51 protein-coding genes and 2 pseudogenes (1 of these 53 running past the window's edge) are annotated in these 55,782 nt (G+C 73.1%); 22 read left to right on the forward strand and 31 right to left on the reverse strand.

What is annotated here, in order from left to right; translation table 11 throughout:
• Positions 1-137: 137 nt before the first annotated feature.
• A complete protein-coding gene (locus ACZ49B_RS10115) occupies positions 138-1,121 on the reverse strand; it encodes an aldo/keto reductase (RefSeq protein WP_468302822.1) in 984 nt (327 codons plus the stop codon).
• A 101-nt stretch (positions 1,122-1,222) separates the two neighbouring features.
• On the opposite strand from ACZ49B_RS10115, the gene ACZ49B_RS10120 reads away from it, so the two are divergent.
• Positions 1,223-1,819 (forward strand): TetR/AcrR family transcriptional regulator, encoded by a 597-nt coding sequence (locus ACZ49B_RS10120; RefSeq protein ID WP_468302824.1) that lies wholly within the window; start codon positions 1,223-1,225, stop codon positions 1,817-1,819.
• Between the two features lie 22 nt (positions 1,820-1,841).
• Here ACZ49B_RS10120 and ACZ49B_RS10125 read toward each other — a convergent pair.
• Both ACZ49B_RS10125 and ACZ49B_RS10130 read right to left on the reverse strand, forming a co-directional pair.
• Positions 1,842-2,828, reverse strand: a pseudogene (locus ACZ49B_RS10125) (IS701 family transposase).
• A gap of 154 nt (positions 2,829-2,982) precedes the next feature.
• Complete coding sequence (locus ACZ49B_RS10130; protein WP_468302827.1) at positions 2,983-3,930, reverse strand: AraC family transcriptional regulator; 948 nt, start codon at positions 3,928-3,930, stop codon at positions 2,983-2,985.
• Between the two features lie 142 nt (positions 3,931-4,072).
• On the opposite strand from ACZ49B_RS10130, the gene ACZ49B_RS10135 reads away from it, so the two are divergent.
• Positions 4,073-4,789 (forward strand): SDR family oxidoreductase, encoded by a 717-nt coding sequence (locus tag ACZ49B_RS10135; protein WP_468302829.1) that lies wholly within the window; start codon positions 4,073-4,075, stop codon positions 4,787-4,789.
• Positions 4,790-4,921: 132 nt separating this feature from the next.
• On the opposite strand, the gene ACZ49B_RS10140 is transcribed toward ACZ49B_RS10135, so the two are convergent.
• Entirely contained in the window at positions 4,922-5,509 is a 588-nt protein-coding gene (locus tag ACZ49B_RS10140; RefSeq protein WP_468302832.1) for a TetR/AcrR family transcriptional regulator, read from the reverse strand.
• A 66-nt stretch (positions 5,510-5,575) separates the two neighbouring features.
• Between ACZ49B_RS10140 and ACZ49B_RS10145 the strand changes: the two genes are divergently transcribed.
• Positions 5,576-6,097, forward strand: coding sequence for a DUF3995 domain-containing protein (locus tag ACZ49B_RS10145; RefSeq protein WP_468302834.1), 522 nt, complete (start codon positions 5,576-5,578; stop codon positions 6,095-6,097).
• A gap of 139 nt (positions 6,098-6,236) precedes the next feature.
• Here ACZ49B_RS10145 and ACZ49B_RS10150 read toward each other — a convergent pair whose 3' ends face one another.
• From ACZ49B_RS10150 to ACZ49B_RS10160, 3 genes are all read right to left on the reverse strand, one after another.
• Positions 6,237-7,874 carry an isovaleryl-CoA dehydrogenase gene (locus tag ACZ49B_RS10150; RefSeq protein ID WP_468302837.1) on the reverse strand — a complete coding sequence of 546 codons (1,638 nt, stop codon included), beginning with the start codon at positions 7,872-7,874 and terminating at the stop codon, positions 6,237-6,239.
• Complete coding sequence (locus ACZ49B_RS10155) at positions 7,858-8,472, reverse strand: TetR/AcrR family transcriptional regulator (protein WP_468302840.1); 615 nt, start codon at positions 8,470-8,472, stop codon at positions 7,858-7,860. The genes ACZ49B_RS10150 and ACZ49B_RS10155 overlap by 17 nt, the downstream gene beginning before the upstream one ends.
• Before the next feature lie 75 nt (positions 8,473-8,547).
• Positions 8,548-9,885, reverse strand: coding sequence for a cytochrome P450 (locus ACZ49B_RS10160; RefSeq protein WP_468302842.1), 1,338 nt, complete (start codon positions 9,883-9,885; stop codon positions 8,548-8,550).
• Between the two features lie 114 nt (positions 9,886-9,999).
• On the opposite strand from ACZ49B_RS10160, the gene ACZ49B_RS10165 reads away from it, so the two are divergent.
• Positions 10,000-10,668: a formylglycine-generating enzyme family protein gene (locus ACZ49B_RS10165; RefSeq protein ID WP_468302845.1), complete on the forward strand. Its 669-nt coding sequence runs from the start codon at positions 10,000-10,002 to the stop codon at positions 10,666-10,668.
• 33 nt (positions 10,669-10,701) lie between these two features.
• Here the strand turns inward: ACZ49B_RS10165 and ACZ49B_RS10170 are convergent, their stop codons facing one another.
• Positions 10,702-12,171, reverse strand: coding sequence for an MFS transporter (locus ACZ49B_RS10170; RefSeq protein WP_468302848.1), 1,470 nt, complete (start codon positions 12,169-12,171; stop codon positions 10,702-10,704).
• A 101-nt stretch (positions 12,172-12,272) separates the two neighbouring features.
• On the opposite strand from ACZ49B_RS10170, the gene ACZ49B_RS10175 reads away from it, so the two are divergent.
• Entirely contained in the window at positions 12,273-13,154 is an 882-nt protein-coding gene (locus ACZ49B_RS10175) for an MmyB family transcriptional regulator (protein WP_468302851.1), read from the forward strand.
• Between the two features lie 36 nt (positions 13,155-13,190).
• Here the strand turns inward: ACZ49B_RS10175 and ACZ49B_RS10180 are convergent, their stop codons facing one another.
• The gene (locus tag ACZ49B_RS10180; protein WP_468303380.1) at positions 13,191-15,536 is read right to left on the reverse strand and encodes a HelD family protein; all 2,346 of its coding nucleotides are present in this window, start codon (positions 15,534-15,536) and stop codon (positions 13,191-13,193) included.
• Positions 15,537-16,068: 532 nt separating this feature from the next.
• Here ACZ49B_RS10180 and ACZ49B_RS10185 point away from each other — a divergent pair.
• On the forward strand, positions 16,069-16,788 hold the full coding sequence (locus ACZ49B_RS10185; RefSeq protein ID WP_468302854.1) for an aspartate/glutamate racemase family protein: 720 nt from the start codon (positions 16,069-16,071) through the stop codon (positions 16,786-16,788).
• Positions 16,789-16,795: 7 nt separating this feature from the next.
• Positions 16,796-18,037 carry a low temperature requirement protein A gene (locus tag ACZ49B_RS10190; RefSeq protein ID WP_468302857.1) on the forward strand — a complete coding sequence of 414 codons (1,242 nt, stop codon included), beginning with the start codon at positions 16,796-16,798 and terminating at the stop codon, positions 18,035-18,037.
• Positions 18,038-18,041: 4 nt separating this feature from the next.
• On the opposite strand, the gene ACZ49B_RS10195 is transcribed toward ACZ49B_RS10190, so the two are convergent.
• Positions 18,042-18,818 carry an SGNH/GDSL hydrolase family protein gene (locus ACZ49B_RS10195; protein WP_468302860.1) on the reverse strand — a complete coding sequence of 259 codons (777 nt, stop codon included), beginning with the start codon at positions 18,816-18,818 and terminating at the stop codon, positions 18,042-18,044.
• Positions 18,805-19,374 carry a PadR family transcriptional regulator gene (locus tag ACZ49B_RS10200; RefSeq protein ID WP_468302863.1) on the reverse strand — a complete coding sequence of 190 codons (570 nt, stop codon included), beginning with the start codon at positions 19,372-19,374 and terminating at the stop codon, positions 18,805-18,807. The genes ACZ49B_RS10195 and ACZ49B_RS10200 overlap by 14 nt, the downstream gene beginning before the upstream one ends.
• Before the next feature lie 129 nt (positions 19,375-19,503).
• Between ACZ49B_RS10200 and ACZ49B_RS10205 the strand changes: the two genes are divergently transcribed.
• From ACZ49B_RS10205 to ACZ49B_RS10215, 3 genes are all read left to right on the forward strand, one after another.
• Positions 19,504-19,929: a nuclear transport factor 2 family protein gene (locus tag ACZ49B_RS10205; protein ID WP_468302866.1), complete on the forward strand. Its 426-nt coding sequence runs from the start codon at positions 19,504-19,506 to the stop codon at positions 19,927-19,929.
• Between the two features lie 61 nt (positions 19,930-19,990).
• Positions 19,991-20,329: a MazG-like family protein gene (locus ACZ49B_RS10210; protein WP_468302869.1), complete on the forward strand. Its 339-nt coding sequence runs from the start codon at positions 19,991-19,993 to the stop codon at positions 20,327-20,329.
• Positions 20,326-21,204: an ATP-grasp domain-containing protein gene (locus ACZ49B_RS10215; protein WP_468302872.1), complete on the forward strand. Its 879-nt coding sequence runs from the start codon at positions 20,326-20,328 to the stop codon at positions 21,202-21,204. The genes ACZ49B_RS10210 and ACZ49B_RS10215 overlap by 4 nt, the downstream gene beginning before the upstream one ends.
• Here the strand turns inward: ACZ49B_RS10215 and ACZ49B_RS10220 are convergent.
• Both ACZ49B_RS10220 and ACZ49B_RS10225 read right to left on the reverse strand, forming a co-directional pair.
• Positions 21,198-22,199: an endonuclease/exonuclease/phosphatase family protein gene (locus ACZ49B_RS10220; RefSeq protein WP_468303382.1), complete on the reverse strand. Its 1,002-nt coding sequence runs from the start codon at positions 22,197-22,199 to the stop codon at positions 21,198-21,200. The two genes, ACZ49B_RS10215 and ACZ49B_RS10220, sit on opposite strands and share 7 nt — an antisense overlap.
• Before the next feature lie 147 nt (positions 22,200-22,346).
• Positions 22,347-24,431, reverse strand: a complete 2,085-nt coding sequence (locus tag ACZ49B_RS10225; protein WP_468302875.1) for a SpoIIE family protein phosphatase — start codon at positions 24,429-24,431, stop codon at positions 22,347-22,349.
• Between the two features lie 231 nt (positions 24,432-24,662).
• Between ACZ49B_RS10225 and ACZ49B_RS10230 the strand changes: the two genes are divergently transcribed.
• The 5 genes from ACZ49B_RS10230 to ACZ49B_RS10250 all read left to right on the forward strand — a co-directional run bounded on the left by ACZ49B_RS10230 (position 24,663) and on the right by ACZ49B_RS10250 (position 32,173).
• Positions 24,663-25,193, forward strand: a complete 531-nt coding sequence (locus ACZ49B_RS10230; protein WP_468302877.1) for a pyridoxamine 5'-phosphate oxidase family protein — start codon at positions 24,663-24,665, stop codon at positions 25,191-25,193.
• Between the two features lie 147 nt (positions 25,194-25,340).
• Positions 25,341-25,706, forward strand: a complete 366-nt coding sequence (locus ACZ49B_RS10235; RefSeq protein ID WP_468302880.1) for a hypothetical protein — start codon at positions 25,341-25,343, stop codon at positions 25,704-25,706.
• A 176-nt stretch (positions 25,707-25,882) separates the two neighbouring features.
• A complete protein-coding gene (locus ACZ49B_RS10240) occupies positions 25,883-29,779 on the forward strand; it encodes an nSTAND1 domain-containing NTPase (protein WP_468302883.1) in 3,897 nt (1,298 codons plus the stop codon).
• 218 nt (positions 29,780-29,997) lie between these two features.
• Positions 29,998-30,840: a C40 family peptidase gene (locus ACZ49B_RS10245; protein ID WP_468302886.1), complete on the forward strand. Its 843-nt coding sequence runs from the start codon at positions 29,998-30,000 to the stop codon at positions 30,838-30,840.
• Between the two features lie 46 nt (positions 30,841-30,886).
• Entirely contained in the window at positions 30,887-32,173 is a 1,287-nt protein-coding gene (locus ACZ49B_RS10250) for a serine hydrolase domain-containing protein (protein ID WP_468302888.1), read from the forward strand.
• A gap of 65 nt (positions 32,174-32,238) precedes the next feature.
• Here the strand turns inward: ACZ49B_RS10250 and ACZ49B_RS10255 are convergent, their stop codons facing one another.
• The 5 genes from ACZ49B_RS10255 to ACZ49B_RS10275 form a co-directional block, all read right to left on the reverse strand.
• On the reverse strand, positions 32,239-33,087 hold the full coding sequence (locus ACZ49B_RS10255) for a hypothetical protein (protein ID WP_468302892.1): 849 nt from the start codon (positions 33,085-33,087) through the stop codon (positions 32,239-32,241).
• Positions 33,071-33,997 carry a sigma-70 family RNA polymerase sigma factor gene (locus ACZ49B_RS10260; RefSeq protein WP_468302895.1) on the reverse strand — a complete coding sequence of 309 codons (927 nt, stop codon included), beginning with the start codon at positions 33,995-33,997 and terminating at the stop codon, positions 33,071-33,073. Before ACZ49B_RS10260 ends, ACZ49B_RS10255 begins: the two co-directional genes overlap by 17 nt.
• Positions 33,994-34,221 (reverse strand): hypothetical protein, encoded by a 228-nt coding sequence (locus ACZ49B_RS10265; protein ID WP_468302897.1) that lies wholly within the window; start codon positions 34,219-34,221, stop codon positions 33,994-33,996. The genes ACZ49B_RS10260 and ACZ49B_RS10265 overlap by 4 nt, the downstream gene beginning before the upstream one ends.
• A 167-nt stretch (positions 34,222-34,388) precedes the next feature.
• Positions 34,389-35,741 (reverse strand): sensor histidine kinase, encoded by a 1,353-nt coding sequence (locus ACZ49B_RS10270; RefSeq protein ID WP_468303384.1) that lies wholly within the window; start codon positions 35,739-35,741, stop codon positions 34,389-34,391.
• Between the two features lie 88 nt (positions 35,742-35,829).
• Complete coding sequence (locus ACZ49B_RS10275; protein WP_468302900.1) at positions 35,830-36,507, reverse strand: response regulator transcription factor; 678 nt, start codon at positions 36,505-36,507, stop codon at positions 35,830-35,832.
• Between the two features lie 133 nt (positions 36,508-36,640).
• On the opposite strand from ACZ49B_RS10275, the gene ACZ49B_RS10280 reads away from it, so the two are divergent.
• A complete protein-coding gene (locus ACZ49B_RS10280) occupies positions 36,641-37,288 on the forward strand; it encodes a hypothetical protein (protein ID WP_468302903.1) in 648 nt (215 codons plus the stop codon).
• An 87-nt stretch (positions 37,289-37,375) separates the two neighbouring features.
• Here ACZ49B_RS10280 and ACZ49B_RS10285 read toward each other — a convergent pair whose 3' ends face one another.
• Positions 37,376-38,281 carry an aldo/keto reductase gene (locus ACZ49B_RS10285; protein ID WP_468302906.1) on the reverse strand — a complete coding sequence of 302 codons (906 nt, stop codon included), beginning with the start codon at positions 38,279-38,281 and terminating at the stop codon, positions 37,376-37,378.
• A gap of 111 nt (positions 38,282-38,392) precedes the next feature.
• Between ACZ49B_RS10285 and ACZ49B_RS10290 the strand changes: the two genes are divergently transcribed.
• The gene (locus ACZ49B_RS10290) at positions 38,393-39,340 is read left to right on the forward strand and encodes an ArsR/SmtB family transcription factor (protein ID WP_468303387.1); all 948 of its coding nucleotides are present in this window, start codon (positions 38,393-38,395) and stop codon (positions 39,338-39,340) included.
• On the opposite strand, the gene cynS is transcribed toward ACZ49B_RS10290, so the two are convergent.
• Positions 39,337-39,807, reverse strand: coding sequence for a cyanase (gene cynS, locus ACZ49B_RS10295; RefSeq protein ID WP_468302908.1), 471 nt, complete (start codon positions 39,805-39,807; stop codon positions 39,337-39,339). The genes ACZ49B_RS10290 and cynS overlap by 4 nt on opposite strands.
• A gap of 42 nt (positions 39,808-39,849) precedes the next feature.
• Positions 39,850-40,452, reverse strand: a complete 603-nt coding sequence (locus ACZ49B_RS10300; RefSeq protein WP_468302911.1) for a carbonic anhydrase — start codon at positions 40,450-40,452, stop codon at positions 39,850-39,852.
• Positions 40,453-40,580: 128 nt separating this feature from the next.
• Here ACZ49B_RS10300 and cynR point away from each other — a divergent pair, with 128 nt between their 5' ends.
• Positions 40,581-41,468, forward strand: a complete 888-nt coding sequence (gene cynR / locus ACZ49B_RS10305) for a transcriptional regulator CynR (RefSeq protein WP_468302914.1) — start codon at positions 40,581-40,583, stop codon at positions 41,466-41,468.
• Positions 41,469-41,477: 9 nt separating this feature from the next.
• On the opposite strand, the gene ACZ49B_RS10310 is transcribed toward cynR, so the two are convergent.
• Positions 41,478-42,173, reverse strand: a complete 696-nt coding sequence (locus tag ACZ49B_RS10310; protein ID WP_468302917.1) for a hemerythrin domain-containing protein — start codon at positions 42,171-42,173, stop codon at positions 41,478-41,480.
• Positions 42,174-42,289: 116 nt separating this feature from the next.
• On the opposite strand from ACZ49B_RS10310, the gene ACZ49B_RS10315 reads away from it, so the two are divergent.
• Positions 42,290-43,033, forward strand: a complete 744-nt coding sequence (locus tag ACZ49B_RS10315; RefSeq protein WP_468302919.1) for an IclR family transcriptional regulator — start codon at positions 42,290-42,292, stop codon at positions 43,031-43,033.
• Positions 43,034-43,121: 88 nt separating this feature from the next.
• Positions 43,122-43,448, forward strand: a complete 327-nt coding sequence (locus tag ACZ49B_RS10320) for a putative quinol monooxygenase (protein ID WP_053787641.1) — start codon at positions 43,122-43,124, stop codon at positions 43,446-43,448.
• A 252-nt stretch (positions 43,449-43,700) separates the two neighbouring features.
• Here the strand turns inward: ACZ49B_RS10320 and ACZ49B_RS10325 are convergent, their stop codons facing one another.
• From ACZ49B_RS10325 to ACZ49B_RS10335, 3 genes and pseudogenes are all read right to left on the reverse strand, one after another.
• Complete coding sequence (locus ACZ49B_RS10325) at positions 43,701-45,395, reverse strand: AMP-binding protein (protein WP_468302922.1); 1,695 nt, start codon at positions 45,393-45,395, stop codon at positions 43,701-43,703.
• A gap of 71 nt (positions 45,396-45,466) precedes the next feature.
• Entirely contained in the window at positions 45,467-47,302 is a 1,836-nt protein-coding gene (locus tag ACZ49B_RS10330; protein ID WP_468302925.1) for a hypothetical protein, read from the reverse strand.
• 170 nt (positions 47,303-47,472) lie between these two features.
• Positions 47,473-47,655 (reverse strand): annotated as a pseudogene (locus ACZ49B_RS10335) (hypothetical protein); the annotation flags it as partial.
• 231 nt (positions 47,656-47,886) lie between these two features.
• Here ACZ49B_RS10335 and ACZ49B_RS10340 point away from each other — a divergent pair.
• The gene (locus ACZ49B_RS10340; RefSeq protein ID WP_468302928.1) at positions 47,887-49,440 is read left to right on the forward strand and encodes an alpha/beta hydrolase; all 1,554 of its coding nucleotides are present in this window, start codon (positions 47,887-47,889) and stop codon (positions 49,438-49,440) included.
• 28 nt (positions 49,441-49,468) lie between these two features.
• On the opposite strand, the gene ACZ49B_RS10345 is transcribed toward ACZ49B_RS10340, so the two are convergent.
• The 4 genes from ACZ49B_RS10345 to ACZ49B_RS10360 form a co-directional block, all read right to left on the reverse strand.
• Entirely contained in the window at positions 49,469-50,161 is a 693-nt protein-coding gene (locus ACZ49B_RS10345) for an RraA family protein (RefSeq protein ID WP_468302932.1), read from the reverse strand.
• 188 nt (positions 50,162-50,349) lie between these two features.
• Complete coding sequence (locus tag ACZ49B_RS10350) at positions 50,350-50,598, reverse strand: hypothetical protein (protein WP_468302935.1); 249 nt, start codon at positions 50,596-50,598, stop codon at positions 50,350-50,352.
• A 229-nt stretch (positions 50,599-50,827) separates the two neighbouring features.
• Positions 50,828-52,051 (reverse strand): cytochrome P450 family protein, encoded by a 1,224-nt coding sequence (locus tag ACZ49B_RS10355; RefSeq protein WP_468302938.1) that lies wholly within the window; start codon positions 52,049-52,051, stop codon positions 50,828-50,830.
• Positions 52,052-52,148: 97 nt separating this feature from the next.
• Positions 52,149-53,258, reverse strand: coding sequence for an alpha/beta hydrolase (locus ACZ49B_RS10360; RefSeq protein ID WP_468302941.1), 1,110 nt, complete (start codon positions 53,256-53,258; stop codon positions 52,149-52,151).
• A gap of 313 nt (positions 53,259-53,571) precedes the next feature.
• Between ACZ49B_RS10360 and ACZ49B_RS10365 the strand changes: the two genes are divergently transcribed.
• Complete coding sequence (locus ACZ49B_RS10365; protein ID WP_468302944.1) at positions 53,572-54,072, forward strand: hypothetical protein; 501 nt, start codon at positions 53,572-53,574, stop codon at positions 54,070-54,072.
• A 54-nt stretch (positions 54,073-54,126) separates the two neighbouring features.
• On the opposite strand, the gene ddaH is transcribed toward ACZ49B_RS10365, so the two are convergent.
• The gene (gene ddaH, locus ACZ49B_RS10370; RefSeq protein WP_468302947.1) at positions 54,127-54,963 is read right to left on the reverse strand and encodes a dimethylargininase; all 837 of its coding nucleotides are present in this window, start codon (positions 54,961-54,963) and stop codon (positions 54,127-54,129) included.
• Positions 54,964-55,170: 207 nt separating this feature from the next.
• Positions 55,171-55,782, reverse strand: the final stretch of a protein-coding gene (locus ACZ49B_RS10375; RefSeq protein WP_468302949.1) for a phospholipase D-like domain-containing protein. It continues 1,071 nt past the right edge of the window; 612 of the gene's 1,683 nt are visible here — the last part of the coding sequence; the start codon falls outside the window, past its right edge; the stop codon is at positions 55,171-55,173.

Consider the following 55,782-nt stretch of genomic DNA (forward strand, 5'->3'; position numbering starts at 1 on the left):
CCCCGACCGCCGCCGCTCTGCGCAGCTTCCCTCCCACCCCCCCCCCCCCCCCCCCCCCCCCCCCCCCCAGGCCGTGGTCACCGCGTCACCGCGCCGTTCCCGGCCCGGCACGTTCAGCCGTTCAGCCGTTCAGCCGTTCAGCCGTTCAGGGACTTCATCAGCTCCGGGGCGTAGCGGTCGCCCGAGACGATCCCGTGCGGGGCAACCTCGTCGATGGCGGCCAGGTCCGCGTCCGTGATCGTCACCGCGGTGGCGGCGATGTTCTCCTCCAGGTAGCGGCGGCGCTTCGTGCCCGGGATCGGCACTGCGCCCTGGCGCAGGGTCCAGGCCAGGGCCAGCTGCGAGGGGGTGACTCCCTTTTCCGCGGCGAGGCGGCGGACCCGGTCGACGACGGCCAGGTTGCGGTCGAAGTTCTCGCCCAGGAAGCGGGGGTCCGTACGGCGGAAGTCGTCCGCCGCGAAATCGTCCGGGGTGGTGATCGCGCCCGACAGGAAGCCCCGGCCGAGCGGGGAGTACGCGACGAGCCCGATGCCGAGATCGCGCAGGGTGTCGAGGACGCCGTCGGACTCGATGCCGCGTTCGAAGAGGCTGTACTCGGTCTGTACGGCGGCCAGCGGGTGCACGGCGTGGGCGCGGGCGATGGTGGCGGGCGCGGCCTCGCACAGGCCGATGTGGCGGACCTTGCCGGCGGCGACCAGTTCGGCCATGGCGCCGACGCTCTCCTCGATCGGGACGTTCGGGTCGACGCGGTGCAGGTAGTACAGGTCGATGTGGTCCGTACCGAGGTGGCGCAGGGAGCGGTCGGCCGAGCTGCGGATGTACTCGGGGGTCCCGTTGTGGCCGCGCAGCGCACCGTCGTCGGTGAACTCGACCCCCGTCTTCGTGGCGATCACGGCGGCGTCGCGGCGGCCCGCCAGCGCCTTGCCGAGGAGCTGTTCGTTCAGGAAGGGGCCGTAGCCCTCGGCGGTGTCGAGCAGCGTGACGCCCAGCTCCAGCGCGCGATCGATGGTGGCCAGGGACTCGGTCTCGTCGGTGGCTCCGTAGTGGGCGCTCATGCCCATCAGGCCGAGGCCTTCGGCGCCGACCTCGAGGCCCTGACCGCCCAGTGCGCGAATCTCCATGGTGGGTACTCCTCCATAAGTAACTAACTGGATAGTTCGACTATGCACCCGGCTCGCGCTGCATGTCAATAACCAGATAGTTACTTGCTAGGCTTCACCCCATGGCACGGGATTCCAGCGCGACCAAGGCACGCCTCCTCGATGCGGCCTTCTCCGAATTCGCCGCGTACGGCATCGCCGGCGCGCGGGTCGACCGCATCGCCGAGGCCGCGCAGGCGAACAAGCGGCTCATCTACGTCTACTACGGCAACAAGGAGCAGCTCTTCGACGCCGTGCTCCGACGCGCACTGGAGACGGGTTCGGAGTCCGTCCCGTTCAACGCCGCCGACCTGCCGGGGTACGCGGGCGCCGTCTTCGACCACCTCGTCGCGCAGCCGTCCCTGATGCGGCTCGTGGTGTGGAAGCAGCTGGAGCGGCCCGGCGTCACGGACACGGAGGCGGAGTCCTACCGCGGCAAGATCGCGGTGGTGGAGGAGGCGCAACAGGCGGGGCGCGTCGACGCCGCGCTGGACCCCGCCGATGTCCTCACGCTCGTGATGGGCCTGTCCCAGGCCTGGTTCGGCGCGGTGGGCGGCCCGGCCGCGGGCGGCTCGGGCACCGGCTGGGCGCCCGAGCGGCTGGCCCGGCACCGCGCGGCGGTGGTCGAGGCCGTGCGCCGCATCACGGCACCGCCGCAGGACCCGGAAGAGACGGCTTAGTACTCCGGTGTGACTTCGCGATCTACGCGCTGGAGGGGGCGGAGAGCCGCTGCCGGCAGTGGCTGCGACGTGCCGAAGCTTGGCGGCTTCTGCGCCGGTTCGACCAGTGCAGGAGTGGTGGGTTCAGGGCCGTGATCGGCGGCCTGAACGGTGCGCCGATCAGGCGGCGGCTCTCCGGGGCGGTCAGGGCGACCGGGTCTCCGCTTCGGGCCGGGCGGCGCGGATCCGCACGTCGGGTCCGCCTCGCGCCGTCGACTGCCGCGGCAAGGAACGCGGGTGCGAGCATGACCAGGGTGACGTGCCGGTGCCAGGCTGTCCGGTTACGGACCTGTTAGTGGTCGAGGCCGACCTGACCCTTGGCGGCCTGGAAGCACGCTTCGATGCACCAGCGAGTACCGGCGACGCGCACGAGCTCTCCGACAGCGGCACGGTCCGGGGCGACCGGCACAGGGGGAAGGCGCGCTCGCCGATGGGGGGATTGCGCCGCATCAGCAGGTGGCGGCGCTCGTCCGTGCCGATGGGGACCCAGGCCCAGTCGTAGTGGCGGGGCCCCATCGCCCCGGAGCCGGCGCTCTGCCCGTGCCAGGCCGAGGCGCGCAGGCGAAAGGCGGCCTCGTCCGTGCAGATCGCCGTGCGGCCCTGGTTGATCCGCACTCTGGTCGCGCAGGAGACCGCCCGGCACGTGGCCGACCCCGCGGGCCTCCGGCCCGGCCCGCAGGCCGGGTCCTGACCGTACGCCTCGTCGCCGGTCACCCACGACGTGCTCACTCAGGCGTCCAACGCCTGCTCGATCATCTGCAGGGCGAGACGGGGTCGGAGTCCTGGCTCCATGTGTGTGCGGGCAGGTACGTAGCGGCGGACCTCGTCGCGCGCCGCAGCCACGTTCCCACAGGCGGACCGCGGCAGCCGCTGCATCGGGCCGGGACGGCTATGGCCGGCACCCGAGCAGATAGGCGCGGGCCGCGGCCCGAGGTTCCGCTCGACCGAACGGGCCCGCAATCCGAGCCATGGCCTGGTCGAACAACGCCTTCCATCGAGCAGGGCCTACGCTACGGCCCGCGGCCACCGCACGATCTTCAAAAGTCCACACCATCACCGCGAGGCCGGGATCGGCAGCGACCACCGCTCCCCCATCCGCTGCGGTGATGTCCTGGCCCTCACCGTCAGTTGTGTCCGACTGGTTCGTCGCCTGCCGTCTTGACCTGCTTGCGGTAGGCCCCCGGCGGCGACCCGAAGTGTCGTTTGAAGGCTTTGGCGAAGGCGAACTCCGACGTGTACCCCGTGCGCTGCGCGATGGTGCTCAGCGGGGTCGGCGATTGGTGCAGCAGCCGCGCCGCGGTGGCCATCCGCCAGTTGGTCAGGTAGGTCAACGGCGGCTCGCCGACCACCGAGGCGAAGCGGCGGGCGAACGCCGCGCGGGACAGCCCGGCGCGGGTGCCCAGAGACTCCACGGTCCAGGGATGGCCGGGATCGTCGTGAATCGCCTTCAGGGCCGGGGCGACTGCCGGGTCGGTCAGCGCGGCCGCCCAACCCCGGGTCCGCTCCTTCGGCAGTTCGGCGTACCACGACCGGAGGATGTACAGCAGCAACAGATCGACGAGCGCCGTGACGACCGCGTCCGAGCCCGGCTGCGGCGCGTGGAACTCGGCGCACAGCTGGTCGACCGCCGAGCGCAGGACCGGGTGGCGGCCGGGAACCGCGGGGAGGTGGATGACCTCCGGTAGATCGCCGAACAGCGGATGCGGGCGATCGACGTCGATCGCGTACGCGCCGCACACCAGCACCGTGTGCGGCCCTGGTCCGTCCACGGTGACCTGGCCGATCGGCGAGGAACGGTCCACGCGGTCCGGTACGAAGTCCACCGGATCGCGGTCCGGCACGTCGCACAGGGTGTGTCCGCTGCCGCGCTGCAGGAACACGATGTCGCCGGGTCCGAGCGCGAGCGGTTGGCCGCGCGGTGGCAGCAGGTGGCAGTGCCCTTCCACGACCACGTGGAATCCGGCTCCTGAGATGGGTTGGAACTTCAGGGCCCACGGGGCGTGCGCGTCGGTGCGAGTCACCATCGGGCGTCCCGTGCGCAGGACTTCGAGGGTGTCGCTCAGGATGTCCACAGCGCCACTCTAGTGCCTGTATGGCGAGACGATATGACAGGGAATCGAGACCTTGAATCATTCATCGTCTCAATGTGGAGGCGTACGTTCTTGCCATGGCGGTTGCCGAAGACCGCACAGCATCGACGAAGGAATGGATCCCATGTCTCTGGCCGGCAAGAAGATCGTGATCATCGGTGGTACCTCCGGCATCGGCTTCGCGGTAGCCCAACAGGCCGCGGCGGCCGGCGCGGACGTCGTGGTCGCCTCCAGCAATCAGGACCGCGTGGACGCCGCGACGAAGCGGTTGGGCGAGCCGGCCGAAGGCCGCCGCCTGGACGTCGCCGACGGCAACGCCATCGCCGCGTTCTTCGAGCAGGTCGGGGAGTTCGACCACCTCGTCTACACCGCGGGCGAATCTCTGCTGATCAAGCCGTTGGCCGACACCACCCCGCAGGAGGCCAGGGCCGTCTTCGAGCGCCGGTTCTGGGGCGCGTTCCTCTCCGCCAAGTACGCTGCACCGCGCCTGCGCGACGGCGGCTCGATCACTTTCAGCTCCGGCGTCCTCGCGATCCGCCCCCTGTCCGGAACCGCGCTCACGGCAGGTATCACCGGCGGCATCGAGGCCCTGTCCCGGGCACTCGCCGTAGAACTCGCCCCTCTGCGCGTCAACGTGATCCAGCCGGGTGTGATCCGTACCGAGCTGTGGGACGGCAGTGTCCCGAACCCGGAGGCTTTCCTCCAGGGCGCCGGGTCCGAGCTGCTCACGCGGCGCGTCGGCACTGCCGAGGAAGCCGCGGCGGCCTATCTCTTCGTCGTGGCCAACGCCTACGTCACCGGCACCACGCTCGCGATAGACGGCGGCGCGGCACTGGTGTGACATGGTTTCGGCCCCGCCACGCGTCCGTCCGCGCCGTGACGGTGCCCGACCGTGCGGTCCGCTCCGCCCCCGAGGGCCGTCGGAACGCCGCGCGTACCCGGCGGCGCCGGCGGCGGAAAGCCGACGAGCTCCTTACTGGGCTGCCGGCGGAGGGGTCAGGATCATGCCGATCAGATGGTCGAGGGCCGCCGCCGCGGCCGGGGATTCCGGCAGCGCCTCGGGCGCCGTGTCGGGGGCGGTCCGGCGCAGTTCCAGCCAGCCCAGATAGGCGGCGTAGCCGGCCAGGGCGCGATGGCGGGACTCCTGCGGCCCGAAGCCCAGTCCGCCGAAGATCTCCGCCAGGAAGTCCAGCCGGGTCCGGGTGACCCGGGCGACGACCTCGGCGACCGCCGGGTGGGCGGTGTGCGCGGCGAGGGCCGGCTCCAGCCCGGCGATCTCCTCGGTGCCCAGCGCTACGGCGAACAGCGTCCGCGCGCGGGTCCACGGATCGTCCTCCTCCCGGACGGCCGTGATGACCTCGGCGGTCGCGTGCCGCTCCCACGCCTCCAGGGCCGCGACGAGCAGCGCCTCGCGGTTCTCGAAGTGCCAGTAGAAACTGCCGCGCGAGACCCCGAGTTCGCGGGCCAGTACGTCCACCGCCACCGCGGACAGCCCGCCCCGGGCCAGCGCGCGCAGCGCCGCCATCGTCCACTCTTCCTTGGTGACTTTCCCCTTGGCCATGTTCCGTACAGTACTGTATGGAACATCCATACAGAGGTGTACGGAACTGGGGAGAGGGGTGCCGGCATGAGCGCCGTGACCAAGGGTGTCGGAACAGCGCAAGACGGGAACGCGGAGGTCCGTACGGAGCGGGCGGGCGGCGCGGTGCGCGCTGCGGCGGTGGCTGCGGCCGGGGGGCTGCTCACGGCAGGGGCGCTGCACGCGGTGTGGGTGTTCTCCCCGTGGCCGCTGCACTCGCGGGCCGAATTCGCGGCCGTGGTGGTCGGCGTGGAGGAGGCGCAGCTGCCGTCCGCGCCGCTGACGCTCGCGGTGGCGGGCCTGCTGGGCGCCGCCGCCGGGCTGGTGCTGACCGGTGCCCGGCCGGCGAGCCGTTTCGGCCGGTCGCGGCCGGTACGGGCCGGGCTGTGGGCGGTGTCCGGAGTGATGGCGGCACGCGGGCTCGGCGGGCTGGCGGCTTCGGGGCTCGGACTGGGCTCCGCGCCGCCCGAGTTCCGCCACTGGGACCTGCTGCTGTACTCGCCGCTGTGCGTCGCACTGGGCGGACTCACCGGCTACGTGGCCCTGCACACCCGGCGCCACCGCACCTGACCGGAGACCGGCCCGCCGCGAGTGGCCCGTGGCGAGAGTCGATGACGGACCGCGGCCCGGTGCGGCGTGAGGACGATGGCTGCGGCCGGCTCTGCCTCGTGCGGCAGGACCGGCCGCAGCGCGCGTCAGCGCATCCGCATCACACCGCGGCCACGGTCCGGACCCGGGCCAGGATGGTCTCCGTGTCCACGCCCGTCGGCAGGGTGCCGTACGCGCCGCCGTGCTCGCCGCCCAGCCGGGAGGCGCAGAAGGCCTCGGCGACCGCGCCCGGGGCGTGGCGCAGGAGCAGCGACGCCTGGAAGACCAGGGCCATCGTCTCCGTGAGCTGCCGGGCCCGGTACTCGGCTTCGGCGGGGTCGGCCAGCTGCTTCTGCAGACCGGCCACCGCCGCGTCCAGGTGCCGGTCGGCGCCCGCCGCCCGGCCGACCTCCTCGAAGAAGGCCTCGACGGTCTCGGGCTGCCGGGCCATGGCCCGCAGCGAGTCCAGGGCGGCCACGTTCCCGGAGCCCTCCCAGATCGACGACAGCGGGGCCTCCCGGTAGAGCCGCGGCATGCCGGAGTCCTCGATGTACCCGTTGCCGCCCAGGCATTCGAGGGCTTCGGCCGCATGCCCGGGGGCGCGCTTGCAGACCCAGTACTTGGTGACGGCCAGCCCCAGCCGGCGCAGCAGCGCCTCGTCCTGGTCGCCCCGGGCGACCCGGTCCGTGGCGCCCGCAAGGCGCAGGGCGACGGCGGTCGCCGCCTCGGATTCCAGGGCGAGGTCCGCGAGGACGTTGCGCATCAGGGGCTGGTCGATCAGCGCCTTGCCGAACGCCCGCCGGTGCGTGGCGTGGTGGACGGCGCGGATGACGCCGAGCCGCATGCCGGACGCCCCGCCGAGCACGCAGTCGAGGCGGGTCATGTTGACCATCTCGATGATGGTCGCGACGCCGCGCCCCTCCTCCCCCACCAGCCAGCCGAAGGCCTCGTCGTACTCGATCTCGGCGGAGGCGTTGGAGCGGTTGCCGAGCTTGTCCTTGAGCCGCTGCAGCAGCAGACGGTTGCGGCTGCCGTCCGGCAGCACCCGCGGCAGCAGGAAGCAGGACAGTCCTCCCGGGGCCTGCGCCAGCGTCAGGAAGACGTCCGACATCGGCGCCGAGGTGAACCACTTGTGCCCGGTCAGCCGGTAGGTGCCGTCCGGGGCCGGGACCGCCGTCGTGGTGTTGGCGCGTACGTCGGAGCCGCCCTGCTTCTCGGTCATCGACATGCCCGCGATCAGGCCCTGCTTGGTGTCCGGCCGGCGCAGTCCGTAGTCGTACGTGCGGGAGGCGAGCAGTGGCTCCAGCCATCCGGCGAGGTCCGGTGTCGCGCGCAGCGCGGGTACCGCGGCGTACGTCATGGACACCGGGCAGGAGTGGCCCGCCTCGACCTGGCCCCAGACGAGGAACTTCGCGGCCCGCGCGACGTGCGCGCCGGCCCGGTCGTCCGCCCAGGGCGCGGCGTGCAGCCCGTGGGAGACGGCGGTGCCCATCAGCTCGTGCCAGTACGGGTGGAACTCCACCTCGTCGATGCGGTGGCCGTAGCGGTCGTGGGTGCGCAGCACCGGCGGGTTCTCGTTGACCACGCGGCCCCACTCCGCGGCCTGTTCGGAACCGGCGAGGGCGCCGAGGCGGTGGATCTCGGGTATCGCCCAGGCGGCGCCTTCGCGGGCGACCGCCTCCAGCAGGGCCGGGTCGGCGGCCGCGTCGTAACCGTGGTGCGGGGGCACCTGGTTGGTGACCTCATGCGTCTGCGGCATCGTGTCCTCCAAGGGCACGCAGGGTGAAGGTGATCAGGCCGGGGATGACGTCCCCCGGAGCCGCGTCCCCGTCGGCCAGCGGGCCGACGAGTGCCTCTGCGATCGCACCGACGAGCGCGGCGGCAGTCAACTCGGGTGATTGCGGCGGAAGTTCCCCGGAGGCCACGCCCGCGGCGATCTGCTGGGCGTACACGTCGCGGAACGCCCGGCGGAAGACGAGGCGTTCGGTGTCGACGGCGGGGTCGGCGGGCTCCGCGAGCAGGGCGAAGGCCCGGCGCGGTGCCTGCAGCGCGCGGTACGCGAAGGTCTCGACGGCGGCGGCCACCCGTTGCGCCGCGCTGCCCGGGCGGTCCGTCGCGGCGGCGACCGCCTCCAGCTCGCGGGCCACCAGGGTCCGGAAGAGGGCGGCGGCCAGCTCGGACTTGCCGGAGAACGACTGGTACACGCTGCCGGTGGAGATCCCGGCTTCGGCCGCGATCGCGGCGACCGAGCAGCCGCTGTAGCCCTCGCGGGAGAGCAGGTGGACGGCGGCCTCGAGCACCCGGTCGCGGCGGGCGTCGAGGCGGGCCTGTACGGCTGGGGGGCGACGGTAGGGCATGGAAGGATTGAAGCACCGATTCACTGCTTCACGCCAGACCTGGACGGGGTCGGGCGGTGCCCCCTCCTGGTGTCGTCAAAGTCCCGTCCGGCCGGCGAGGCTCGCCGGCGTGGGGCCGTCCGGGCGGACGGTGATGCTGTACGCGGCCTTGGTGGGGACGGAGTGGAAGGTCAGGGTGTGGGCCGGCAAGAGGTGTTCCAGGAGGACGGTCGACTCTCGGAGGGCGAACTGCAGGCCGAGGCAGGCGCGGGGGCCGATCCCGAACGGGAGGTAGGAGCCCGGGTGGGTGGGCCGGCCGTCGGGGGCGGTGAAGCGCCGGGGGTCGAAGTGCTCGGGGTCCGGCCACAGTTCGGGGTCGCGGTGCGTGAGGTACGGGCAGACCAGCACATCGGAGCCCGCTTCGACGGCGTGGCCGGCCAGGGTGTCGCCCTCGGTGGCGTACCGGGGCAGGATCCAGGCGGACGGATAGAGCCGGAGCGTCTCGTGGACCAGGGCCTGGACGGCTCGGCGGCGTTCCGCCGAGCCCGGGGCGCCTGCGGCGAGGGCCTGTTCGCGGGCCGCGGGGTGACGGTCGAGAAGCAGGTAGAGCCAGGTCAGGGTGGTGGCGGTGGTTTCGTGGCCGGCGACGAGCAGCGTGATCAGTTCGTCGCGGATCAGGCGGTCGGTGCACTCGGGACGCTCGGCGGCCGCGCCGAGCAGGACGTGCAGGAGACCCGGCCCGTCGGGTCCGTACGCGCCGCCGCGGGCGGCCTCGATGGCGCGGTGCGCGACGGCGTCGATCCTGGCGAGGTCCTCGGCGACGGCGCCGCGGGCGTCGCCGGCGTCGGCCGGCAGCGTCGGCAGGGCGGCCACCACGGTGGCCACGGAGTTCAGTTCGTGCTCGGTGCCGGCGTCGAGGGGGTGTCCGGTGAGGGAGCGCCAGATGGTGTCCAGGGCGAAGCTGCGCATCTCCCGGCCGACGTCGAGCGTCTGCCCGGTCCGGGCGTACCCGGCCCACCGCCCGGCGGTGACTCGGGCGGCCTCCGTGATCCGCTGCTCGTAGCGGCGCATCCCGGTGCCGGTGAACTGGGACTGCAGCAGACGCCGTTGGCGCCTCCAGGCTTCGCCGGTGGCGGCGAGCACGCCGTCGCCGATCAGCAGGCGGGCGCGGTGGGAGCGTTTGACGTACCGGTCCGGATGCAGGGCCAGCACGTGCTGGACCGCCTGGGGATCGGTGACCAGGACGGTGGCGTCCTGCCCGAGGCGGAACGCGGCGACACCGCCCAGCCGTTCACGCACCACGGCCAGCAGGTCGACCAGTTCGGCCCGGTCGGAACGCCACCGCTCCACGAGGGCGGAGTCCAGCTCCGGGACCGGCCTCCGTCCCGTACGGGCAGCGGGCGTGCGGGGGTTGAAGCCGGCTTCGGTGGCCACGGGTCTTCTCCTGTTGACGGAGCGCTGACCTCACGGACTGTACGGGAGCGGACGCACCTCGTGACAGTGCGCCTGCGGTGGTCATGGCGGGGCGGCCGGTAAGATCACCTGATCATGGAATCCGGTACGGGACACGAGTTGACCGCCGTTCCGCCCGGACGGGTGACACTGTCGGACCGGCGGACACGGCGCAGTTGGTCCGTCGGGCTCGCACCATACGAGCTGGGGGCCGTTCCGGTCACGCAGGCCCTGTACGCGGAGGTCACCGGCGCGCGACCGAGCAGCGCCCACGGGGAGCGGCTGCCCGTCGAGGGCGTTTCCTGGTGGGACGCGGTGCGGTTCTGCAACGCCCTGTCCGAGCGCGACGGACTGGCTCCGGCATACCGCATACAGGGCGAGGACGTCGACTGGGACCCGTCGGCCGAGGGATACCGGCTGCCGACCGAGGCCGAGTGGGAGCACGCCTGCCGGGCCGGTACGGCCGGCCCGCGGTACGGGCCGCTCGACGAGATCGCCTGGTACCGCGGCAACTCGGACGAGCGCATCCACGCCGTGGGAGGCAAGCAGCCCAACCCGTGGGGCCTGTACGACATGCTCGGCAACGTCTGGGACTGGTGCTGGGACGTCTACGACGCCGAGGTCTACGGCAGTTACCGGGTGCTGCGCGGCGGCGGCTGGTTCGACGAGCACTGGAGCTGCCGGGCCTCCGCCCGCCGGCGCAGCCACCCGACGTTCCGGGTGGACGACGTGGGTTTCCGCCTCGCCCGCTCCGTCACGGGCTGATCCGCCCCTGCCGACCGGGCCGCGGCCCGCGGGTCACCGCACGACCCTCGGCAGGCGCAGGCTCAGCAGCACCGTCAGCGCGATCATTGCGAGCTGCACCAGCAGCGTGCCGGCGAGGGCGTCCCGCATGCCCATCGAGGGGGCGAGTGCCAGGAAGAGGCTGCCCAGCGTCGCGACGCCGAGGGCGAGCGCGGACTGCTGCGTGGTGATCATGACCCCGCCGCCCACGCCGGCCCGGTCGGCCGGTACGTCCGAGAGCATCAGCCGCATCAGCACGGGCAGTTGGAGCCCCTGGCCGAGTCCTGCGACGGCCACGCCCGGGGCGAGCGCGGCGAGCCCGAGGTCCGCCCAGCCACGCAGGACCGCCAGGAGGATCAGGGCGACGCCGACGGCCTGGAGGACGCCGCCCGCGGTGACGACCCGGCTGCCGAACCGGCCGACCAGCCGCGGCCCGGCGAGCGAGGCCGCGAAGAAGGCCACCGCCATCGGCACGAGCGCGAGCCCCGCCGCCACCGGGCCCATGCGCAGCCCCTGCTGCAGCACCACCGCGATGACGAACATGAACCCGCTGAAGCCGATCGAGAACGGCACCACCAGGACCAGCCCCCGCCGCAGCGACTGCAGGCGCAGCAGGCTCGGCGGCACGAGCGGGGTGCGCCCGAGCCGGTCGGCGCGACGCTCGGTCAGGTAGAACGCCGCGGCGGCGAACGGGAAGACGGCGAGCGACACCCACGTCCACAGCGGCCAGCCGGCGGCCCTGCCCTCGGTCAGCGGCAGGAGCAGGGACACCAGGGACAGCGCGAGCAGCAGCGTCCCCGGCACGTCGACCGAGGCCGGGCGGTCCGAGCGGGTCTCCGGAACGGCCCGGACGGCGAGCACCAGCCCGACGATCACCACCGGCACGTTGACCAGGAACACCGAGCGCCAGCCGGAGCCGGCGACGTCGGCGGCGACCAGGACGCCGCCCAGGATCTGCCCGGCGACCATGGACAGCCCGGCGGTGGCCCCGTACAGGCTCATCGCCCGCGCCCGGCGCGGGCCCTGCGTGGTGGCCTGGATGGTGGCCAGCACCTGCGGGAGCATCAGCGCGGCCGCCGCGCCCTGTGCCACGCGGGCCGCGACCAGGGCCCACGCCGTGGGTGCGATGCCGCAGGCCAGCGAGGTGGCGCCGAACGCGGCCATGCCGATCAGGAAGAGCCGGCGCCGTCCGGCCATGTCGCCGAGGCGGCCGCCGAGGACGAGGAGGACGGCGTACGTGACGCCGTAGCCGCCGACGATCAGTTCCAGCATGGCGGGGCCGGCCGCGAGGTCGCTGTCGATGGCGGGCAGCGCCACGTTGACGATGAAGAAGTCGATCAGGGGCAGGGCCGCGCCCAGCAGCACGGTGAACAGCCCGAGCGGGCCGATCGCGGCGGGGGCGGGCCCGGGGGCCGGGCCGGAGGCCGGGCGGCCCGTCGGGGTGGACGGGGAAGGGCGGGTGGTGCGTACGGTTGCTTCGCTCACACCGGAAACGATCACCCTCCTTTCAGCCTGGTACCAGAGTCTCCTTATCCTGGTACCAGCACTACCTGGCAACGGGATGAGCGGTGCGGCACCCTGGTTCCATGACCACTGTGGCCCCGGAGAGCGACGTACGCCGGCACGAGCTGGCCGAATTCCTGCGCAGCCGCCGGGAGCGGATCACCCCCGAGCAGGTGGGGCTGCCGCGCGGCCGCCGCCGGCGCACCCCGGGGCTGCGCCGCGAGGAGGTCGCCCAGCTCTCCGCTGTCGGAGTCACCTGGTACACCTGGCTGGAGCAGGCCCGCGACATCCAGGTCTCCCCGCAGGTCCTGGACGCGCTGGCGCGCGCCCTGCTGCTGGACTCGAGTGAGCGTACGCATCTCTTCGCGCTGGCCGGCAGCCTCGATCCGACCCCGCACGCCCCGTGCCCGAGCGTGACCCCGGCGCTGCGGGCGATGCTCGACCGGCTCGGGCCGATCCCGGCCTGCATCCAGAACAGCCGGTACGACATCCTCGCGTACAACGCCACGTACGGACGGCTGCTGTGCGACCTGGACGCGCTGCCGCCCGAGGACCGCAACTGCCTGTGGCTGGCGTTCACCAACGCGGACTGGCGGGCGTCCCTCGTCGACGTCGCCGAGGTGAACCGCAACATCGCCGCCAAGTTCCGGGCGGCCATGGCGGAGCACCTCGCCGAGCCGGCCTGGAAGGCCCTGCTGGCGCGGCTGGAGGCGGAGTCGGCGGAGTTCCGGGAAGTGTGGGCCCGGCACGAGGTGGTGGGCCAGGGCGGCAGGACGAAGTACATCCGCAATGCGCACGTCGGTCTGCTGCACCTGGAACACACCAACCTGTGGCTCGGGCCGGCGGCGGGCCCGCGCCTGGTGACGATGGTGCCGGTCGACGAGGAGAGCCGCGCCCGCCTGGAACGGCTGGAGCAACTGGAGCGGCTGGAGCGGCTGGAACACCTCGGTCCGGTCACCGTCTGAGCACCCCGACCGCCCCCGACCGCCCCGCGCCCACGGCTACGGCTGCTCGGCCGGCCCCTCCTCCAGCCCCTCCGGCAGTCGGCCGGTGTGGACCACGCCGAGGGTCTGGGTGGCCCGGGTCAGGGCGACGTAGAGGTCGCTCGGCTCGTGGTCCGCGGGCTCCACGACGATCACCGAGTCGAACTCCAGCCCCTTGGCCTGGCGCGGGTCCAGCAGGACCACCGTACGGGTGAGGTCCGGCTCCTCCCCCGCCCGTACGCCGGGCAGCCCGGCGGCGAGGGCCTCGTGCAGCGGACGCGGCGCGATCACCGCCAGCCGGCCGCCCCGGCCCTCGGCCGGGGCGCCGGCGCGCACCGCTTCCGCGACCGTGCGGGCGAGGTCGTCCGTCGCCCGTACCCAGGGCCGCTGCCCCGTGGACCGCACCGAGCTCGGCGGCTCGAATCCGGGGTGACGGGCCCGGAGCACGGCGGCGGCGACGTCCATGATCTCCGCGGGCGTACGGTAGTTGACGCCGAGGCGCACCAGCTCGAAGCGGTCCCCCACGTACGGGTCCAGGATCCGCTTCCACGATCCGCAGCCGGCCTCGTCACCGGTCTGGGCCGGGTCGCCCACCAGCGTCATCGAACGGGTGGGGCAGCGCCGCATCAGCAACCGCCAGGCCATCTCGGACAGTTCCTGGGCCTCGTCCACGATGACGTGTCCGAACGCCCAGGTGCGGTCGGCGGAGGCCCGCTCGGCCGCGCTGCGGTGGTCGGCCTCCTCGTGCCGCTCCGCCATCCGCTCGGCGTCGATGATGTCGTGCGCGGCGAGGAACTCGTTCTCCATGTCCTCGAATTCGTACGACTCGGACCCCTGCGACAGGTCCAGGACGCCCTGCGCGTACGCGACGCGCTCCTGCCGCTCCCGCTCCTCGGCGGCACGCTGCGCGCTGTCGTCGACGCCGAGCAGTTCGGCGGCCTCGTCGAGCAGCGGGATGTCGGCGGGCGTCCAATCGTCCGTCGTGCGCCGGATCAACTCGACTTCGTGGGAAGGGAGATGGGTGGGATCGGCGAGGAAGTCGGCGATCAGCTGCCGGGGCGTGAGGGGCGGCCAGAGGCCGTCGATCGCGGCGTGCACCTCGGCGCTGGTCGCGATCTCCTTGCCGAGCTGTGCGATGTCGTCGGGTCCCAGCAGGTTGGGGCCGCCGTACGGATCCGCGCCGAGCCGGTCGGCGAGCTGCTCCGTGAGGCCGTCGATGATGCGGAACGCGAAGTACGGGCGGGCGAGGTTGTGGGGCAGCCCGGTGGCGCGCGCCCGGTCCCGGGCTTCGTGCGCCATGGTCCGGTCCAGCAGCAGGGTGCCGTAGTCGTCGTGGTCGATCTCCACGGCCGGTTCCGGGAGCACCGCGCTGTCCTCGCCGCTGTCCGCGGGTACGGTCTCCGGCAGCGCCTGCCGGTCGCGTACGACGCGCGCGAGGACCTCGGCCATCCCGGCGCGGCCCTTCACGGCGGCGGCGCCGGGCCGGTCGGTACCGGTCGCCCGGACGCCGGGGAACAGCTCGCCGAGGGTGGAGAGCAGGACGCCGGTCTCGCCGAGGGCGGGGAGCACCTCGCCGATGTAGCCGAGGAACGCCGGGCCCGGGCCGACGATCAGCACGCCGCGCTTGGCGAGCAGCTCCCGGTGCTCGTAGAGGAGGTAGGCGGCCCGGTGCAGGGCGACGGCCGTCTTCCCGGTGCCCGGGCCGCCCTCCACCACGAGTACCCCGCGGTGGGGCGAGCGGATGATGTGGTCCTGTTCGGCCTGGATGGTCTGCACGATGTCGTGCATGCGGCCGGTGCGGGCGGCGTCGAGGGCGGCGAGCAGGACGGCGTCCGCGTCGGCCCCCTCGTGGCCCGTGCGTTCGGTGTCGGCGAGGTCGAGGATCTCGTCGTGGAGGGCCGTGACCTCCCGTCCCCGGGTGGTGATGTGGCGGCGCCGTCGCAGGCCCATCGGGAAGTGCCCGGTGGCGAGGTAGAACGGGCGCGCGACCTCGGCCCGCCAGTCGAGGACGAGCGGGGTGCGGTCCGCGTCGTCCTGCCTGATTCCGATGCGGCCGATGTGGTGGTCCTCTCCGTCGGAGAACTCGAGCCGGCCGAAACACAGACCGTTCTCGCCCGCGTTCAGCGCGGAAAGCAGACCCGACTGCTCGGCGACGAGAACATCCCGCTCCAGGCGTGCCTGAAGTCCGCTCCCCGTTGCGGCCAGCGCCCGCTGGACGGCGTGTTCGGCCTGGTCACGCAGGTCGTCGAGGCGTGCGTAGAGCTCGTCGATGAATTGCTGCTCATTACGGAATTCCACGGTTGACAATTCCACTCCCGACCCGATACGATGTCCTCGTAAAGCTTCTTCACGCGCCGTTTTCATCAGGGCGTGAAACAACAAATATACGCAGACGAATACCCCGACCGCCAATTGGTCCCGGGGTATTTTTCGTTTTGCGGGACACTGCCGGGCCGGGGCGCCGAGCCGCCACGCTGGCCGCACGTCACTCGGACGGCTCACCCGTCAGGCTTCCGGCGCCGTGCACTGCTTTGGTGGACACAAGAGCTGTCCACCACATGGAGCACTCTCATGTATGAAATGCAGGTCGGTGAGGCGGCCACAGGGCCTGGCCTCGTATGGCACGTCGTCGCCCGTGACCGCCGGGCCACCCTGTGCGGCCGCCCCCTCCAGCCGGGAGGCAACGCCGAAACGGACCACCACTGCGGGCCGTGCATGACGGCCTTCCAAAACGTCATGCGGGAAGGCTCCGCCGAGTCCTGACAGTGGGGGTGATCAACCAGCGAGCAGCACACTTCCGCCGCCGACGCCGGACCGAGGTCCACATGCCGGCGGCGGAGCCATGTCATCCTCAAAGCAATCCTTATACAAATCGCCTCTGATACCTTCACCGCTTATGAAGACGATCGGACTGCTCGGCGGAATGAGCTGGGAATCGACGGCCGAGTACTACCGGCTGCTGAACGAGCTCACCCGCGACCGGCTCGGGGGGCTGCATTCGGCCCGCTGCGTGCTGTACTCGGTGGACTTCGCGGAGATCGAGCAGCTGCAGGCCGAGGGGCGGTGGGCGGAGGCCGGGGAGGTGCTGGCGGCGGCTGCGCAGCGACTGGAAGCCGCCGGTGCGGACCTCGTGCTCATCTGCACCAACACCATGCACAAGGTCGCCGACCGCGTCCAGGCGGGCATCTCGGTGCCCCTGCTGCACCTCGCCGACGCCACCGCGGACGCCGTGAAGGCGGCGGGCCTGACCCGGGTCGGCCTGCTGGGGACCGCGTTCACCATGGAGCAGGACTTCTACCGCGGCCGACTCGCGTCGGCCGGACTCGAGGTGTGCGTCCCCGATGCCGACGGACGGGCGCTCGTACACCGGGTGATCTACGACGAGCTGTGCCTGGGCCTGGTCCGCGAGGAGTCGCGGGCCGCCTACCAGCAGGTCGTCAAGGACCTCGTGGCCGCCGGCGCCCAGGGGATCATCCTGGGCTGCACCGAGATCGAGCTGCTCATCGGCGCCGAGGACAGCCCCGTACCCGTCTTCCCCACCGCACGGATCCACGCCGAAGCCGCGGTCGGGGCGGCCCTGGCGGCCCCCTGGCCATCGGCACGCGCCCTCGGCTAGTCATACCGTGATCTCATACGAGGACGCAGGCCGCGAGGGCGGCGGCACGGACCCGGGCGGACCCATGGGCACACCTCAGACGGGCGCGAACGCGGACCCGCAGGGCCACGCGCCCGAAGGGCGCCACGCCGACTGGCTGGAACTCTTCTTCGACCTCGTCTTCGTCGCTCTCGCCGCCCAGCTCTCGCACCAGCTGCACGGCGACCCCGGCCTGCGCGACTTCGCCGTGTTCCTGGCGCTCTACTTCCCGCCCTGGTGGCTGTGGATCAACCTCACGGTCTCGGCGAACATCTTCGTGGACAACAGCCCCCGCCGCCGGCTGCTCATGCTGTCCGCCATGCTCTGCATCGCCGTCATGGCGTGCGCCGTGCCCGAGGCCGACACGGACCGCGGGGCCGTCTACGCCCTCGGGTACGCCGGCACCCGGCTGGTGCTGCTCGGGCTGTGGTGGCCTGCCACCAAGTACCCCGAGCCCCTGCGCGTCCCGCGCTGGCGCCCCCTGAGCTACTGCCTGGCGTCGGGCGTGCTGTGGGCCGCCTCCGCCGCGGTGCCCGCGCCCTGGCAGTACGTGGTCTGGGCGGTGCTCATCGCCGCCGAGATGGCACTGCTGCTCGCCGCGCGCGGCCGCGGGATGCCCGCCCGCCTGGACACCGGGCACATCGTCGAGCGGGTCGGACTGTTCGTCATCATCGTGCTCGGCGAATCCGTGATCGCGCTGGTGACCTCCGCCGACCACACCTGGACCCTGCGGGCCGGGGTCGTCGGCGTCCTCGGCTTCGTCCTGCTCGCCGCGCTCTGGTGGTCGTACTTCGACTTCGGCTCGACCTCGGCCGAGCTGATGCTCGCGAAGGCAGACGACCACCAGGCCTACCTCCTCGCCCGCGACATCGGCGGCTTCCTGCACTTCTTCGTGACCGCGGGCGTGCTGTGCATGGCCGCGGGCCTGGCCACCGCCGTCGAGGAGGCCGACCACGCCCATCTGCCGACCGGCGCGGTGTGGGCCCTGGCCGGCGGCCTGGCCCTCTACCACTCGGCCCACGCCTGCATCGCGCTGCGCTACGGCCGCCCGCCGGCCTCCGTCGCCACATGGGCCGTTCCGGGCATCTGCGTCCCGCTGCTCGTCGTCTGGGGCGCCGGCCACCTCGCGCCGTGGCTGGTCGTCCTGCTCCTGGCCGCCGAGGCGATCGTGCACCTGCTGTACGCGCGCAAGATGCTGCGCCGCCGCCTCGCGGCGGCGGCCGCGGGCTGAGCCGTCAGGGCAGCACGGGGAGGAGCTCCGGGCGCTTGGCCGTACGGGCGTCCCCGGAGGAGCGGCCACGGAGGCGCCGGCCCAGCCAGGGGCCCAGGAACGCGGCGGCCCAGCGCAGTTCGGCGAGGACCGTGGGCGAGGCCGCCCGCTCGGGCGGCAGCGGGTGCGTCCAGGTGTCGTCGCTGCCCGGCAGGTCGAGGGCGTGGGCGAGCGAGGCGGCGATCCGCTCGTGGCCGAGCGGGCTGGCATGCAGCCGGTCGGCGCTCCACAGGCGGGGGTCGGTGACCACCGGATGGTGTCCCGTCTCCACGACGACCACACCGTGGCGGCCTGCGGCCGCGCGGATCCGGTCGTTCAGGGCGCTCACCCGCGGGGCGAGCGGGCGGGCGAGCGGGGTGATCCGCGCGAGGTCCGGAAAGGTCACCGTGGCCACGCGGGCGCCCTGGGCGGCGAGGGCGCCGAACATCGCCTCGAGGTGGCCGGCGACCTCGTCGGCGTCGAACCGCGGCCGCAGCACGTCGTTGACCCCGGCGACCACCGTGACCAGATCCGGGCGCAGGGCGAGGGCCGGTGCGAGCTGTTCGGCACGGACCTGTCCGGCGAGGCGGCCGCGGACGGCCAGGTTGGCGTACCGCACGCCGGGGCTGTGGAGCGCGAGGTGCTCGGCGAGCCGGTCGGCGAGCCCGCGCAGCCCGGTCGTGTCGTCGCCGTCGCCGACGCCCTCGGTCTGGCTGTCGCCCAGGGCGACGTAGCGCAGGTACTGCTGCTCAGCGCCCGGCACGGGCCGCCTCCCGTTCCCGCAGGACCGCGATCGTACGTGCGCACCAGTCGCGGTTGCCCCGCTCGAAGGCGAGCCCGCGCAGGCAGGTCAGATAGGGGCCGATGCGGTCGCCGTACCGCAGGAAGTCCTCCTCGGTGCGGTCGCCGCGCATGGTGTGCAGCAGACCGGTGAACAGGTCGACCTTGGCCTGGGCGAAGGCGGCGCGCTCGGTGAGCTGCGCGACGAGCGTCGCGGTGTCGACGTGGTCGGCGGCCTGGACCTTGACGACCAGGTCGTCGCGGATGGAGGAGGGCTTGGTGGCGGAGGCGGTGAACTGCTCCAGCTCGGCGAGGCCGGCGTCGGTGACGGTGAACAGGCGCTTGTTGGGCCGGGTGTCCTGGACGACTTCCCGGCCGGTGATCAGCCCGTCCTTCTCCAGCCGGGTCAGCTCGGCGTAGAGCTGCTGCGGCAGCGCGTGCCAGAAGTTGGCCACACCGAGGTCGAACGCCTTGGCCAGTTGGTACCCGCTCAGCTCCTCGTCCAGCAGTGCCGCCAGTACGGCGTGGCGCAAAGCCATCGGATCGCCTCCTTCTCGCCCTGTTTCCGCTGTGCCCTTGTCCACGGACACCCTGCGCATGATACTCAAGAAACTGACTAATCACATTGATGAGTAGCAGTAGACGCAGCCGAGCATCAGGGAGAAGCCGTGACCGCAGCAGACCGCTTCCGCACCGCCGTCGACAGCCGTGACATCGCCGCCTTGGAGGCCCTGTTCACGGAGGACGTCCGCCTGTACAGCCCCGTGAAGTTCACGCCGTTCGAGGGCCGGCCGATGGTGCTGGGGCTCTTCGGGGTGCTGCTGCGCACGTTCGAGGACTTCCGCTACGTCGGGCAGTACGCCGGCACCGCCGAGACGAGCGTCGACGGCACGGTGTCCCCCTCGGAGGTCCTGCTCTTCCGTGCGACGGTGAACGGCAAGGCGATCCACGGCATCGACCTGCTGCACTACGCCGACGACGGCCGGATCAAGGAGTTCACCGTGATGGTGAGGCCCCAGTCCGCGGTGCACGCCCTGGGCGAGGCGGTCCTCGCCGGGCTGGTCGCCGACGGCCTGGCCCCGGCCCCGGCCTGATCGGCACGACAGCCTAGGCTCGCCGGGCAGCCAACTCCCGTACGCACGCCCGGAGGAACCGGTGGACATCCGCTCGGCCCAGCAGCTCGCCTGGGACAACAAGCTCGCGAAGGGCTTCAACACCACGAACGTGGCCTTGGAGTTCGGGCTGCTGACGGCCGAGGTCGGGGAGGCGTTCACCGCCTGGCGCAAGAAACTGCCCGACTTCGGGGAGGAGCTCGCGGACGTGGTCCTGTACGTCGCGGCGCTCGCCGAGATGAACGGCATCGACCTGGAGTCCGAGGTGGAGCGGAAGCTGGCCAAGAACCGCGACCGCGTCTACGTCCGGGACGAGCGGGGCGTCCTGCACCGCATCGAAACCCCGGGCGACGCGGGCGACGAGGCGGGGAGTCCGCGATGACCGCCACCACCCGAGTGGCCGTGGCCACCTCGGCCGTGGGACTGACCTGGGACGCAGACCTGCCGCTGATCCTCGAAGCGCTGCGCGCCCGCGGGGTCGACGCCGTGGCGGCGCCCTGGGACACCGCGAGCTTCGACTGGTCGCGGTGCGCCGCCGTGGTCATCAGGTCCACCTGGGACTACGCCGAGCGGTGGCCGGAGTACCTGGCCTGGGCGGACGCGGTGCAGGGTGCGACACGGCTCGACAACCCGGCCGGGCTCGTGCGCTGGAACACCGACAAGCGGTACCTCGCGGAGCTCGCCGGCCGCGGCGTGCCCGTCGTGCCGACCCGTTTCATCGCCCCCGGCGAGGCCCTCGTGCTGCCCGAGCACGGACAGTTCGTCGTCAAGCCGGCCGTCTCGGCCGGCTCGCGCGACACCGCGCGGTACGCGGAGCACCATCACGGCCTGGCGGCCGGGCACGTCGCGGCGCTGCACGCCGCCGGATCCACCGCGATGGTGCAGCCGTACCTGTCCCGGATCGACGAGGGCGAGCGGGCGCTCGTCTTCCTCGGCGGCGAGTTCAGCCATGCGATGCGCAAGGGGCCGGTACTGACCGATGTCGGGGTCGTCGACAACGACCGTGCACCGCATCCGGATCTGGTGCCGCACCGGCCGTCCGCGGCCGAACTGGCCCTGGCCGGGGCCGCACTGGCGGCCGTTCCCGGTGCGGAGGCCCTGCTGTACGCGCGGGTCGACATCGCGACGGCGGACGACGGTGCACCGGTCTTGATGGAGCTGGAGCTCGTGGAGCCCAACCTCTTCATGGCCCACGGCGAGCACGGGCTACGGCGCTTCGCGGACCTCGTCCACGAGCGCGCCGCAGCCGATCACTGACGCGCGCCGGAGTCCCGCCCGGAGCCGTGCCACGTGACCCGCGCGGCGATGGGCAGGTGGTCGCTTCCCGTCGCGGGCAGTGCCCGGACCCGGGTGACGGTCGCCGCGCGGGTCATGACCTGGTCGATCCGGGCCACCGGCAGCGCCGCGGGCCAGCTGAAGGCGAAGTCCCGGCTCGGCGGGTTCATCCGCGCGGCGACCGGGTCCAGCCCGCGGTCGTCCACCGTGCTGTTGAGGTCCCCGAGCAGGATCAGCGGGTCCGTCCGCTCCGCGGCGATCGCTGCGCCGAGCAGTGCGGCGCTCTCGTCGCGCCGTACGGAGCCGAATCCATGGGTCGGGCTGAGGCGCACCGAGGGCAGGTGTGCCACGTACACGGCGACTTCGCCGTTCGGCGTACGGGCGGTGGCCCGTAGTCCGCGGTTCCAGCCCTCCCCCACGCCTGCCGGGCGGATGTCCACCGGCCGCACCTGCGCCAGCGGGTGCTTCGACCAGAGTCCGACCGTTCCCTCCACCGCGTGGTACGGGTAATCCAGCGCGAGCACCGCCTCGAACACGGGCGCGGCGGCGGGCGTGAGCTCCTCCAGGGCGATGAGATCGGCCCGGGTCCCGGCCAGGGCGCGCCCGGTGCCCGCCGGATCGGGGTTCTCGTCGCTGACGTTGTGCTGGACCGCGAGGAGGTCGGGGGCCCGGTCGTCGCCGGGGAGCAGGAAGGCGCCGAAGAGGCCGAGCCAGGCGGCGGCGGGCAGCAGCACCGCGCAGGCGGCCGGGGCCGAGCGGCGCAGCAGGGCGAGGGCCAGCAGGACCGGGACGGCCAGGCCGAGCCAGGGGAGGAACGTCTCCAGCAGGCTGCCGGGACGGCCCGCCGTATCGGGCACCGCGCCGTGGAGGACCAGCAGGCAGGCGACGAGGACCGCGAGCCCGGCGAGCACCCGCCCGCGCCCGCGCCACGACCCCTGCCAAGGCCACCTCGACGGCCACCGCCATGACCCCTGCATCCCCACGCGCCCTGCTCCCGATCGCCTCGACGTCCCCCGCATCGTGGCCCTTCGCACGACGTCGCACGGTAGGACGACGCCGCGCCGCGATGATCCGGTTCCCGCGGCACGGCCCGCGCCGCCCCGCACCCCGCGGCCGGCGGGCCGTCACCCGGCCGGCGGGCGGCCGGGAGCCGCGCTGACCCGGGCCAGGACGAGGACCGTGTCGTCGGTCGCCGTGTCGGGCAGCAGGTTCGCGAGGATGCGGTCGGCGGCCTCCTCCAGCGAGCCCAGGGGGGCGCGCAGCTGCTCGCGCAGCGCGTCCATGCCGGTGTCGATGTCCTGGCCGCGGGCCTCGATGAGGCCGTCGGTGTACAGGGCCACGGTGGCGCCCTCGGGGAGCTCGATCTCGACCGACCGGTACGGTACGCCGCCCACGCCGAGCGGGACCCCGAGCACGTCGCCGACGGTGTGCACGGTCCCGTCCCGGTGGCGCACCAGGGGTGGGGGGTGGCCGGCGTTGGCGATGCGGGCGCGGCCGGTGTGCGGGTCGTAGAGCAGGTACAGGCAGGTCGCCCACTCGATGCCGGCCTCCTCTGCGCAGACGTCGAGTTCTTGGAGCAGGGCCGCGGGCTCCGCGGTGTGCCGGGCCAGCGTCTTCGCGGTGATCCGCAGCCGGCCCATGGCCGCGGCGGCGGGCACGCCGTGTCCCATCACGTCGCCGACGACGAGGGCGACGCGGTCGCCGGACAGGGCGATCGCGTCGTACCAGTCGCCGCCGACTTCGGTGACGCTGCTGCCGGGCAGGTAGCGGTGGCTGATGTCCACGTACGGGCCGCCGGCGGGGGCGCTGGGCAGCAGGGCACGCTGGAGGGTGAGGGCGATGTCCTGGACCCTGCTGTACAGCCGGGCGTTGTCCAGGCACAGCGCGGCCCGGGAGGCCAGTTCGCCTGCGAGGCCGAGGTCCTCCTCGGCGAAGGCCGGGCGGGCGGCGGAGCGGCCGAACATGGCGATGCCCTGCACCGTGCCGCGGGCGATGAGCGGTGCCATGAGGATGCAGGTCAGCCCGCTGTCCAGCAGCAGCTGCGCGCGCTCCTGGTGCTCGACGGTCCGGGTCACGAAGTCCCCGTCGACCGTGAAGCAGAGCGGACGGCCCGTGCTCAGCATCTGGTGGATGTTGGAGCCCGGCGGGTACGTCACCTTCTCCAGGCCGCTCACGAGTTCGACGGCGGGCTCGGGGAGCGTGGTGCCGGAGGCGATCCGGCGGGTGGTCACCGGCAGCGCCGGGTCGAAGGGCTCGGCCTCGTCCATCCACTCCACGAGTTCGACGACGCAGGCGTCGCAGAAGTCCGGGACCACCGCGTCGACCAGCTCCCGCGCGGTGGTGTTCAGGTCCAGGGTGGTGCCGATGCCGGCCGCGGCCCGGTCGAGGAGGGCGAGGCGCCGGCGGGCGGCCGTCGCCTCCAGGATGGCCTGCTCCCGGTCGGTCACGTCCAGCAGCAGTCCGCCCACGCCGCGCCGGGTGTCCCCCGCGCCGCTGAGCGGGAAGAAGCTGACCGAGCGCACCTGGTCGCGGTCCGGACGGCCGGGCGTGCGCAGCCCCACGAGGGTGCCGATCACGGGCCTGCCCTCCTTGGCCACGGCCCGCAGCATGCGCTGGTACTCCCCGCCGTCCGAGGTGATCATGATGTCCGCCATCCGGCGGCCCAGGTGCTCCTCGAGCGGGACCCCGTCCATGTCGGCGAGTGCCTGGTTGAGGTGGACGTAGCGCAGCTCCTCGTCCAGCATGACCAGGCCGATCGGGCACGTTTCGAAGAGGGCGTCGAGGAAGGACAGGTTGGTCTTGACCCGGTCCAGCTCGTCGCCCCGGCTCGCCAGCCCCATGACCACGGAGCTTCCCGTGGAGCCTGTCATCGGGAAGACCCGGAAGCCGCAGTCGAACACCGAGCCGTCACGGTGCAGTGCGGGCAGCCGTACGCGCCAGTAGCCGAGGGTGCGGGCGCGCTCCGCGAGGTGGGCGGCCCCGCCGGGACCTGCGCCGGGGGCCGGCTCGGGGAAGAGGACCGCCGCGGGCTGCGACAGCACCGAGCGGGCCTCGTGGCCGAAGAGGCTCTGCGCGCCGGGGCCCCAGTAGCAGACCCGGTCCTCGTCGTCGATGCCGAAGACGGCCACCACCACGTGTTCCAGCAAGGACCCCGGTTCGGACCGGATCGGGCCGGGATCCACCGCGCCCCCCAGCCGGTCCGATGGCATCGGCAGGCCCCCTTCTGCGCACGGCTCGTGCGCGTGGCTGACCGGAGCCCGCGTGGCGGACACGGGCTGCCCCCTCAATTCTGCTCGCCATCGGGAAGGAGGACATCACGGGCGCCGCACGGCAGCCGAGAGGTGACCACCGGTGACACCCGGCGACCGCCGCCGGCGTGCGCAGGTGCGGGTGCGGGCGGTGCGGGCGGCGGGCAGCATCGTGTCGAGGAGGAGACGCCCATGACGCAGACCGAACCCAGCGCCGAGCTGGACGAGCGCTACAGCGACCCGAAGGCCGAGCCCGTCGCCTGGCGGCGGGCCGTGGCCCGGCTCGCGGACGCCGAGGTGTACTGGCTGACCACCGTACGGCCCGACGCGCGCCCCCACGTGACACCGCTGATCGGGGTGTGGGCGGACGGCGCCCTGCATTTCTGCACCGGCGAACAGGAGCGCAAGGCGAGGAACCTGTCCGAGAACCCGGCGGTGGTCCTCACCACCGGCTGCAACACGCTCGACTCCGGCTACGACCTGGTCGTCGAGGGCGATGCCGTCCGCGTAGGGGACGAGGCGCGGCTGCGCACGCTGGCCGCCGCCTGGGAGGCGAAGTACGGGGCCACCTGGCACTTCGACGTCCGGGACGGGGCGTTCGTCAACCCGGAGGCGGGGCGGGCCCTGGTCTTCGCCGTCGCGCCCCGGACGGCTTTCGGCTTCGGCAAGGGCGATCCGTACAGCCAGACGCGTTGGCGCTTCTCGCCGCCTCCCCCGAGTTGACCGCGGCCTCGCGACCGGGCAGGTCACGGGCGGTTTCCCGGCAGGTCCGCCGATGGGCAACGGGCAACCCGTCGACCCCCGCGGGCAGCCGGGCAAGGCTGAAGGTGTCAGCACGTCAGCACCGAGGCAACCCAACAGGGGGACAAGATGCGCAAGATGATCCGCGGCGCCGCCGCGCTCGCCACCGCCGCCGCGGCCGTCGTGGCACTGGGCGGCACGGCCGACGCCAAGCCCGCCGACGACTGGGCCGGTTGTCCGTACGGAGCGGTCTGCATCTACCCGCAGAACCAGAACCCGGCCGTGAAGCCGAGCCAGATCTTCTACAGCTACGGAGCCCACAACCTGAGCAACCAGTTCGGCAACCACTGGGTCCTCAACAACCAGTACGGCGGAGCCACCGCCAGCCTGTGCACCGGTTACAACGGTGCCGGCTGCGGGTCCCGCATCGCCGAGGGGACGGGCGTCTACGCCGACCTCGGCCCGATCAACTCCATCACCCTCAACCGCCCGTAACCGAGCACCTGTTCACCCGGCCTTCCGGATCCGCCGGCCGCGGCGGCTCCGGAAGGCCGCTGTGCTGCGCGTTTTTGCGCCACGCCGGGCGGAACGCGTGCTCCGCCGTCCGACCCCCGCGGTAGCCTGGGACCTTCCATCTCACAACCTGGGCGCGCTGTGCCATGGGGGATGCCGTGGGGGATCCGGACCGCGGACGGAACACCGATCACCAGCACGATTCACCTGAAACCACCCAGGCCGCCGAGGCCACCGACGGCTCCGGCGCGCCCTTTCCCGCCCGGTTGAGGCAGCTGCGGGTGCAGCGCGGCCTGTCGCTGGCCGACCTGGCCCGCCGGACGCACTACAGCAAGGGCTACCTGAGCAAGATCGAGACCGGCGCCAAGCGGGTCACCCGTGACGTCGCGCTGCGCTGCGACCAGGTGCTGGAAGCCGGGGGTTCCCTCTTACGGCTGGTCCCGGAGGCGGAAGTCCCCAGGGCCCGGGCGGGATCGGGCCCTGGCGAGGGCCCCGGCGCCGGCCCCGGCGCAGGCGTCGCGGCCGGGCCGCAATCGGCGGGCGAGTGCCCCTACCGCGGTCTCGCCTCCTTCACCTCCCGGGACGCGGGCTGGTTCTTCGGCCGCGACCGGGTGACCGCCGCACTGGTCGAGCGGCTCTTCGAACGGATCGGCAGCGGCCCGCTGATGCTCGTCGGCCGGTCGGGCGCCGGCAAGTCATCCCTGCTCAGCGCCGGTCTCGTACCGGCCCTGCGACGCACCGGCGGCTTCCCTATGGCGGGCGCCGACGGCTGGCCGGTCGTACGGTTCACACCGACCGCGCATCCGCTCCAGGAACTGCTGGACTGCACCGCGAAAGTGCTCGGCGGCGATCTCGGCCTCACCGTACGGGAGCTGCGCGACCGGCCGGAGAGGCTGCTCGAGGCCGTCAACGACCTGGCGGGCGCCACCCCGGCAGGATCCGGGGAGCACCGGCTGCCCACCGTCCGGCCGGTTCTGCTCGTCGACCAGTTCGAGGAACTCTTCACCCTCTGCTCCGACGAGGACGAACGGCGCGGCTTCGTCCACGTCCTGTGCGCCCTGGCCGCATCGCGGCGGGGGCCGACGGCGCACGACCCGGCCGTCGTGGTGCTCGGCGTCCGGGCCGACTTCTCCGGCAGCTGCCTGGACGTTCCAGAACTGGCCTCGGTCTTCACCGACGGGCTGTTCGTCCTGCCCCCGATGTCCGTGGCGGAGCTGCGCGAGTCGATCACCCGCCCGGCGGAGCTCGCCGGGCTCACGCTCGAGGCGGGCCTGGTTCCCCTGCTGCTGCGGGACGCCGGCCTGCGCGAGGAGCCCGGGACGCCGGCCCCGGCGGGCGGGCCGGGGGACACGCCGTCCGGGGCTCTGCCGCTGGTGTCCCACGCGCTGATGGCCACCTGGCAGCGGCGCGAGGGGGCGACCCTGACCGTCGCGGGCTACGAGGACACGGGCGGGATCCAGGGCGCGGTCGCGCACACGGCCGAGAGCGTGTTCGCCCGCCTGTACCCGGCCGAGCAGCGGACGATCCGCCGCATCCTCGTGGCGCTGGTCCATGTCGCCGACGGCACGGGGGCGACGCGGCGGCGGACGCCCCGGACCGCGCTGATGGAGCAACTGGCCGATGCGGACCGGGCCGCGGCGGCCCTCGACGCGTTCGTCCGGGCCCGGCTGATCACGATGGACAGCGACACCGTCGAGATCACCCACGAGGCCCTGCTGCACGCCTGGCCGCGGCTGCGCGGCTGGATCCACGCCGACCGGGACGGGCTGCTGGTCCACCGGCAACTGGCCCATGCCGCCGAGGAGTGGGAGCGAGAGGGCCGCGATCCGTCCGTCCTGTACCGGGGCGCTCGGTTGGAGAGCGCCCGGGCCTGGGCCGACGAGCAGGACGGCAGGAGCCGGCTCAGCCCCCGGGAGGCGGCCTTCCTTCGCGCGAGCCAGGCCGCGGAGGAGGCCCGGCGGACGCAGGCCAGGCGCCAGGTCCGGCTCCGGCAGCGGATGCTGGCCATGCTCGTCGTCCTGCTGGCCCTGGCCCTGACCGCCGGAGCGCTGGCGTACCAGCAGCGGGCGGGCGCGCTCGGCCAGGAGCGCGTCGCCCGTTCGCAGGCCCTCGCCGTGCAGTCCACCTCCCTCGCCGCCGGCCAGCCCGAGGCCTCGATGCGGCTCGCCGAGGAGGCGTACCGCACCGAGGCGACTCCCCAGGCGCGGGGCGCGCTGCTGAGCACGCAGGCCCAGCCGTTCCTCGCCCGCCTCGGCGGGCACAGCGGCCCGGTCAACGCGGTGGCGTTCGCCCCGGGGAACCGGCTGCTGGCGACCGCCGGTTCCGACGGGAAGGTGCTGCTGCGGCGGGTCGCCGACCGGCGGACGGCGGTGACGCTGACCGTGCCCGGCCGGGTGCGCGCGGTCGCGTTCGCCCCCGACGGCCGGATGCTCGCAACGACGTCCACGGACGGTCCGGTGCGGCTGTGGGACACGGACGGACACGGACTCGCGGTGCTGCCCGCCCAGACGGCTGACGCCCGCGCCGTGGCCTTCGCTCCCGGCGGGCACGCGCTCGCCGTCGCGGGCGCCGACGGGACGGTCCGGCTGTGGGATCCCGCGGGCGGCGGCGCGGCGGCGGCGGTGCTGACCGGTCACACCGGGCGGGTCAACGCCCTGGCGTACGCGCCGGACGGCAGGACGCTCGTGTCGGCGGGCGCCGACCAGACCGTGCGGCTGTGGGATCCGTTGGCGGCCCGTCAACTCGCCGTCCTCGAGGGGCACACCGGCGAGGTGCTCGGAGTGGCGTTCGCGCCGGACGGGCGGACGGTGGCCTCCGGGGGCGTCGACCGGACGGTGCGGCTGTGGGACGTGGCGGAAGGCCGTACGGCGGCGACGCTGACGGGCCACAACGACGACGTCAACGCCGTCGCCTACACCCCGGACGGCGCCACGGTCGTCAGCGCGAGCGGTGACGGCACCACCCGGCTGTGGGACGTGCGCAGCGGCCGGCTGACCTCGACGCTGGCCGGACACACCGACTACGTGCTGGCGGTCGCGGTGGACTCGGGCGGCACGATGCTGGCCACCGCGGCCTTCGACCAGTCGGTGGTGCTCTGGGACCTGCGCGGTCCGGTCCTCACCTCGCGCCCGTTCACGGAGATCTGGCACGCCGCGTACAGCCCGGACGGGAAGCTGCTGGCCACGGCCGACGCCGATCACTCGGTGCTGCTGTGGGACGTGGCCGGGCGGCGGGTGGTCGCGACGTTCTCGGGCCACACCGAGACGGTGTTCTCGGTGGCCTTCTCCCCCGACGGGCGGCTGCTGGCCTCGGCGGGCTCCGACGGGACGGTCCGGCTGTGGGACGTGGCCTCCCGTACGGCCCTGGGCACGCTGGCCGGCCACAGCGGGACGGTGTTCGCGGTGGCTTTCTCCCCGGACGGGAAGCTGCTGGCGTCGGCCGGTTCCGACCGTACGGTCCGGCTGTGGGACGTGGCCTCCCGTACGGCCCTGGGCACGCTCACCGGCCATACGGACTTCGCGAACGACGTGGTGTTCAGCCCGGACGGCCACACGCTGGCGAGCGCCGGCGACGATCTGACGGTACGTCTGTGGGACGTGCCCGGGCGGCGGCCGCTGGCCACGCTCACCGGTCACGCGGGCGCGGTACGGGCCGTCGCGTTCGGCCCGGACGGGCGGACGCTGGCGAGCAGCGGCAACGACGGCACCGTACGGCTGTGGGACGCCCGGCGGTTCGAGGCCGAGGCCGTGCTGGCGGGCCACACCGGCTCCGCCCGCGGTATCGCGTTCTCCCCCGACGGCCGGACGCTGGCCAGCAGCGGCAACGACCGTACGGTGCGGCTGTGGGACGTGGCCGGGCGGCGGCTGTGGGCCGCTCTTACGGGCCACACCAGCGCGGTGTGGGGCGTGGTCTTCTCCCCCGACGGGCGGACGGTGGCCAGCAGCAGCAACGACGGCACGGTGCGGCTGTGGAACCCGGATCTGCAGGCCCGGCTGGCGGAGATCTGCCGGCTGCACGCGGGCGACGGCGCAGCGCGGTGCGCCGAACAGCCCTGACGGGCGGGGGTTTCCCGGGGGTTTCCCGTTGCCCGTCCGGGTGGGGTGCCGCCGGGTCCTCGACGCGGGGAGGCCCCGGCCCGCAGGCTCGTTCCGTCTGCGGCACACGTGGGCGGCCGCCCCCGCCACGACGCTTCCCCACGGCTTGCGCTCCCCACGGCTTCCGCGCAGTGCTTCCCCACGGCCCTTCCCCACGGCAACGAGAATCGAGGTCCCGCATGCTTCGCCGGTCCGGTCCCATCGGCACACTCATCGCACTCCTGGTCTGCCTCCTGTGGCCCCCCGCCTCGGCGGCGGCCGCCGACGGCTCGTGCCGGGTCCTGGCCCCGGGGGCGTCCGCCGCCGCCGAGCGGGCCGTCGGCGCCGCCTGCGCGCAGGTCTCCGCCGACGTCTGGTACTCGTGGGGCGGCGGCCACGGTGCGCAGCCCGGGCCCACGTACGGGCAGGTGGACCCCACCGATCCGGCCAGCGAGCACGATCCCGAGCGGCTCGGCTTCGACTGCTCGGGACTGGTGCGCCACGCCTACGCCGAGGCCACCGGGTCGGACATCCTCGACGGGGTCGCCAGCGCCCAGTACTACACGCACCACGCGGCCGGACGCTTCACCGCGGCCGACGGCCTGGCCCCACTGCTCCCCGGCGATCTGCTGGTGTGGGGCACCTCCCGGGACCTGCACCACATCGCGATCTACCTGGGCGCCGGCAAGATGGCGGAGGCCCGCCAGTCCGGTACGAAACTGATGGTCAGCGACGTCCGGCTGAACAGCGGCTACTACGGGGCGGTGCGGATCGACCCCGGTCCGGTGACCGGGCACGTGTTCCGGACCTGGGGGACCGGTGTCTGGACCAAGGCCCAGCCGTCCACCGCGGCCGCGCGCGTCTACGCCTTCCCGGGGCCGACGACGATCCGCGTCCAGTGCCAGAAGCACGCGGAGAAGGTCACCTCCGACGGCTACACCAACGACGCCTGGTCCTATCTGCCCGACTACAAGGCGTGGGTCACCAACATCTACATCCAGGGCGCCGCGTGGCTGGAAAACATCCCCACCTGCACCTTCTGAGCGCGAAACCTTTCCCGTCACTCCGCAGTTGAGGATCAACGTGCGCATGCCTCTGGACCGACGACTGACTCTCGACCGACGACTGGCCCTCGCCGCCGCCCTGCTCGCCGTGATCGCCGGTGTGGTGCCCGCGACCGCCGCCCGGGCAGCGGCGGCCCCGCTCCCGGCCCGGGCGGCGCAGACCGCCGCGACCGCGCCCAAGCCCGACATGGAGGCCGTGACGCAGGCGCTCAGGAACACCACCGCAGCCGGGGCGCCGGGCGCCATGGTCCGCATCACCGGCTCGGGTGCGCCGCTGACCCGCGCGGTGGGCGTACAGGACCGGACCACAAGTGCGGCCATGGACCCGAAGAGCCGCTTCCGGATCGGCAGCGTCACCAAGACGTTCTCCGGTGTCGTCCTGCTCCAGCTGGTGGCCGAGGGCAAGGTGAGCCTGGACGCCCCGGTCAACCGGTACCTGCCCGGCCTGCTGCCCGACGACCGGATCACGGTGCGCCATCTGCTGAGCCACCGCAGCGGGTTGGCGGACTACACGGAGGCCATGTTCGAGCACACCGTGCCCGGCTTCGAGGCCGTCCGGAACAAGGTCTTCACCTACCGGGACCTGGTCGCGCTCTCGCTGCGCGAACCGCGCACGACCGAGCCGGGCGTCTCGTACAAGTACTCCAACACCAACTTCGTGGTCGTCGGCATGCTCATCGAGAAGGCGGGCGGGCACGGCGTGGCCAAGGAGTACGAGCGCCGCATCATCAAGCCCCTGAGGCTGAGGAACACCGCGTACGTGCACCCCTCGACGGCGATCAAGGGTGCGCACCTGCACGGCTACCTCCACCCGGACGAGGCCGGTGCGCCGCTGGTCGACTCCACCGAGCAGACGGTGTCCTGGGCGCAGTCCGCCGGTGCGGTGATCTCGAGCGCGGCCGATCTGAACACCTTCGTGTCCGCGCTGCTCGGCGGCAGGCTGCTGGCGCCGCGCATGCTGGACGCCATGCTGGCCATGACCCCCACGGACACCACCAACACCCGCTTCTACGGTCTGGGGCTGCGCCGCTACGACCTGTCGTGCGGGACCTCGGTGTACGGACACACGGGCACGGTCCAGGGGTTCTACACGTACGCCTTCGCCACCCGTGACGGAAAGCGCAGCCTCGCCGCGGTGGCGAACACCTCGAACAAGGGCGAGGCGAACACGGCTCTGGGCGGTACGCTCGAGGGCGCGTTCTGCGGGACGAGGCCGCCTGCGGCCGCCACCGCCCCGCGCGGCTTCGCGCTGCTCCCGGCCCTGACCTCGGCCCCGGCCGAGCAGGACCTCCCGGAGCACGGCTCGCGCTGACCCGGACGACCGGTGCCGCTCGGCGGTCCCCTGCCGAGCGGCACCTCTGTTCCGGTCGGTGACGATCAGGTGGCCCGGAGCCGGGGCGGGAGCCGGGGCGGGGTCCGGCGGGCAGGGCGCGCCGGGCGGGCGGCGGCGGCCGTCAAGGCGCGGATCCGGTCCGTGAAGTCCGCGTCGGGCAGCGGCAGTTCGAGGTCGTCGTCGACATAGCTGACGGCGGCCGAGACGTAGTCCATGACGGCCTTGACGGTGCTCGAGCCGCGCTTCGCCGGGCCTCCGCTGGGCCGCAGCGCCCGCAGGACGCGCAGGGTGGTGGGCAGGCTCGCATCGGCCGCGAGGTTGCGCTCCGCCCCGTCGAAGACCACGGTGGCCGCGTCCGCCGCCTCCCAAGCGTCCCGTGCATCTGCCGCGTCCGCCGCGTCCCGTGCGTCCGCCGTGCCCGGCGCATCCGGTGGATCCGCCGCGTGCCGGGCTGCGGACGGGGTCGTCTGGCGCCGCCACCAGACGGCTTCGTGGTTCTCCCCGAGCGCGAGGTGGTGGAGGTACAGGCAGTACGAGGCGATCGAGTCTCCGGCGCCGGCGGCGTACTGCCACCAGAAGCGGGCGGAGTCCTCGGCGTCGGTGAGCAGCAGGATGCAGCCCAGGACGCGCGCACCGGAGGGCTGGGGCAGTTTGTGCGTGAAGAAGTCGCCCAGCGCGGTGACGGCGGCTGCGGTGACGGCCGTTTCACACAGGGCCCGGAGGTCGCGCGCGGCTCCCCGCATGCCCTTCTGCGGTTCGCCCGCCACCGCGTCGGGCGCCCGCGCACCCGCCTGGTGGCGCGGTGCGCCGCCGGTGTCCGTGATGTCGGCGGGAGCGTGCGAGGCGGCGTGGAGCCGTGCGCGGCCCAGCAGTTGCTCAATGGTCGAGGTCACCGCAGACCCCCTCCTCGGTGGTGGTGTCCGGGTACAGGGCGGCTTGCAGATTGCGCTGGGCGTGCCGTGCGGTGGACCGTACCGACGCGAGGGAGACGCCCAGTTCGTCCGCCACCCGGGCCTCCTCCAGTCCGCACAGGTACAGCAGGACGAGGACGTCGCGCTGCACGGGCGCGAGCTGCCCGACGGCCCGGAAGAGAGCCATGGACTCCTCGACCTGGCCTATCGGGTCCGGGGCGAGGTCGAGGGCGACCGTGTCGAAGGCGGCCTCGACGAGTGAGGGGCGGCCGTTCTCCTTCGGGGCGCGCTCGAGCACGGTCTGGCGCAGTATCGGCCATGCGAACCGCTCGGGGTTCTCGCTGGCGAGTGCGTCGTGCCACAGCATGAGCAGGAGCGTGAAGACGTCGTCGACCGCCTTCTCGACGAGGCCGCCCCGGCGCAGGAACGCCGAGGCGTAGCTGGTGTAGTGCGGGCGGTGCATCTGCTGGAAGGCCCGGAAGTCCAGCGGGGCCGAGGCGGCAGCGGTGCGGTGGCGGGCGCCGCCCTCGTGGAGGCAGTCCTTGATCCACGAGGTGCGCTTGCCGACGTCCTGGGCCGCGATCACCCAGCGCAGCCGCATCGTGCCGTACGGCACGCGGGGCCGTTCGAGCGCGAGGAGCACCGTACGGACGAACACCCAGCGCGGGTAGCGTCCGACGGCCCGCAGCAGTTCGGAGATGTGTCCTTTGTCCCGGCCGGTGCGTGCCTGGAGCTCGTCCAGCGTCACTCCCCTGCCGTGTACGGCGTCGCGCAGCGGCTCCAGCCAGGCGCGGTGCGCCGGGCCGGTGCCTTCGACGATGGGTCCCAGCCGGCGGCCCGGCTTGCCGCTCCGGCCCTGGGGGACGTCCTGGGGTGCCGAGTGGAGGTTCATCGCCGCGGCTCCTCGTCCCGGTCGGGCACCTGTACGGAGGGACGCTCGCGGCGGCTCTCCGCAAGTCCCGTGCCCGCCTGCACGATCTGCTGCACGCCCAGCGCGACCGACGGGATCAGCGCGGTGACGGCTGCGACGGGCTGTCCCGCCACCACCATCACCCCACTGAATGCGAAGATCGCTAAGAGCGCCACCACGGTGACGATCATCCGGTTGTTCTTCATCGCGCCGTCCTCTGGCTGCTTGCGCCATGGTTGATGTCTGTTCGGGATGCGGCTCTGGCGTTGCTGACGCCCCCCTTCGAGAGCCGAGGCAAGCATGGAGTGAACAGAGTTGGACAGGTGCGAAAAAACGAGAACGGGGAACAATCAGAAGCGGAAATCCGCCCGCCTCAGGCGGTGTCCAGAGGAAGGCGGGCCACCAGTCGTGCGCCGGCCGGGGCGTCCTCGACCGTGAGGGAGCCGCCCAGCCGGGTGGCGATGTCGCGGGCTATGGCCAGGCCCAGGCCCGTGCCCCCCTCGTCGCGGCTGCGCGCGTCGTCGAGGCGGGTGAACCGCTCGAAGACCCGCTCGCGGTCGGCGGCCGGGATGCCCGGCCCGTCGTCGCGCACCTCCAGAACGGCGGTGCGCCCGGCCGCGTCGAGCCGAAGGAGGAGCCGGACCCGCCGGTCGGCGTGGCGCTGGGCGTTGTCCAGCAGGTTGGTGACGAGCCGGGACAGCCACAGCGTGCTGCCGCGCACGGTGGCCTGGGGAGCGATCTCCATGTCGACGGGGATCCGGTCCCCCCTGCGCGAGCGGGCCGCCTCCCGGGCGACGTCCGCGAGGTCGACGGCGGCGTCCGGGGGCGGTTCCCCGGTGTCCAGGCGGGCCAGCAGGAGCAGGTCGGCGGCGAGGTCCTGAAGTCGTACGGTGTCCTCCAGGGCCCCGCTGACCAGCTCGCCCCACAGCGCCGGATCGGGGTGGGCCTGGGCGACCTCCAGCTGGGTGCGGAGCACCGTGATCGGGCTGCGCAGCTCGTGCGAGGCGTCGGCGATGAACCGGCGCTGGCGGATCCCGGCGGCTTCCAGCCGGTCCAGGGTGGTGTTCATGGTGACGGCGAGCCGGGCGATCTCGTCCTGGCTGCGCGGTACCGGCACCCGGCGGTGCAGGTCGCGGTCGCTGATCTCGGCGACCTCGGCGCGGATCGCCTCGACGGGGCGCAGCGCCCAGCCGGTCACCCGCCAGGTGACCAGCGCGACGGTGAGCACGAGCAGCGGGACCCCGACGGCCAGTGCGCCCGTGATCACGTCGTCGGCGGCGTCGGCCTGCCGCAGCGAGGTCCCCGCGTAGACGGTGACCAGTCCCTCCCCGGTGACGGTGGTGACCTGGACCACGCGATGGCGACGGTCGCCGCGGGCCGGGCCCTCCTCCTTCCAAGTGCGGCGGACCGTACCGGGCTTGCCCGGGCGGGCCGGGGAGAGGGCGGGGCGGCCGGCGAAGCTGGGGCTCGCCGCCAGGACGCGGCCCTCGGCGTCGACGACCTGGAGGAAGTCGGTGTCGCGCCCGGGTGTCAGTACGGTGTCGAGCCGGCCCGTGGCCGCCAGCCCGGCGGTGGACAGGGCCTGTCGTTCGGCCTCGGCCTGGGCGTCCCGCATCAGGTTTCCGTCGAGCATCCCGAGCAGGGCGAAGGAGGCGGCGCCGAGGGCGAGGGCCACCACGGTGGAGGCGCCGAGCGTGGCCCGGGCGCGGACGGACCGGGGACGCAGGCGCCGGGCCGTGTCGCGGATCCGGCGGAGGGCGCGCAGGCGGGCACCGTCGAGGGACCGGGCGGCGGCGCCGGTCTTCGGTTCGGGTTCAGCCACCGTCGGCCGCCAGCCGGTAGCCCGCGCCGCGGACGGTCTCCACGGCGGCCCGGCCGAAGGGTGCGTCGATCTTCCGGCGCAGGGCGCTGACGTGGACCTCGACGACGTTCAGATCGCCCGCGTAGGCGGCGTCCCAGACGTTCTCCAGTATCTCCCGCTTGGGTACGACCTCCCCGGCCCGCCGGGCCAGGTACACGAGGACCGCGAACTCGCGCGAGGTCAGGCGGGCTTCGGTGCCGGCGCGCGTGCACCGCTGCCCCGCCGGGTCGATCACCAGATCGCCGAACTCCATGACCTGGGGGCTGCGGCGGCCGGTGCGCCGGATGAGGGCGCGCAGCCGGGCGACCAGGACCACGTAGGAGAAGGGCTTGGAGAGGAAGTCGTCCGCGCCGGTGTCCAGGGCCTCCGCCTCGTCGTACTCGCCGTCCTTGGCGGTGAGCATCAGGATCCCCGACTCGCAGCCGCTCGCGCGCAGCCGCGCGCAGACCCGGTAGCCGTTGAGCCCGGGCAGCATGATGTCGAGCACGATGGCGTCGTAGTCGTGCTCGGCGGCCAGCCACAGGCCCTGCGGGCCGTCGTGGGCGACGTCCACGGAGAAGCCCTCGGCCTGCAGACCCCGCTGCAGGGCAGCGGCGAGCCGCCGTTCGTCCTCGACCACCAGTACGCGCATGGGGACAAGGTTCTCAGGTCGCGTCGGCGACTTGCTGAAGAGGTCTTCAGCCTGCTTCAGCGGGGCTTCAGCATCCGCCGCGCAGACTCTGCCGAGCCGGGCAGAGTGCCCGGAGAACGCGAGGAGCATGTCGATGACTCAGTCCAGTCCCCAGTCCCCCGAGCCGCCCGCGGGCCCGGGCGAGGCCAAGGCCGACGCGGCCGAGGCCGGTACGGCGGCGGGTCGCCGCGGCCGGCTGGTCCGGCTGGCCCGTGAGGGGCGTACGCGATGGGTAGCCCTCGGTCTGGTCGTCCTGATCGGCGGCGGGGCGGTGGCGGTGGCGGCTGCCGAGCACGGCCACCGTGAGCACATGCGGGGCGGCTTCGCCGTCAAGGTCCGTGAGCACGACCGTGCGGGGAAGCCCGCGGACGGCCCGAGGGGACCCATGGGCCCGAAGCTGCGCAAGGGCGGCGAGCCCGAGGTCGTCGACGGCGACCGCGGCCTCTCCGGCCGGGCACCGGGCGGCCGCGGTCCGGGAGGCCGGGCGGACGGGTCCGCCAAGGGCGCCCCGGTGCCGCTGCCCGCGCTGCCGGCGGCCCAGGCCGTCGAGAAGGCGACGGCCGCCGTGGAGGGCGGCAAGCTCGAAGCGCTGCGCGCCGTCGCACAGCAGGGCGGCGGCAGCGCCTGGCTGGCCGTGGTCCTCGGTCCCGACGGGGTCCGGCATGCCGTGACCCTGTCCGGCGCCGACGGCACGGTCACCGGCAACACCGTCGCCGGCAAGGGACCGCTCGGTCCTCGCTGACCCCGGGCCGTCTTGCCGGTCGGGCCCGGCTCGCGGCGTACGGTGTCCGTTCCGCCTCGGCGGGGCGGACGTCCGTACGCCGGCCCGTCAGACGGACGGACCGACGGAGTCCAGCAGGGCGAGGTCCTCGGCGCAGAGGCGCAGGGCGCCGGCCGCGACGTTGGCGGTGAGGTGGTCCGGGTTGCCGGTTCCGGGGATGGCCAGGACGTGCGGTCCGCGGTGCAGGGTCCAGGCCAGCCGGATCTCGGCGGGCCCCACCCCGTGGGCGCGGGCCACGGAGAGCACCGCCTCGTGTTCGGCGCCGCTCGCGCCCGCTTCGCGTCCCGTGCCGGCGATCGAGTAGAACGGTACGAACGCCACGCCCTGCTCGCCGCAGGTGCGCAGGAACGCGTCCTGCTCGGGCCGGGCTCCGAGCCCGTACAGGTTCTGTACGCAGACCACCGGCGCGATGGCCCGGGCTTCGGCGAGGTGTTCGGGCTGTACGTTGGAGAGGCCGAGGTGGCGGATGAGTCCCGCCTCGCGCAGCTCGGCCAGGGCGCCGAAGCGCTCGGCGATCGAATCGGTCCCGACGATGCGCAGGTTGACCACGTCGAGGTGGTCGCGGCCGAGCTGGCGCAGGTTCTCCTCGACCTGGCCGCGCAGCTGCTCCGGGGTGGCGTGCGGCAGGAACTCCCCCGACAGGGCCCGGCCGGGGCCGACCTTGGTGGTGATGACGAGGTCGTCCGGGTACGGCGCGAGGGCCTGGTTGATCAGCTCGTTGGCGGAGCGCAGCGGGGAGAAGTAGAAGGCGGCGGTGTCGATGTGGTTGACGCCGAGCTCGACGGCGCGGCGCAGGACGCCGATCGCGCGGCCGCGGTCGCTGGGGGCGGCTCCGGGGGCGAACGCCGGGCCGTTCTGGGTCAGTCGCATCGCGCCGAAGCCGATGCGGTTCACTTCGAGGTCGCCGAGTTTCCAGGTGCCGGAGGCGGCCGCGGTGATGGTCCGAGAAGTCATGCCGGAATGATCTCCGCGCAGTAGGCTCGAGGCCATTGATTCGGGCATGGGTGAATCCAAGGGGTGGTCCTCCTGGCGGAGTTGGCGTTCTCGGCGGGCGATCTGGCGCAGATGCGGTTCGCCGTCTCGCCGTTGTGGGAGGTGGTGACCAGCTTCCGGCGGCTGCTGACCGACGGCGCCCTCTCGCCCGTGTACCGGCCGTGGGCGGAGCAGGTACGGCCCCGGCTGGCGGCTGCCGGGCTGGACCGGGGCTGGCTCGCCGAGCTGGTCCCGCCCAAGGGGTACGTGCCCTACTTCCTCAACCCTGCTCCCGCCGGACCGGCCCCCGCCCTGGCGGCGGAGCTGGCCGGGGTCCTGGCCGCTCCGGCCGACCCGGTCCGCCGCAACCTCGACCACCTGCGCTACCACCAGGGCCCGCTCGGCCCCCGGGCACGGGCCCTGCACGCGGACCCGCCGGCCCGGCTGCCCCGGCTGGCGGAGGAGATCGAGGCGTACTGGGAGCTCGCGCTCGCCCCGTACTGGGCCCGGATCCGCGCGGTGCTGGAGGCCGATGTCTTCCAGCGGGCCCGGCAGGCCGCCGAGCAGGGCGCCGGCCACGTCATCAACGAGCTGCACAGCGCGGTGCAGTGGGACGACAACGCCCTGCGGCTGGTGCGCCGGACCCGGCCCCTGTCCCGGGAGACGGCGGGCCGGGGGCTGCTGCTGGTTCCCTCGGCCTTCCTCGGGCCGGGCCTGCTGACCCGCATGACGCCGCCGGATCCGCCACAGCTGGCCTATCCGGCGCGCGGGGTGGGCGCGCTGTGGGCGTCGCGGCCGCCGGCCGGGAAGGCCGAGGCCCTCGGCGCCGTGCTCGGCCGTTCGCGGACCCTGCTGCTGACGGAGCTCGAGGCGCCCGCGTCCACCACCGAGCTGGCCCGCCGTACGGGGCTCTCGGCGGCCGGGGTGTCCCGGAACCTGACCGCGCTGCGCGACGCGGGCCTGGTCAGCGCGCACCGGGCGGGCCGCTCGGTGCTGTACGCCCGCACCGCGGTCGCCGAGACCCTCCTCGACAGCCCCTAGAACGGCTTGGTGGGGAGGTACTTGCCGTCGAGGGTGATGACGGCGCGCTCGCCGCCTTCGGGGTCCGCGACCTTCTTGACGTCCAGCTTGAAGTTGATCGCGCTGATGATGCCGTCGCCGAACTGCTCGTGGACCAGGGCCTTGAGGGTGGTGCCGTACACCTGGAGCATCTCGTGGAACCGGTAGACGGTCGGGTCGGTCGGGATGCCGCCGGGGATCGAGCCCCGGGTCGGGATGGTCTGCAGGAGCAGCGCGGCCCGGGCGTCGAGGCCCAGCAGCTCGGCCACGGCCTCCGCGGAGGCGGCCGGCAGGGGGTGCTGGCCCAGCACCGCGGCGGTGACGAAGGCGACCGACAGGCCGGCCGCGTCGGCGATCTGCTGCCAGGTGAGGTCCTTGCGGATCTTGGCCTCGACGGCGGCGTTGGCCAGGGTCTGGCGGGCCGAGGGGTCGAACTGGGCGTGGATCACGGGAGGTTCCCTTTCAGGTGTGGAGTGGGCGGGGAGGGCGGATCAGGCCGCGAGGGCGGCGGACCGGCCGGTGGCGGGGTCGATCTGCTCGACCGTGCCGGTGGGGATGTCGTAGACCCAGCCGTGCAGGGTGACGGCGTCCGCGGCCAGGGCGCGGGCCACCGCGGGGTGCGTGGCGAGGTTGGCGAGTTGCTCGGCGACGTTGTTGCGGACCAGTGCCTCGACCTCGACCCGCAGTCCCCCGGTGGGCGCCGCGTGGCGCAGCCAGCCGGCTACGGCGGGCAGCTCCGCGAGGTCCTGGCCCGCGGCGAGTGCGGTCATGGCGCCGCAGGCGGAGTGTCCGCAGACCACGACGTCGCGCACGCCCAGGACGGCGAGCGCGTACTCGATGCTGGCCGTGACCCCGTCGGTGCCGCCGGTCCGGGCCCCGTCCGGCTGAGCCGGTACGAGGTTGCCGGCGGTCCGGACGACGAACAACTCGCCCGGCTCCCGCTGGGTGATCAGCTCCGGGAGGACGCGGGCGTCGGAGCAGCTGATGAAGAGCGTGTGCGGCTGGTGGGTGGTCGCCAGGCGGGCGAAGAGCTCCGCCTTGGCCGGGAAGACGTCCTGCTGAAAGTGCGCGACGCCCGCGGCGAGGTCCTGCACGGTCACTCCCTTCGGTGGTCCCTGCCTGCCCTGATCGGGCTGACGAGATCCACCCTGCATGACCTGTACCTATAGTGTCCAAGACGCAGAATTCATGATCGTTATTGTTGAGATCTATAGTGATGTCCATGCCTCTGGAACTGCGCCATCTCCGCTATCTGCTGGCCGTGGCCGAACACGGCAGCTTCACCCGCGCCGCCGAGGAGCTGCACGTCTCGCAGCCCACGCTGTCGCAGCAGATCAGGCAGCTGGAGCGGACCGTCGGGGTCCAGCTGCTGGACCGTACGGGGCGCGCCGTACGCCTGACCGACGCGGGCGCGACCTTCGTCCCGTACGCGCGCCGCGCACTCCAGGACCTGGCCGCCGCCGAGCGGGCCGTCCTGGACGTGGCGGACCTCTCCCGCGGCAGCCTGCGCCTCGCCATGACGCCGACGTTCACCGCCTACCTGCTGGGCCCGCTGGCCGCGCAACTGCATGCCCGATACCCCGGAATCACCCTGAACGTCAAGGAGATGACGCAGAGTCGGCTGGAGTCGGCGCTGCTGGACGATGCCCTCGACCTGGGGATCGCCTTCCAGGGCGCCCACCTGCCCGGCGTCGGCGCCACCGATCTGTTCACCGAGTCCCTCGGCCTGGTGGTCGGCCCCGCCCACCCGCACGCCGGGCGCACCGATCCCCTGCCGGTTTCCGAACTCGCCACGTGTCCGCTCGCGTTGCTCAGCGGGGACTTCGCGACCCGCGCCCACATCGACGCGTACTTCCACCGGCACCGCGTCGAACCGCCGATCGCGGTGGAGGCCAACTCCATCAGCGCCCTCACCGAGATCGTCCGGCGCACCGGGCTCGCCACGGTGCTCCCCGACGCCCTCACCCGCGACCACACCCCGCTGCACCCCGTCCCCCTCGCCCCCGCCCTCCCCGCGCGGACCGTGGTCCTCCTGCGCCGGGAGAGCGCGTACGAGAGCGCCGCCTCCCGTGCCTTCGCCTCGCTCGCCCGGCAGTGGGCAGGCAGCTGAAAGCCGCGGTCAGGCCGCGAACACCAGCGCCACTTCGGCGGCGTACGCCCGCAGCAGGGGTTCCAGGGCGGCCGGGTCCGCGGCGGCGCCGGGCACCAGGCGGCGGGCCTCGTCCTCGGTGGCGTGGCTCAGCAGCCAGGCACGGGCCCACACCGGGTCGGCGGACCGGTCGGCGCTGCGGATGCGCGCCTCCGCGGCGGCATAGGCGGCGCCGGGCACCCGGGCCGCGATGACGGGGAACACGTGCTGCTCCTCGGCTTCGATGTGCTCGGCCAGCAGGTCCCGCTGGTCGGCGAGGAGACCGGCCAACCGCCGGGCGTGGCGGCCGGGTTCGGCGGCGAAGCGGTCCGCGGCCGCGTCGCAGGCGGCCTGGAGCGCGTCGAGCGCCGCGTGGTCGTGGAGGAAGCGCACGATGCCGGCCACTGCGTCGGCCGCGTCGGGCACGGCGTCCAGGAGCACCGGCCACAGGATCTCGTCCTCGCCGCGGTGGTGGCCGCGTACGGCGGCGTGGTAGCGGTGCACGTACCGGGCGACGGCCTCGGCCCGCGCGGGCCCGGCCGGTTCCGCGGCCGCGGCGAGAGCGGCGAGCAGCCGGGCGAGGCGCTCGATGTCGGCCAGGATCGCGCGATGGGCGAGCCGGATGCCGGTGAGGTCCGCGGCCGCCGGGTCGTACCGCCGCGTGCGGGCGTCGTGTTCGCTGTCCATGCGCACGACTGTGCGCGCTCATCGTCTGCGTCCGGTCAACGTTCGATGAACGCCGCTCGTCCGCTGCGCCCTAGGCTCGGGGAATCCGTGCCGTCACCACCTCGGGAGAAACCGCCATGCCGCCCACCGGTCCGCAGTCCGTCGACCGCGCACTGGCGATCCTCGACGCCGTCGCCGACGCGGCCGGGCCGGTCAGCGCCAAGGCGCTGGCCCGCCGGACGGAGTGCTCCCTGTCGACCGCCTACCACCTGCTGGCCCCGCTGACCGAACGCGGGTACCTCGTCCGCACCGCGCAGGGGTACGTGCTGGGACCCCGCATTCCCGGGCTGCACCGGAGCCTCCTGCGGCAGCTGGAGCCCGCGCCCCGCATGGCCGATCTGCTGACCCGGCTGCGCCGGGCCACCGGCGCCGAGGCGTACCACACCGCCTACCGGGGCGGCCTGATCACCGTCGTCGACACCACCGCCCCGGTCACGGACGCGGCGAACCCGTTCACCCCCGGGCGGGAGACCCGGGCGCACGCCACCGCGCACGGCAAGGCACTGCTCGCCGAGCTGCCCCGGCCGCTGCGGCGGCGGTACCTGGCCGAACACGGAATGGCCCGCCTGACCGGGGCGACCATCACCAGCGCCGAGCTGCTGGAGGCGGAGCTGTCCCGGGTCCGGGGGCAGGGCTTCGCCGTGTCGATCGGCGAGGCCGATCCCGCGTACACCTGCCTGGCCGTCGCCCTGCCGCGCGGGCGCGGCGAGGAAGGCGACGCGGTGCACGCCCTGTCGGTGTCGCTTCCGACCGAGGAGTTCCGGCGGCGGCCGCAGGAGATCCGCACCGCGCTCGCGCAGGCTGCGGCGGACTGCGCCTGAGCTGCCCGGCGCGCAGGTTTTCCGACCCTGCCGGAAATACGGCGCGATGGGGATGCGGCGCCCGCGGCGGCCTGCCAGGCTGGTCGGCATGATCTTCATCGCCGTCAGGTTCGACGTCCGTCCGGAGCACAGCGACAACTGGCTCACGCTCGTCGACGACTTCACCCGGGCCACCCGCAACGAGCCCGGCAACCTCTTCTACGACTGGTCGCGCAGCGTCGACGACCCCAACAAGTACACGCTCCTGGAAGCCTTCACCGACGCCGAGGCGGGCGCCGCGCACGTCGCGTCCGACCACTTCAAGGCCGGTATGGAGACCCTCGCGGGCGCCATCGCCGGCACGCCGGAGATCATCCACGTCGAGGTGCCCGGCCAGGGCTGGAGCGCCATGGCCGAGCTGTCTCCCCGCGACTGAATCCCGCCGGCCGCTCGGCTAGGGCCTGTCTTTTGGATCAGGCCCCGCGAGCCCGACACGATCCGAAAGACCGGTCCTAAGGGGTGTCGTCTCAAAGTCCCGTCTGGCCGGCGGGGCCCGGCGCGCGCGCTCGCCGCGTTGTCGTCGGTCGACGACGCGAGCGTCGCCTCCCTCCTCCGCCTTGCGATCACACGCACCAGACCCCACCGGCCCCGCCCACACGGGCGGACGACGCTACTTTGACGACACCCCCTAGGCCTCCAGCAGCCGGGCGGCCGCCTCGCGCATCTCGACCTTGCGGATCTTCCCGGTCACGGTCATCGGGAACTCGTCCACGACGTGCACGTACCGCGGGATCTTGAAATGGGCCAGCCGTCCCTCGCAGAAGGTGCGGACGGCGGCCGCGGTCAGCGGCTGCGCCCCCTCGCGCATCCGCACCCACGCCATCAGCTCCTCCCCGTACTTGGGGTCGGGCACGCCGATGACCTGGACGTCCAGGACGTCCGGATGGGCGTGGAGGAACTCCTCGATCTCCCGCGGGTACACGTTCTCCCCGCCGCGGATCACCATGTCCTTGATGCGCCCGGTGATGCTCAGATAGCCGTCCTCGTCCATCACCGCCAGGTCGCCGGTGTGCATCCAGCGCGCCGCGTCGACCGCCTCGGCGGTGCGCTCCGGCTCGCCCCAGTAGCCGAGCATCACCGAGTAGCCGCGGGTGCAGAGCTCCCCCGGCTCGCCGCGGGCCACGGTCCGCCCCGACTGCGGATCGACCACCTTGACCTCCAGGTGCGGTCCGACGCGGCCGACGGTGGACACCCGGCGCTCGACCGAGTCGTCGGCGCGGGTCTGCGTCGACACCGGTGAGGTCTCCGTCATCCCGTAGCAGATGGACACCTCGCGCATGCCCATCCGGTCGATGACCTCCTTCATCACCTCGACCGGGCAGGGCGAGCCCGCCATGATGCCCGTGCGCAGGCTGGACAGGTCGTACCCGTCGAAGCCGGGCGCGGCCAGCTCGGCGATGAACATGGTGGGGACCCCGTACAGGGAGGTGCAGGACTCCGCCTCGACGGCGGCGAGGGTGGCCTCCGGGTCGAACGCCGGCGCCGGGATGACCATCGCCGCGCCGTGGCTGGTGCAGGCGAGGTTGCCCATGACCATGCCGAAGCAGTGGTAGAACGGCACCGGGATGCAGACGCGGTCCGCCTCGGTGTAGTGGCACAACTCGCCGACGAAGAAACCGTTGTTGAGGATGTTGTGGTGCGACAGGGTCGCCCCCTTGGGGAATCCGGTGGTCCCCGACGTGTACTGGATGTTGACCGGGTCGTCCGGGCTCAGCTCGGCCCCCGCCCGTACGAGATCGGCCGGGTCGCCCCGGCGGCCCTGTTCGAGCAGGGCCGTCCACCGCGGACCGTCCAGCAGGACCGTGAACTCCAGCTCCGGGCAGTGCGGCCCCACCTCCTCGATCATCCCGGCGTAGTCGGAGGTCTTGAAGCGCTCCGCCGCGACGAGCAGCCGGATCCCGGACTGCCGCAGGACGTACTCCAACTCGTGCGAGCGGTAGGCCGGGTTGACGGTGACGAGGATCGCGCCGATCTTCGCGGTGGCGTACTGCACCAGCGTCCACTCGGCGCGGTTCGGCGCCCAGATGCCGACCCGGTCCCCCTTCGCGATTCCCAGGTCCAGCAGGCCCAGCGCGAGGGCGTCGACGTCGGCGGCGAGCTCCGCGTACGTCCACCTGCGCCCGGCGGCGAGGTCGACGAGGGCGTCGCGGTCGGGGAACCGTCGGACGGTGCGGTCCAGGTTCTCGCCGATCGTGTCGCCCAGCAGCGGCACTTCGAAGACCCCGGATGCGTAACTCGACGACGCGGTGCTCGACGCGGCAGACACACGTACCTCCTGGACTCGGTGGCGGGGCGGGGCCCGGCGGGCCGGCGCCCCCCTCATGATCCTCTCCGTGCGGTTCCCCGGCCACCCTCGCGGCGCCGTTCCCCCGAAGGGTGTTCGCCGTTCAGTCTTCAGCGCAGGCAGCCGACGATCCTGACGGAGATCTCCGCGCTGCCGGTGAGTCCGGCCGCCGGATCGGTGGCGCTGAACACCAGCTTGTACGTTCCGTCGGGCAGCAGGGGCACGAGGAAGCGGCCCGACGCGCCCGCGCCCAGGGTCACCGGCCCGTTCGGCCCGCTGATCCGCCAGGTCGTGTACTGCGGGTCGGTGACGGGCTCGTTGCCCGGGCGGGTCCGGGCCGTCCCGGCGAACGACTCCTCGCAGCCGCGCCGCAGTTGTCCGCCGGCGCCGGGCTGCTGGATGCTCACCGCCGGGGCCTGCGGCTGCTGCCGGGTCGGCGAACTACTCTGCGACGGGGTGGTCGGCCGACTGGGGCGGCCCGTCGTCGGGGTTCCCGGGCTGTTGGGGCTGCCGGGCGTGGGAGACGTACCGGGCGAGGCGGTCGGGCTCGTCGTGGGCGAGGCGCCGGGGGTCGCGGCGGAGGCCGAGGGCGACGCGGAGCCCGTGCCGCCCGTCGCACCCGGCAGCGGGTCCAGTGCGTGCGGCAGTTCCGGCCGGGTGACGGCGGGCGGCGCGGGGGCCTTGGCGGGCTCGGTGGGCTTGGCGTCGATCGTGGCGCAGACCGCGCTGGCGACCATTTCCTGGCTTTCGGGCACCGGCGACACGCGCAGTGCCTGGTCGTCCGGGCCCCGGCCGTGCGTGTCGAAGTAGCCGTTGCCGGTGAGCGTTTCGCGGTCGCTGTGCTCGATCCAGACCGAGTTGTAGTAGTCGAGACCGGCCTTTTGCTGGTTCCGGCCGGTGACGTGCCAGGCCTTCACCTTGGCGCCCGTGGGCTCACCGGCTGCCGCCGGCGCGTGGGTCGGCGCGTACAGCCAGCCGTCGCCGAAGAAGCGCGTCGGCGCCTCCGCGGCGCCCGACTCGTTGTCGGCGGGGAACTGGAAGCCGCCGCCGACGATCAGCTTCCCCTTCGGACAGGACACGGCCGTGTCCGCGCTGCCGCCCGCGGCCACCGCCACCTTCGCGGTGGCCACGGACACGCTCTTCAGCCGGACACAGATCGGACGGACGGCGACCGCGTAGTTCGACTCCGGTGGCTGCGGGTCCTCGATCCGGGTCTGGCGCACGATGTTCTCGGACGAATGGAGCGGGAACACGCCGGTGCTCAGCCGGGTGCCCGGGTTGAGCGCGACCTTCGGCACGGGCTTGGTGACGCCTGCCCCCGCCGACCTCGTGGTCAGGCTGTCGAGCGGGGACGGCGCGACGGCGCGGCCCGACACGGTGCGGCCCGCCCGGAACTCGATGCCCACCGGGGTGAAGTCGCCGGAACACGAGGGCCAGGCGGCGGCGTGCTCGGCCGTGTCCGCGAACGGCCCGTCCGTCGTGAGGTCGTGGATGATCGCACCGCCGGTGGCGGTCACCTTGTTGCCCCGGTCGTGGAACGCGTGCGCCTGCTCGGTCCAGCCGACGCCGCCGAGGAACTCGGGTTTCGCATTGACGCACAGCGCGTACGAAGTGAGCGTGGCGGGCGCGGTGTCCGGGTTGTACGCGGCCGCCAGCCAGGCATCGCCCACGAACAGGCTGCTCGTGGCGAAGCCCGTACCCGTGATCGCGTACCCGCCGCCGAGCGCCTTCTCGTGGGCCTGGCAAGCGGCGACGGCAGACTGCTCGCCGCCCGCCGCGACCGACACCGAGACACTGCGCTCGACGACCGCCAGTTGCGGGCCACCGCTGACCGCCCACACACCGACCCCGACGGCGCCGGACACCACCAGGGCGCCCGCGGCCGCCACCGCTGCCGTCTTGGCGGTGACCGCACTGCCCAGCTTCGCGAAGACTCCAGAGCCCATCGTCGACGCCCTTCCCCCGGCCGCAGTGCGGCACTTCCCCGCAGCTGCGGGGCGTGGGCAATGTAGCGCTGCGTGCGATACAGGTCACAGAGGCGTGAAGTATCGGTTCTGCTACGGACTTCCCGGGCGGAGGCAAAGCCTCCCCCGGGTGGTGGCATCGAACCCCTGCGTCACATCAGCGACATGGCCCGTTCGGCCGTCGCTCGGGACGCCTCGACGTTGGCGACCATCCTGCGCAGCACCTTGAGCGCGGCCACGTACTCCTCGTCGCCGATGCCCTGGTGGACCACGGTGCGCAGCTCGGTCACCAACTCCCGCAGCCGGATCCTGGCGGACTCCCCGGCCCCGGTGGGTGACGACCTCCTCCCTGCTCGGCGCCGGGGGCCCGCTGTTCACCCGGTTTCGGCCGGCGCCTGGTCCGTGGGGGTATCGGTCAGCTGTTTCGTGATCACGACGCTACCCTCCGCAGCCCGGAAGGGGGTGGCACTACTGCCACCCCGGATGCGGATGACAGGGATATCGAGGGCCGGGGGTCGGCGCGGGACGATCAAGGGGACCTGCCGGACCCCAGGGGGAGTTCAGACATGCACGTGTTCAAGAAGCCTGCCCGATGGCTCGCGGCCGCCGCCTGCGGGCTGCTCGCCGCCGCCGTCCTGCCCGTCGGCCACGCGAGCGCCGAGCCCACGGGCGCGAGCGGGGTGGCTCCGGGCGGCGGGAGCCCGCGGACACCCGGCCGGTACCTGCACCAGCAGCTCGACTGGCAGCCCTGTACAGGCGGTTCGCTGGAATGCGCCTCGATGTCCGTGCCGCGGGACTGGTACCACCCGGACTCCGGACCGAGCCTGACGATCGCGGTCTCCCGGCACCGCGCGGCCGATCCGGCGAAGCGCCGGGGCGTGCTCATGATGGCGGCCGGAGGCCCCGGGGCCTCGGGGCTCCCCCGGCCGGCCCGGCTCGCCTCGTACAGCCCCAAGCTGGCGGACGCGTACGACATCGTCGGCTTCGACCAGCGCGGTGTGGGCGCGAGTACGAAGGTGGTCTGCGCGGACCAGGACGAGGTCGACGCCATGTTCGGCGGCGTCGCCGATCTGCGCGACCGGTCGGCGGCCGCCGTCCGGCAGACCTTCGACCGCGCCCGGGACTTCGTACGGGACTGCGAGCGCAACTCGGGCGGGCTGCTGCCGTACATCACCACCGATCAGGCCGTGCACGACATGGACCTGTACCGGGCGCTGCTCGGGGAGGAGAAGATCTCGTACTACGGGCCCTCGTACGCCAGCTTCCTCGGGGCGTACTACGCGACCGAGTTCCCCCGCCGCGTGGAACGGGTCGTCCTCGACAGCAACATCGACTTCACCGGGGACTGGCAGTCCTTCCTGACGGGGCAGCCGATGAGTTTCCAGCGCCGGTTCGAGCAGGACTTCCTGCCGTGGCTCGCGCAGAACGACGCCACGTACCACCAGGGGCGCACCCCCGAGGAGGTGCAGGCCTCGTACGAGCGGCTGCGGGCGGCGCTGCACGACCGGCCGCTGGACGTCGAGGGGACGGTCATCACGCCCAACCACCTGGACGCGGCGGCCACGAACGCCCTGTACACCACTGACCAGTTCGCGGACCTCGCCTCGCTCCTCGGCTTCCTGGAGCATCCGGAGCGGGCGCCGGCGGAGACGAGGAAGGCCGTCGCCGGGCGGCTGAAGCACCTGATGCGCGCCGACTTCGTCGCCGACTACTTCGCGGTCACCTGCGGCGACACCCCGTGGAACCGCGACAGCCGGTACTGGGTGCGGCAGAGCGCCGAGGCCACCCGTACCTACCCGCTGGCCGGTGCACGGGAGTTGACGTACGCGGCGGTCTGCGCGAACTGGCCGCGCTCCAAGGCTCCGCGCGTCAAGGTCACCGGCGAGGGGCTGCCGCCGGTGCTGATGCTCAACTCGAAGAACGACCCGGCGACGTACTACGAAGCCGCCGTGCGCGCCCACCGGGGGCTGGCCGGATCTCGCCTGGTCACCGTCGAGGGCGGCGACCACGGGCAGTTCCAGAACCACAACGCGTGCGTCGACGCCCACGTCGAGGGCTACCTGCTGGACGGCACCCTGCCGGCCGGCGACACCACGTGCCCGGCGGCGGCGCGGGGGTGATCCGCGCCGCCGGGGTACGGCGGCGCCGTCACTCCTCGATGGCGCCGCCGGTCCGGCGCAGGTGCCGGCGGAAGGTGTACGCGGGGTCGGCCTCGCGCAGGACCAGGTAGTCGGCGAACGCCGTCTGGCTGCGCAGGGTGTCGCCCGAGCGGATCCGGCGGGCCTGTTCGCGCTCGGTCTCCCGGATCCGGAGCGCCACGTCCAGGACCTCCTCCACCCGGTCGGCGGCGACGAACAGCACGCCGTCCGCGTCGCCGAAGACGAAGTCCCAGCCGCCCACCAGATGCGGCCCGAACCGGGCGGTGACCAGCGCCTCGGGCTCGCGTTCGTCCAGCCGTACGGGCCCGGGCGGGAGGCTTCCGTAGCTGAACACGGGCAGGCCGATCTCGGCCAGCTCGGGCGTGTCGCGGTGCAGCCCCCACACCACGAGGCCCGCCACGCCCGCCGTCTCGGCCTCGAGCACGGCGAGGTCGCCCACGCAGGCCTCGTCCGACCGTCCGCCGTTGTCGATGACCAGGACGTCGCCGGGCTCGGCGGACCCGTACGCCTCCAGGAAGACGTCGACGCTGCCGTAGTGGCGCGCCGGGAGCGCGCGTCCCGCGACCCGGTGCTCCGGCAGCACGGCGCGGATGCCGGGCGGTGCGACGCGCAGTGGCACGCCCGTACGGACGCAGGCATCGGCCACGAGCGGCGTGGACAGGTCGGTGAAGGCCTTCAGCATGCCGTCTCCCCTTCTCTCCCGGATCTCCCGGATCTCCTGCATCTCCCGAACGGACGGCTCGGGTCAGCCATCACTCCCATGGTGCCTTCCCGGCCGCCCGGGGGTGCGGCCTTCCGGGTGCGGCGTCACAGGATGTCGTGTCAGGGGATGCCGGTGTCAGGGGATGCCGGTGTCAGGGGATGCCGGTGTCAGGGGATGTCGGTGTCCGAGGGCTCTGCCTCGTAGGTGTGGGGCTCGTCGCCCTGCCATTCCACGAGCGCCGAGCCGCCGAGCACCACCTCGTCGGGATCGGGTACGCCGGCCCGGCGCAGGAACTCGATCGCGTCGGCGTCGTTGAACGCCAGGCCGAGGACCGTGTCCTCCCCGTCGGCGCGCAGGGAGACCCGGCGGCCGCCGGCCGGGGCGATCGGGTGGACGAGGATCGGCGCATGGTGCATGGGCCCAGCCTCCGCCGGGACGGGCGGGGCCGCATCCGGACGAAGCGGCCCCGCCCGCCCTCCGAACACCAGTGCTGCGACCGGAAAGGTTCACCGGGTCACGGCGCCCGGCACGGCACCTCGCCGCGTTGTCGGACCACGCAAGTACGTCCAGTACGAGACGTGCTCCTGCGCCTTGCGACGCACCGCACCGGACACCGCGACCCGGCAAACCTTCCCGGCCACAGCACTAGAGATCCGCGGTGACCGGCAGGGCGCGCAGGGCGTGGAAGCGGAACGTGCTCGCCCAGGGGAGCTCCTCCACAGGGCGGGCCGGGCGGAGCCCGGGCAGCCGGTCGAGGAGTGCGCCCAGCGCGAGCGTGATCTGCAGGCGGGCCAGCGGCGCGCCGAGGCAGTAGTGCAGCCCGTGGCCGAGCGCGAGGTGGGCCTTGTCCTCCCGGTCGATGTCGAAGCGGTCGGGGTCCGGGTAGCGGGCCGGGTCACGGTGTGCCGAGGCCAGGCAGAACAGGACCGTGTCGCCGGCCGGGATGCGGACGCCGCCGATCTCCACCGGCTCGGTCGGGAAGCGGCGGATCGCCGTCTGGCTCGGGCCCGCGTACCGCAGCAGCTCCTCGACGGCATCGGGGAGCCGGGCGGGGTCGGCGCGCAGGGCGGCGAGCTGGTCCGGGTGGGTGAGCAGCGTGAGCACCCCGCCGGAGACGACGTGCTGGACGGTCTCGCTTCCGGCCATCAGGATCAGGAAGGCGAGCGAGACCAGCTCGTCCTCGGTGAGCCGGTCCTCCTCGTCGCGCGCCGCGATCAGGCTCGACAGCATGTCGTCGCCGGGGTGGGCGCGCCGCTGCGCCACCAGGTCGACGAGGAACCGGTGGACGTGGCCGATGGCCGCCACGAGCTCCTCCTTCGAGCGCGGGGCGAGCATGGTGGCGACCCAGTCGGAGAACCGGTCCTGGTCGGCGGCGGGTACGTGCAGCAGCGCGCCGATGGTGCGCAGCGGCAGCGGCTTGGCGAACTCGGCGACCAGGTCCGCCTCGCCGGAGCGGGCGATCAGGTCGGCGAGCCGGGTGGTCAGCTCGTCGACGGAGTCCTGGATGCCGGCCCGGAGCAGCTCGACGTGCCGGGCGGTGAAGCCCTTCGACACGAGGCGGCGCAGCCGCAGGTGGTCCTCCGGGTCGATGTTGAGGAGGTTGCTGTCAAGGGCCGGCGGGAGGGAGAAGCCGCTGAATCCGGTCGTCGAATGGCGCTTGTTGACGGAGAGGCGGGGGTCGGCGAGCCCGGCCCGTACGTCCGACGCGTGGGTGACCAGCCAGACCGGGGAGCCGTCGGGCAGCGCGACGCGGTGCACCGGACCGGCGGCGCGCAGGCGCGCGTAGACGGCGTGGGGGTCGGCGGCGAACGACGCGTCGAACGGGCGCGGGAGGGGTGGCGTGGTGGTGGCTTCTTCGTTCCGGGTCATGCGCTGTGTGGTTCCTTGTCTGCTGCTGATGGGCGGGCCCGGTGACGGGGTGTGGCGTGGCCGGTGTCGCGTGGCCGGTTTCGGCGCGCTCTTTGGGTCACTCCGCCCCGATGCGGCCGCCGAGCCACTCCATTGCGGGCGGGATCTCCCGCCTCCACGTGTTGAAGCCGTGCCCGCCGTGGTCCAGGGTGATCGACGAGACGCGTGCCGGCGCCTTCACCTTCTCGATGAACTTCTGCGTCGGCTTGTAGTTCCCCTCGCCCTGCTGTGAGGTCGCCACCAGGAAGGAAGACTTGCCCTGCGGCAGGTTGTCCAGGCTCCACAGCAGGTCGGATCGTTTCTCCTCGGCGGTGTTCCCGTGGAAGAGATCGCCGGAGTCCTCGTCTATCTCCGGCTTGTAGTCCGCCGAAAGGCCCACCCCGGCCGCATAGTTCTCCGGGTGCTCCAACGCGACCTTCAGCGCGCAGTAACCCCCGGTGGAATCCCCCATGATGGCCCAGTTCGAGGGCGAGGTGCCGACGCGGTAGGCGCCGGAGATCGCCTTGGGCAGGTCCGTACCGAAGAAGGTCTCGCTGAGCGGGCCGCCCGGCACGTCGATGCACTGGGTGTTGCGGGTCGGCACCACCGAGGGCTGCATCATGACCATGATCATCGGCGGCATCTTCTTCTGCTTGGCGAGCTTCCACGCCGTCTTCGGGTAATCCAGCCCCTTCAGCAGGTTCTCCGCCATCCCCGGGAATCCGGTGAGCACGACGGCGGCCGGGAACTTCCTGTTCTCGTTCCCCTTCTGGAAGTACTCCGGCGGCAGGTACACGTACGCCTGGACGGCGGCCTTGGACCGCTCGCCCTGCACCGTGACCTTCTCGATCTCGCCGCCCACGTGCGGTGTTCCGCCTCCGGGCACGTCCGTCGGCTGCCGGCCGAGGACCCGCACCCCCGAGCCTGCGGGCGCGTCGTCCATGGAGGGCATCGGCCGTTCCATGCCGGCCAGGTCCGCCCAGGAACCGTAGAGCAGGAACGTCCGGTTGGCCGTGAGGCCGATCGAGGCGAGCAGCAGCACCTGGAGCGTCAGCACCACGCCGACCCGGCCGAACACCGGCCGCCGGCCCCTGCGGCCGAGGCGTGGCCACAGCCACACGGCGGATGCGAAGGCCAGCGCCGTGGCGAGGAGGACGACGATGAGGAGCGTGCCGCTTGTCAGACTCACGAATCAGGGGAACTCTCTGCGATGTGTCGGCACGGACCGGCCCGGTCCGGCGGCGCCGCCGGTGCGTGCGCACTGGGCTAGACAGCAACGGGAGCCGATCCGTTCCACCGTTCTCGGGGACCGGAGCCATTCAGCCAATCTGTTGACATGCGCCTGACATTTCAAGGTCCCTGTGGGACCTTCCCCGGCGTGTCTCGAAAGCTCTCTCCCCCGGCACGACGGAAACCGCCCCCGACGGCCGGGTGCACGCCGGCGAGGCCCCCCAAGGCCCCGCTTCACACCCCACGAGGACGTGGCGAAGAGGAGCGACAGGATGAAGATCTCAACATGGCCGGGCGTGACCGCCCTGGCAGCAGCAGTGCTCGTCGGCGGAGCGACGTCGGCGACGGCTCTCGGCCCCACGGCCGATCAGCGGGTCGACGGCGTCATCGTCGTCGCCGGCAACACCTGTACGTGGACCAACGCGCAGACCAGCGCCAACCCCCCGAGCGCACTGAGCGTCGACCGCACCACCATCAACAAACCGGGCGGCAACCTCGGTTGCAACGGCAGCATCACGGCAAGCCTCAACAACAATCCGGCGTTCACCTTCGACGACGCCGCCGGCGTCGCCAAGACCGACGCCATCGACATCACGGGCAAGCAGAGCTTCATATCGTGCCGTTACAAGGCCACGAACATCACCTGGAACCGTGACGGGACCACCCGCAAGTACGTCAACCAGGCCTTCACCGCGACCAAGACCTCGGGCAGCTTCCTCTGCCCCGGCTCGGTCACGACGGCTGCCGGGGACGCGTCGATGCTGTTCCACTGACCCGCAACCGCCGCAGCCCCACCCGGGGCTGCGGCACACCGGTTCGGAGGCGGGTCAGGGCCGGATCTCGAGCGTGCAGCACTTGACGCTGCCGCCGCCCCTGAGGAGTTCGGACAGGTCCATGCCGATGGGGCGGAACCCGCGCTCGCGCAGCCGCCCCGCCAGCTCCTCGGCCGCCTCGGGGAGCACCACGTTCAGGCCGTCGCTGACGGCGTTCAGCCCGAATACGGCGGCATCCTCGGCGGACACGCGCAGCGCGTCGGGGAACAGCTCCTCCAGGAGCGCGCGGCTGCCGGGTGCGAAGGCCTCCGGGTGGTACATGATCTCGTCACCGTCGAGGACGGCGAGTGCCGTGTCGAGGTGGTAGTAGCGCGGGTCGACCAGCTCCAGGCCGATGACGGGCCGGCCGAGGAACGCCTCCGCCTCCTGGTGGCCGCGCTCGTCGCTGCGGAAGCCGTGGCCGGCCAGGACGAAGCTGCCGGTGACCAGGAAGTCGCCCTCCCCCTCGTTGACGTGCTCGGGGTCGTGCAGCTCGGTGAAGCCGTTCTCGCGGAACCAGGCCAGGTACGCCGGCCCCTCGGGGATGCGCTCGGCGTTGCGGAAGCGGGCACCGAGGACGCGGCCGTCGACGACGGTGGCCCCGTTGGCGGCGTACACCATGTCCGGCAGACCAGGCACCGGGTCGATCAGCTCGACGGTGTGCCCGAGCTCGCGGTACAGCTCGCGCAGCCGCTCCCACTGGAGGACGGCGAGTTCGGCGTCGACCGGCTTCTCCGGGTCCATCCAGGGGTTGATCGCGTACACCACCTCGAAGTGGGAGGGGCGGCACATCAGGTACCGGCGCAGGCGCTGTTCGCGCGGCCGGGCGGAGGGCGTCGGGGCAGAGTTCACGGTCGCTCCCGGGCGGGGGCCACGGTGGTGGCCGAGGTGAAGGGGGTCTTCCGGCCCGAGCTTGCGGGTCCCGGACGAACGGCAGGTGAAGCCGGCACGGCCGTCGGGGGCGCAGTGAACGAGCTCCGCTCGCCGATGCCGCACAGCCGCCCCCCCCCCCGGCCGCCGGGGGGGGGGCGGAGCGTCGGGGCAGGCGGCCCCGGCGGGTCAGGACGGGCAGATGCCGCGTTCGTGGTCGACCGTGGCCGTCGCGCTGGAGTACCGCCACTGCGGGGTCAGGAGCTGGGCGTCGAGCTGGCCCGCCGCCGTGGGGCTCTCGACCACGTAGCCGAAGTCCTGGAGCCAGGACGGGTAGAGGTTCTTGGAGCCGATGTAGAAGGCCGAGCCGTCCACGGAGACCACCTTGTGGTGCTGCGCGTACGGGTGGCCGTCCGCCCACGTCGGGCTCTGCGCGCTGCGGAAGGTGGCCAGCTGGAGGTTCGAGCACATCGCGGCCTTGGCCGTGCCCTGGTCGCCGGTCAGCAGGGCGAGGCGGTCACGGAGGGTGTCGCTGATCTCCGAGAGGGACTTGATCTGCGAGTAGCCTCCGCTGCCCACGGCTCCGCGGTTGGCGGGATCGCTGACGACGATGCGGACCTTCACCCCGGCGGCCATCCGCGCGGCGAGGGCGTCGTAGACGCGGATGTCGTAGCGGGGCAGCGGCGGGCAGGTCGCGTTGACGTCCTGCTGGGAGATCTCGATGTGCCGGTTCGCGCTGGAGATCAGCGTCCGCAGGGCGCTCTCCTCCGGGTTGACCGTGTCGTAGTCGCGGTCGGCGTT

The sequence above is a fragment of the Streptomyces sp. NPDC031132 genome (assembly GCF_055570595.1).

Excerpts from the sequence above, each read along its gene's own strand:
- ACZ49B_RS10330 (WP_468302925.1), bottom strand. The coding sequence starts at position 47,302 with ATGGGCTCTGGAGTCTTCGCGAAGCTGGGCAGTGCGGTCACCGCCAAG.
- ACZ49B_RS10340 (WP_468302928.1), top strand. The coding sequence starts at position 47,887 with ATGCACGTGTTCAAGAAGCCTGCCCGATGGCTCGCGGCCGCCGCCTGC.
- cynR (WP_468302914.1), top strand. The coding sequence starts at position 40,581 with ATGCCTCTGGAACTGCGCCATCTCCGCTATCTGCTGGCCGTGGCCGAA.
- ACZ49B_RS10235 (WP_468302880.1), top strand. The coding sequence starts at position 25,341 with ATGCGCAAGATGATCCGCGGCGCCGCCGCGCTCGCCACCGCCGCCGCG.
- ACZ49B_RS10245 (WP_468302886.1), top strand. The coding sequence starts at position 29,998 with ATGCTTCGCCGGTCCGGTCCCATCGGCACACTCATCGCACTCCTGGTC.
- ACZ49B_RS10350 (WP_468302935.1), bottom strand. The coding sequence starts at position 50,598 with ATGCACCATGCGCCGATCCTCGTCCACCCGATCGCCCCGGCCGGCGGC.
- ACZ49B_RS10145 (WP_468302834.1), top strand. The coding sequence starts at position 5,576 with ATGAGCGCCGTGACCAAGGGTGTCGGAACAGCGCAAGACGGGAACGCG.
- ACZ49B_RS10120 (WP_468302824.1), top strand. The coding sequence starts at position 1,223 with ATGGCACGGGATTCCAGCGCGACCAAGGCACGCCTCCTCGATGCGGCC.
- ACZ49B_RS10220 (WP_468303382.1), bottom strand. The coding sequence starts at position 22,199 with ATGCAGGGGTCATGGCGGTGGCCGTCGAGGTGGCCTTGGCAGGGGTCG.
- ACZ49B_RS10225 (WP_468302875.1), bottom strand. The coding sequence starts at position 24,431 with ATGCCATCGGACCGGCTGGGGGGCGCGGTGGATCCCGGCCCGATCCGG.
- ACZ49B_RS10325 (WP_468302922.1), bottom strand. The coding sequence starts at position 45,395 with ATGAGGGGGGCGCCGGCCCGCCGGGCCCCGCCCCGCCACCGAGTCCAG.
- ACZ49B_RS10280 (WP_468302903.1), top strand. The coding sequence starts at position 36,641 with ATGACTCAGTCCAGTCCCCAGTCCCCCGAGCCGCCCGCGGGCCCGGGC.
- ACZ49B_RS10115 (WP_468302822.1), bottom strand. The coding sequence starts at position 1,121 with ATGGAGATTCGCGCACTGGGCGGTCAGGGCCTCGAGGTCGGCGCCGAA.
- ACZ49B_RS10135 (WP_468302829.1), top strand. The coding sequence starts at position 4,073 with ATGTCTCTGGCCGGCAAGAAGATCGTGATCATCGGTGGTACCTCCGGC.
- ACZ49B_RS10290 (WP_468303387.1), top strand. The coding sequence starts at position 38,393 with ATGCGGTTCGCCGTCTCGCCGTTGTGGGAGGTGGTGACCAGCTTCCGG.
- ACZ49B_RS10215 (WP_468302872.1), top strand. The coding sequence starts at position 20,326 with ATGACCGCCACCACCCGAGTGGCCGTGGCCACCTCGGCCGTGGGACTG.
- ACZ49B_RS10275 (WP_468302900.1), bottom strand. The coding sequence starts at position 36,507 with ATGCGCGTACTGGTGGTCGAGGACGAACGGCGGCTCGCCGCTGCCCTG.
- ACZ49B_RS10365 (WP_468302944.1), top strand. The coding sequence starts at position 53,572 with ATGAAGATCTCAACATGGCCGGGCGTGACCGCCCTGGCAGCAGCAGTG.
- ACZ49B_RS10200 (WP_468302863.1), bottom strand. The coding sequence starts at position 19,374 with ATGGCTTTGCGCCACGCCGTACTGGCGGCACTGCTGGACGAGGAGCTG.
- ACZ49B_RS10250 (WP_468302888.1), top strand. The coding sequence starts at position 30,887 with ATGCCTCTGGACCGACGACTGACTCTCGACCGACGACTGGCCCTCGCC.
- ACZ49B_RS10175 (WP_468302851.1), top strand. The coding sequence starts at position 12,273 with ATGACCACTGTGGCCCCGGAGAGCGACGTACGCCGGCACGAGCTGGCC.
- ACZ49B_RS10185 (WP_468302854.1), top strand. The coding sequence starts at position 16,069 with ATGAAGACGATCGGACTGCTCGGCGGAATGAGCTGGGAATCGACGGCC.
- ACZ49B_RS10230 (WP_468302877.1), top strand. The coding sequence starts at position 24,663 with ATGACGCAGACCGAACCCAGCGCCGAGCTGGACGAGCGCTACAGCGAC.
- ACZ49B_RS10355 (WP_468302938.1), bottom strand. The coding sequence starts at position 52,051 with ATGACCCGGAACGAAGAAGCCACCACCACGCCACCCCTCCCGCGCCCG.
- ACZ49B_RS10150 (WP_468302837.1), bottom strand. The coding sequence starts at position 7,874 with ATGCCGCAGACGCATGAGGTCACCAACCAGGTGCCCCCGCACCACGGT.
- ACZ49B_RS10285 (WP_468302906.1), bottom strand. The coding sequence starts at position 38,281 with ATGACTTCTCGGACCATCACCGCGGCCGCCTCCGGCACCTGGAAACTC.
- ACZ49B_RS10260 (WP_468302895.1), bottom strand. The coding sequence starts at position 33,997 with ATGAACCTCCACTCGGCACCCCAGGACGTCCCCCAGGGCCGGAGCGGC.
- ACZ49B_RS10345 (WP_468302932.1), bottom strand. The coding sequence starts at position 50,161 with ATGCTGAAGGCCTTCACCGACCTGTCCACGCCGCTCGTGGCCGATGCC.
- ACZ49B_RS10265 (WP_468302897.1), bottom strand. The coding sequence starts at position 34,221 with ATGAAGAACAACCGGATGATCGTCACCGTGGTGGCGCTCTTAGCGATC.
- ACZ49B_RS10165 (WP_468302845.1), top strand. The coding sequence starts at position 10,000 with ATGGAATCCGGTACGGGACACGAGTTGACCGCCGTTCCGCCCGGACGG.
- ACZ49B_RS10320 (WP_053787641.1), top strand. The coding sequence starts at position 43,122 with ATGATCTTCATCGCCGTCAGGTTCGACGTCCGTCCGGAGCACAGCGAC.
- ACZ49B_RS10155 (WP_468302840.1), bottom strand. The coding sequence starts at position 8,472 with ATGCCCTACCGTCGCCCCCCAGCCGTACAGGCCCGCCTCGACGCCCGC.
- ACZ49B_RS10310 (WP_468302917.1), bottom strand. The coding sequence starts at position 42,173 with ATGGACAGCGAACACGACGCCCGCACGCGGCGGTACGACCCGGCGGCC.
- ACZ49B_RS10140 (WP_468302832.1), bottom strand. The coding sequence starts at position 5,509 with ATGGCCAAGGGGAAAGTCACCAAGGAAGAGTGGACGATGGCGGCGCTG.
- ACZ49B_RS10180 (WP_468303380.1), bottom strand. The coding sequence starts at position 15,536 with ATGAAAACGGCGCGTGAAGAAGCTTTACGAGGACATCGTATCGGGTCG.
- ACZ49B_RS10315 (WP_468302919.1), top strand. The coding sequence starts at position 42,290 with ATGCCGCCCACCGGTCCGCAGTCCGTCGACCGCGCACTGGCGATCCTC.